Here is a 57,671-nt window from a genome sequence, read left to right as displayed (position 1 = left end):
CGAAGGACAAGATCAACCTCAAGGAACAATCAAAATCGCTTTAAAGTACGACAAAGTTACTAAAGAGCCAGCTATCCGTAAAATCAAAAGAGCTTCAACTCCAGGTTTACGTCAATACGCAGGATCTAAAGAATTACCTCGTGTATTAAACGGTTTAGGTGTTGCTATCATCTCAACTTCTAAAGGTGTGATGACAGATAAACAAGCTCGTCAAGAGAATGTAGGTGGTGAAGTTTTATGTTTTGTTTATTAATCTTTTAAAAAATTAAGAAATTATGTCAAGAATAGGACACGCACATATCAACATCCCTGCTGCAGCAACTGTTGAATTTAAAGATAACGTAGTTACTGTAAAAGGTAGCAACATTACAATGACAAGAGAGTTAAAAGAAGGATTTGATGTAACGATCGAAGACGGAGTTTTAACTGTAGTTCGTCCAAACGATTCTAAAGATAACAAAGCTTTACATGGTTTATACCGTTCATTAATCAATAACATGATTACTGGTGTAACAGAAGGTTTCAAAAAACAATTAGAATTAGTTGGTGTTGGTTATAGAGCATCTAACAACGGACAAAAATTAGATTTGTCATTAGGTTTCTCTCACAATATCGTTATTGAATTACCTACAGAAATTAAAGTTGAAACTTTAACAGAAAAAGGTAAAAACCCAATTATTACATTATCATCTCATGATAATCAATTATTAGGAATGATCGTAGCGAAAATTCGTTCTTACCGTAAGCCAGAGCCTTACAAAGGAAAAGGAATTAAATTCGTAGGAGAAATTATTAGAAGAAAAGCAGGTAAATCTGCATAAAAATCATTGAAAAATGGCATTATCTAAAATAGAAAAAAGACAAAAAATAAAAAGACGCGTGCGTCGAAATATTTTTGGAACAGAAACTAAACCTCGTTTATCAGTTTACCGTTCTAACAAAGAAATTTACGCTCAAATTATTGACGATAACAATGGAGTAACTTTAGCTTCTGCATCATCTCGTGAAAAAGGTGTTGCTGAAGGTACAAAAACTGAAGTATCTACATCTGTTGGTAAAGCTTTAGCTGCAAAAGCTATCGCAAAAGGAATTGAAACTGTAGTTTTTGACCGTAACGGTTTCGTGTATCATGGTAGAATCAAAGCTTTAGCTGAAGGAGCTAGAGAAGGTGGATTAAAATTCTAAAAAAGAGAAAGAAATTATGTTAGGATTTAAAAACGTAGAAAGAGTAAAACCAACAGGATTAGATTTAAAAGATCGTTTAGTTGGAGTACAACGTGTTACTAAAGTAACAAAAGGAGGTAGAGCATTCGGATTCTCTGCTATTGTTGTAGTAGGAGATGGTAATGGTGTTGTAGGTTACGGATTAGGGAAATCTAAAGATGTAGCTTCTGCAATCGCTAAAGCTATCGAAGATGCTAAGAAAAACTTAGTACGTATCCCATTGTTTAACAACACAATTCCTCACGAACAAGAAGCTCGTTTCGGTGGTGCGCAAGTATTCATCCGTCCAGCATCTAAAGGTACAGGGGTAATTGCAGGTGGTACAGTACGTGCGGTATTAGAATCAGTTGGTGTACATGATGTATTATCAAAATCAAAAGGTTCTTCTAACCCTCACAACGCAGTAAAAGCTACATTCCGTGCTTTATTAAGCTTACGTTCTGTAGAAACTATTGCTCGTCAAAGAGGTATTTCTGTAACTAAAGTATTCAACGGTTAAAAAAAAGTAAAATGAGCAAAGTAAGAGTAAAACAAACACGTAGTGCAATCAACCGTGATAAATCTCAAAAAGCTACATTAGTTGCTTTAGGTTTGAAAAAGTTGAATCAAGTTGTTGAGCACGAATCAACTCCTCAAATTGAAGGAATGATCCGTAAAATCTCACACTTAGTAGTAGTAGAAAGAGCTTAATCGCTTTTAACCTTTTAAAAATTATTAAAAATGAATTTAAGTAATTTAAAACCAGCTGCTGGTTCAGTACAAAATAAATTCCGTAAAGGTAGAGGTGAAGGTAGTGGAAACGGTTTGACAGCAGGTCGTGGACACAAAGGTGCTAAATCTCGTTCTGGTTATTCAAGAAAAATCGGTTTCGAAGGTGGACAAATGCCTTTACAAAGACGTTTACCTAAATTTGGTTTCAAAAACATCAACAGAGTTGAATACACAGGAATCAATTTAGACACAATTCAACAATTAGTTGATAACAACAAAATTACAGATACTTTAAATAAAGAAACATTAGTTCAGTTAGGATTAGCTCACAAAAATGACTTAGTTAAAATCTTAGGTCGTGGTGAGTTAAAAGCTACTGTTAATGTTACTGCTGATAAATTCACTCAAACAGCTCAAGAGGCTATTGAGAAAGCAGGAGGTAAAGTAGAATTAGTTAACGCTTAAGAATATATTTTATAGATGAAAGGGTTTATACAGACCATAAAAAATATCTGGAGCATAAAAGAATTGAAGGATAAGTTACTTGTAACTATCCTTCTATTGTTGGTTTATAGATTCGGTTCTCATATTCCACTTCCAGGTGTCGATATTAACGAGGTTAATCGTTTTGTTGCAGACCAAGAAAATGCAAATTCAGGAATTTTAGGATTATTAAACTCTTTTACCGGAGGTTCTTTTAAGAGAGCTTCCGTATTTGCGTTAGGAATTATGCCTTATATCTCTGCTTCGATTGTTGTACAATTGATGGGATTAGCAGTACCTTACATCCAAAAACTACAAAAAGAAGGAGAAAGCGGACGTAACAAAGTAAATCAAATTACGAGATGGTTGACAATCGGGATTTGTTTGGTGCAAGCACCAGCATACCTTACATTGGTAACTTCTCAAATTTTACCTTACGATCCAACTTCATCATATGCTATCTATGTAATTCCTCCAACCAACTTTTGGTTCTGGTTCCCTTCAACAATCATTTTGATTACAGGGACAATCTTTGCCATGTGGATGGGTGAAAAAATTACTGACAAAGGTATAGGTAATGGTATTTCAATCTTAATTATGGTTGGTATCCTAGCCGACTTACCAAAAGCAATATTTAATGCATTTGAAGTTGACCCTTCAAACGGTATTTTCTTCTTGATAGAAATGTTAGGGTTAATCCTAGTTATTGCAATGTGTATTATGATTGTTGCAGCGGTGCGTAAAGTACCAGTACAATATGTAAGAAGAGCGCAAACTTCAAGTAGTTCATATATGAGATCAGTTACAGACTCTGTACGTTCATATATTCCACTTAAAGTAAATGCAGCAGGTGTAATGCCTATTATCTTCGCACAAGCAATTATGTTTTTACCAGGAACATTGGCAAACTATTTCTTAGACGAAGGAAGTCCAGTAAAAGCATTCTTCGCGAAAATGGCAGATCCATTTACGTGGGAATACAATTTGATCTTCGGATTACTAATTATTATCTTCACATATTTCTATACTGCAATCACAATCCCAGTAAACCAAATGGCAGAAGATCTTAAACGTAACGGAGGAATCATCCCTGGAATCCGTCCTGGAAAAGAAACTGCAAATTTTTTAGACGAAATTTTATCAAAAATTACGTTACCTGGAGCAATTTTACTAACTTTGCTTGCTGTTTTGCCAGCGATTGTAAAATTATTAGGTGTAGAACAGAGCTTAGCAATGTTCTTTGGAGGTACATCAATGTTAATTATGGTGGGAGTTATCTTAGATACTGTACAACAAATTAATACATATTTATTAAATCACCGTTACGATGGTTTAATGTCTTCAGGTAGAACTTCAAGAGATATCTAATAAGATTTTATTAAAAAGATTTATGGCTAAACAAAAACATATTGAACAAGACGGTACGATTACAGAAGCATTATCAAATGCAATGTTCCGTGTCGAATTAGAAAATGGACATGTTGTAACATGTAACATATCTGGTAAAATGCGTATGCACTATATCAAATTATTACCAGGTGATAGAGTTAAAATAGAGATGTCTCCTTACGATTTAACGAAAGGTAGAATATCTTACAGATACTAAAAGAAATAATAACGACTGGTGGTAGAGTTAATGTAGATACGTTAACTCTATCGGATTATAAATAAATTTACAAAGATGAAAATTAGAGCATCCATTAAAAAGAGAAGTGCTGACTGTAAAATTGTGCGTCGTAAAGGACGTTTGTATGTGATCAACAAAAAGAATCCTAAGTTTAAACAAAGACAAGGTTAATTATTTAGAATTATGGCAAGAATTTCAGGTGTAGATTTACCTAAAAACAAAAGAGGGGTAATCGGACTTACATACATTTACGGGATCGGAAGAAGCAGTGCTTCTAAAATCTTATCTGAAAATAACATTTCAGAAGATACAAAAGTTAGCGAATGGACTGATGAAGAAATCAACGCAATCCGTGCATCGATCAATGAAACTTTCAAAGTAGAAGGTGAATTAAGATCAGAAATCCAATTAAACATCAAACGTTTAATGGATATCGGATGTCAAAGAGGTATTCGTCACAGATTAGGTTTACCATTACGTGGTCAAAGAACAAAAAATAACTCACGTACAAGAAAAGGTAAAAAGAAAACAGTTGCTAACAAGAAAAAAGCCACTAAATAATAAATAGGATCATGGCAAAAAATCAGAAAGTAGTAAAGAAAAGAAAAGTAGTTATTGAAGCTACTGGACAAGCTCATATTCAAGCATCGTTTAACAACGTTATCGTTACTTTAACAAACAAAAACGGTGAAGTTATCTCTTGGTCTTCAGCAGGTAAAATGGGATTCCGTGGATCTAAAAAGAACACTCCTTACGCTGCTCAAGTAGCTGCTCAAGATGCAACAACAGTTGCATACGAAGCAGGATTAAGAAGAGTAAAAGTATTCGTGAAAGGACCAGGTCAAGGTCGTGAATCTGCTATTAGAACAATTCATAACGGTGGTATCGAGGTTTCTGAAATCGTTGATGTTACTCCATTACCACACAATGGATGTCGTCCACCTAAAAAGAGAAGAGTATAATCATTTTTCTCAATTTAATTATTTAATATATTTAATAGTAACAAATCATGGCAAGATATACAGGACCAAAAACTAAAATTGCAAGAAAATTTGGACAACCAATTTTCGGTGACGATAAATCTTTTGAGAAAAAGAAATATCCTCCAGGGCAACACGGACCTAACAAAAGAAGAGCTAAAAAATCAGAATACGCTATTCAGTTAACTGAAAAACAAAAAGCAAAATATACTTACGGTATTTTAGAGCGTCAATTTGCTAACTTATACAAAAAAGCAAATGCTTCTAAAGGAATTACAGGTGAAGTATTATTACAATTATGTGAATCTCGTTTAGATAACGTAGTTTACCGTTTAGGTATCGCAAACTCACGTAGTGCTGCACGTCAATTAGTATCTCACAAACACGTAACTGTAAACGGAGAAATCGTGAACATCCCTTCTTACCAATTAAAAGCTGGTGATGTAATCGCTGTTAGAGAAAAATCTAAATCTTTAACTGCAATCACAAACTCTTTACACGCACGTAGCGAGTACGATTGGTTAATTTGGAACGACGAACAAAAATCAGGAACTTTCACAAAAGCTCCAGAAAGAGTTCAAATTCCAGAAGATATTAAAGAGCAATTAATCGTCGAGTTATATTCTAAATAAACCTTAAAATCAGACTAATAAAATGACTATTTTAAATTTCATCAAACCTGACAAAGTAATCTTAGTAGAGTCTGACTCTAAATTCGGACAATTCGAGTTCCGTCCATTAGAGCCAGGATACGGGATTACAGTTGGAAATGCTCTACGTAGAGTGTTACTTTCTTCATTAGAAGGATATGCGATCACTTCAATCAAAATTGAAGGAGTTGAGCACGAATTTTCAACTATTCCAGGAGTAGTGGAAGATGTTACAGAGATCATTTTAAATCTGAAAAAGGTTCGTTTTAAGAAACAAATTGATGAATCAGATGCTGAAACTGTAACTGCTACTATCTCAGGGCAAGATCAATTAACAGCAGGTGATTTAGGGAAATTTATTTCTGGATTCCAAGTTTTAAACCCTGAATTAGTTATCGCTAACTTAGACGCTAAAGTAAACGTAACAATTACATTTACAATCGAAAAAGGTAGAGGATACGTACCAGCTGATGAGAATAAAAAGGCTTCTGCGCCAATCGGTACTATAGCAATTGACTCAATTTACACTCCAATTAAGAATGTAAAATACGCAATTGAAAACTATCGTGTAGAACAAAAAACTGACTACGAAAAATTAGTTTTTGAAATTACAACAGATGGTTCTATAACACCTCAAGATGCTTTAACTGAAGCAGCTAAAATCTTAATTCACCACTTTATGTTATTCTCAGATGAGAGAATTACATTAGAAGCGGAAGAAGTTGCATCTGGTGAAACTTATGATGAAGAAGCATTACATATGCGCCAATTATTGAAAACAAAATTGGTAGATATGGATTTATCAGTAAGAGCATTAAATTGTTTAAAAGCAGCTGAAGTTGAAACATTAGGCGAATTAGTTTCTTTCGCTAAGTCTGACTTAATGAAATTCAGAAACTTTGGTAAGAAATCTCTTACAGAGTTAGAAGAATTGGTGGACAGCAAAGGTCTTAACTTTGGAATGGACATCGTAAAATATAAGTTAGACGTAGAATAATTTTATTAAAAAATGAGACACGGAAAAAAATTTAACCATTTAGGTAGAACTGCCTCTCATAGAAGAGCTTTATTATCTAATTTAGCTATAGCGTTGATTACTCACAAGAGAATTAACACAACAGTAGCAAAGGCTAAAGCATTACAAACATATGTTGAGCCTTTATTGACAAAGTCTAAAACAGACGATACTAACAACCGTCGCGTTGTATTTTCATACTTACAAGATAAAGAAGCTGTAACTGAATTATTCAGAACTGTAGCTCCTAAAATTGCAAATCGCCCAGGAGGATACACTCGTATCATCAAAACTGGATTCCGTTTAGGTGACGGTGCTGATACTGCAATGATCGAGTTAGTAGATTTCAATGATATCTACACTAACGCGAAAGTAGAGAAAAAAGCAACTACACGTCGTAGTAAAAAAAGTACTAAAACAGAAGAAGCTGCACCAGCTGCTGAAACTGAAAGTACAGAAGAAGCATAATCTATTCGATTATATAGTAAAAGCCTCCCAATTTGGGAGGCTTTTTTTGTATTTATTAATTATGACAATTTGTAATACTTTATAATTTTCTAGATTGACAATAAATTCTTTTCAATCATCTAATTTTCTAGATATGATTGTTTTAAAATCTTAATGTTAAAAAATCAACTAAAATCCTTATTTTTGGATTGATTTTGGCAATAAACCAACTATCAAACATAAAATTGATATGAAAAAATTACTATTCATGATGGCTGTCGCAATGGCAGTTGTTTCATGTAAAAAAGATGATAAAGTCGTAGGAAAAGATAAAGACGGAAAAGAATTAATTGTGAATGAAAAAGGTGATACAGTTGCCAAAACGGAAACAACAGATTCTTTGAATGTTGCTGAAACGCTTGCTGAACCAGAAGTTGTAGCAATAACAAAAGGTGCAGATGACAAATATGCTTACAAATACAATTTGGAGATAGGAAAGACTTATCCAATGACGTTGGGAATCAAAACAACTCACACGGCTTCGGATGGGAAACAATCTCAAAAAATGTCAAGCGAAAGTAAAAAACAAATTGATTATACGGTAAAAGATTTCAAAGATGGTGTGTATACATTAGAAGTGAAATCTAAACAATATAGCGAGAAAATGACAGATCCTTCGGGAAAATCAATTTCGTATGACACAAATGCTGCGAAACCAGCGAACAAAGATATTGCGGTTTCTTGGTCGATTTACAAAGCTATGACAGGAAAAACGTATACAATGAAAGTTGATCAGAAAGGAAAAGTTGTAAGCGTTGATGGATTAGATGAAATTAAAAAATCAATTTTAAATTCTGTAAAAACTCAAGTAAGTGCAGAAGAATTTAAATTCTTTACACAGATTATCGATAATTCATTAAACAAACAAGCAATTTCTTCTCAATTTGAAGAAACGATGAATATTTTTCCTAACAAAACTTTAGCGCTTAAAGAATCTTGGAGCGATAGTCAAAAAATTGATCAAGGTCCAATGAAAGGAAATATTTCGATGAAGAGAACTTTAGCAAGTGTTGAGCCTGCAAATACGACAATTACTGTAAATGGAACGCAAAGTTTGAAAGGTAATGAGTCGCAGCAAGGTGTTACAATGTCTGCGAATAGTAGTGCGAATGTAGATGGAAAAATTTTGTTGGATACAAAATCTGGTTGGATCAACAAAGTTAATTTAACGAAAAAGGAAACATTAAAACGTACAGTAGAAGCGCAAGGTCAAAAACAAACGATGACTGAGTCGGTTACAACTGTCACAACAGTTAACTAAAATGAAAACAATTATTTGGATTATAATTTTAAGTATTATTTTCTTAACGATTTTTAGATTTTTAAGAAAAGTATTTGCAGTGAAAAAGGTTTTTCAAGAAGCAATTAATCAGCAAAGAAATGCTTATAATCAGAGCCAAAACTCAAATGATTCGTACAACGAATCGAAACCAAACACATCTTTCGACAAACCGAAATATAATATAGACGCCGAAACGGTGGATTACGAAATAATCGAAGAAAAAAAGGATGAAAAATAAAAAGAATTTACTCTACGTTCTTATCTCATTGCTGCTTTTTGCAGTGATTGCATTGGTGTATTGTTCACCAGTTTTATCGGGAAAATCTGTTATTCAGCCTGATATTATCAACTACAAGGGTAGTGCGCAAGAAATGTTGACGTATCAAGACAAAACAGGAGAAAATGTCTATTGGTCTGATGCGATGTTTGGTGGAATGCCAACCTATCAAACTGGTGCGAAATATAGTTTTGATATCATCAAAACCATTGATGGCGCATTCAGATTTTTACCGCGTCCAGCAGATTACATTTTCTTGTTGTTTACAGGATTTTTTATTCTTGGCTTAACGCTTTTCAAAAAGTGGCAATATGCTTTAGTCGGTGCAATTTTCTTTGCATTTGGTTCGTATTATTTCGAATTAATTGCAGCCGGACATAACGGAAAGCTACATACAATTGGGTATTTCGCGCCTTTGGTTGCTGGAATTCTTCTATTGTATCGCAAAAAATACATTGCAGGTTTTGTACTCACAACCTTGTTTATGGGATTGCAATTACAAGCCAATCACATTCAAATGACGTTCTATTTGTTTTTAGCGTTGTTGGTTTTTGCAATTGTTCAATTTATTGATAGTTTAAAGAAAAAAGAATTACCAGATTTCTTAAAATCATCTGCATTAGTAGTTGTCGCTGTAATTATTGCAGCAGGATTGAATGCAAATCGATTATTGTCAACTTACGAATATAGTAAAGAAACGACTCGTGGGAAATCTGAGATGACCTTGTTGAAAAAGAATTCGAACGGATTAGATCACGATTATATCACACAATGGAGTTATGGAAAATTAGAAACATTAAATCTTTTTATTCCAAATTTGATGGGGGGTGGTTCGCAAACGAATCCAGAAGATTTAAAGAATTATACATCAGAATTACAAAATACTCAATATAGTCTTGGTGAAGACGAGTTCAATCAGCAAGTTTTTCAAGCTGTGGCAAGTCAACCGAGAAGTGCATATTGGGGAGATCAGCCAGGAACTTCTGGTCCAGCTTATCAGGGAGCTGTAGTCGTTTTCTTGTTTATTATCGGAATGTTTATGGTACGTGGAAAATACGCGACCTATAAAAAATGGTTAGTTGGAGCAACGATTCTAAGTTTCATTTTGGCATGGGGTAAAAATTTACCATTCGTTACGAACTTATTTATTGATTATTTCCCGATGTATGATAAGTTTCGCGCTGTATCATCAATCTTGGTAATTGCCGAATTTACAATGCCTTTCTTAGCAATTTTGACTTTATATTATTTCTTTAATTCTGACGAATCAGATGAATTCAAAAAGAAAGTACTTTATATAGCTGGTGGTTCTACAGTTGGAATTTTAATTATATTCTTCTTATTCGGTGGAATGATTTTTCCATTTACATCAGAGAATGAAAAATTAATGACTGAACAATTAATCGGACAAATTCAGCAAGCAAATCCAAATGCAATCGGACTTTGGGATGGATTGATAAAACGATTAGATGAAGCATTAATTCAAGATAGAATTGCAATGTTTAAAGCGGATACAGTTCGCACATTGATTTTTGTTTTGTTCACAATGGCTTTGTTGTTGGCTTATTTATTCAAGTTTATCAAAAAACCAATTATCGTCATTTTAGCGATTGGTGCATTGGCTTTTATTGATGGATTTACGGTGAATAAAAGATATTTGAACGAAGATAATTTTGTATCTAAATACATTGTTGATAATCCTTTCCCAACGGAAATGTCGCCTCGTTTACAAACCGAAGCTCAGAACAACAATAATGTAGCACAAATTGCTTACAAAGTTCCGTTGAATAATTTATTATCGAACATATCAAAACAAGATAAATCACATTTCCGTGTTTACAATACGGTTTTGAGTACATTTAACGAAGCTGGAACTTCATATTTTGTTCCTTCGATTGGTGGTTATCATGCAGCGAAATTAGGGAAATACCAAGATGTTGTGGATATCTATTTTTCTCAAGATCCACAATTGAAAAAATACGGAATCAAAGATGAAACAGGTTTGATTAATGTATTGAATATGATGAATACGAAATACATTATTCATGGAAGTCCAACGGAACCCCAAGTACAGCAAAATCCTACAGCTTTTGGAAGTGCGTGGTTGGCTTCAAATATCAAATGGACAGAAAATGCAAATGATGAAATCTTAGCGATAAATTCTACTCCAATTAATAACACTGTAATTTTACGTAAAGATTTGGTTGAGAATAAAAACATGAATGTTTCGGCAGATACTAATGCGAAAATTGAATTGGTTGATTATTCACCAATGAAGATGACGTATAAATCTTCTTCTAATACAGATCAAATTGCTGTTTTCTCAGAAGTTTATTATCCACATGGATGGACTGCAACAGTTGATGGAAAGGAAGTTCCGATCGAAAAAGCGAATTACGTATTGCGTGCAGTTCCTGTACAAAAGGGAAATCATACAATCGTGATGGAATTTAAACCACAAGTTATTTCTACTGGAAATATGATTGTGATAGTTTCGAATATTTTACTTTTAATCGTTGTGGCTGGAGGTATTTATTTGGGATATAAAAAATGTTCTATAAAAGAGAATTTAAACTTAGTCGCTGAAAAGGCTTAATTTTGGAATGAAAAAAATATTAATCATCACCTATTACTGGCCTCCTGCGGGAGGTCCTGGTGTTCAAAGATGGTTGAAATTCACAAAATATCTTCCTGAATTTGGATATGAAACCTATGTTTATATTCCAGAAAATCCTTCTTATCCAATTCTCGATGAAACTTTAGCCAAGGACATTAATCCAAAAGTTAAAATCATCAAGAATAAAATTTGGGAACCTTATCAGTTAGCAGAAAAACTGAATCCAAAGAATAAAGCTTATAAAGGTGGACATTTCGAGAAAAAAGAAAATCAATCTTTTATGTCGAAGTTGTCGGTTTTTGTAAGAGGGAATTTCTTTATTCCAGATGCACGTAAGTTTTGGGTAAATCCTTCTGCTGAATATTTAAAAAACTTTTTACAAAAAGAAAATATCGATACGATTGTAACTTCTGGTCCGCCTCATAGTCTTCATTTAATTGGCTTGAAGCTGAAAAAACAATTACCAAATCTCAAATGGTTGGCAGATTTTCGTGATCCATGGACTCAAATTAGTTATCACAAAGAATTGAAATTAACTTTTTGGGCTGCAAAAAAACACAAAGATTTGGAACGTGAAGTAATGCAAAAAGCAGATGTTGTTTTAGCAACAAGTTATGCTGATGGAGAAAATTTCAAGAAGATTGGTGCAAAACATGTAGAAGTAATTACAAATGGTTTTGAAGAAGTAAAACAACAAACAGAAAAAGATCAAAATCACTTTCATTTGACGTATTCTGGAGGTTTGGAAATGCTTCGAAATCCTGTTGCATTGTGGAAAGCTTTAGCCGAAATTAGCAACGAAAATCAATCATTTCGAGAAGATTTTAAACTTAATTTTTATGGTTCTTTGGCTGATGATGTTAAACAAACAATTCTTGAACAAGGTTTACAAAATAACTTGATTGTTCACGGATATGTTTCGCACCAAGAATCGTTACATGCGATTAATTCTGCAAATATTCTGTTGTTAACAAATTTTGATAATGTTGCTTCGAAAGGAATTATTCCAGGGAAATTATTCGAATATATGGCAACTGGAAATCCAATTTTAGCGGTTGGTCCAGCGGATGCTGATGTCAAAAAAATACTTCAAAAAACAAAAGCGGGCGATTATTTTTCTCATCAACAAGTCAATGAAATCAAAACATACATTCTTTCGATTTACAATCAATGGTTGAGAAATCCAAACCAAAAATTTGAAACCAACGAAGCCGAAGTTCAACAATTCAACCGTAAAAACTTAACGAAGAAATTGGTTGAAGTGGTGGGGAAATTATCATAATAAAATACTATGTTTTAACAATATAAAGTAAATATTTCTGTTTAAGGATTATATAATTATTAAATGATAATCAATGAAGAAGTATTTACTTATTTTATTTTTATTTCTTAATATTATCCAATCATTTGCTCAACTTGATACAAAACATTGGTTTGCACCAATGATGGATAGAACAGGAAACCCCTTTCCTAATCAAAAAGTATATTTATCTACGAATAGAACTATTCCTTTTGAAGTTAAGATATATAATAACAATGTTGTTGTTGGTAATGTAACAATAAGTAAAGGGAATCCAGGTATTTTTAATATTCCAAGATCATATATAATTACAAGAGACCAAGCTGATATGTTTAAGCCAATAAAAAAAGGGTTATACTTAGAAGCAGATTATGCTTATTTTGCAAACCTTAGGTTTTCTGTCGCTCAACATGCTGAGATTGTGACATCTAAAGGAAGGGCAGGTACTGGAACTTTATTTTATACTGTTATGGCTCCAATAACGACATACAATGGTATTTTGAACTTTATGACAAGTGTTTTAGCTACAGAAGATAATACCACAATAAAGGTTTCAAATTTTGATTCTAATATTATTTTTAGTGATGGAGAGAAGAGAACAGAATTTAATATTATATTAAACAAAGGAGAGTCATATATTATTGATGGTATTGGAAATTATAAAGTGAATTATGAAGGTTTTATCGGTGCTAAAATTGAATCAGACAAACCTATATCTACAGCAAATGGTAATTTTAATGGGCAATATGCAGGTTATTTTCCAAATAGTTCAGATATTTTAATGGATCAAAACGTTCCAGTTTCTCAACTTGGAAATGAATTTGTTTTGGTAAAAGGTTTGGGTGATATTGGAAGTAATATGGAAGGCGCAATAGTTGTTGCAACTGAGGATGGCACTGAGGTTTATGTAAATAATGATCCTATTCCGCTCATCACCTTAAATGAAGGCCAACACTATATTATTAACGAAAATAAATACATTAATCAAGGAAAAAATCATTTTAATTTATATATTCAGACAACTCATAAGGCATATGTATATCAATTGTTAGGAGGAAGTAATGAACGAAATATTGAAGCTACAGGTGGAATGAATTTTATTCCAGCACTTAATTGTTTTCTACCAAAATCAATAGATGAAATTGGTTTGATAGATGAAAATGAAATTTATTTATCTAAAGAAGGAAGTGGTAGTTATTATTCAATTCTTAATGTGCCAACTAAACTTAATTTAATAACAGAAAAAAATGCTAATCTTACTGTAAATGGAAAAGTTCCTAATTCCAATTACGGTCCATTTGATATAGTTGGAACAACAAACTGGGTAACTTACGGTATACCTAATATAAAAGGAAATGTAACAATTAAATCTGATAAAGCTGTAACAGGAGGTATCACAGCAGGAAGTGAAGCTGCTGGATATGGTGGTTTTTTTGCTGGATTACCAACAAAACCAAAAATCGTAGCAGAAGGATGTTTTCCTGATGTAACATTAACAGTAACACCAGATATATACGAAACATATCAATGGTTTGAGGATGGGGTTGCTATTCCAGGAGCAACCGAAGTAACTTTTAAACCAACAAGATTAGGAAATTATTCGGTAGAAGTTACAATAGGTACTTGTCCGCCATTAAAAGACGAATATAAATTAAGAACTTGTCCTGATGAATCAGAATTAGAATTTGAAACATGTGGAGTTGCTCCAATTCATATTACTCCAAAATTTACAAAATCTGCCCAAACGATTAATTTCAATGAAACCAAGATAGTAGAAAATCCTTCAAAAGGAGTCGTTACAATTAACACTGTAAAAGGTATTATTACTTATACGCCAAATAAAGGGCAAAAAGGTTATGATGAATTCAAATATATAATTTATGGATCTGATAAATTTGAGGATAGTGAGATTGTAACAGTTAAAATTTTGATTAATGAACTCATTGTTAATAATGCAACGGTCTATGCGTGTAATGTAAATGGTAAAGGTATTTTTGATCTATCTGATGCAAATGTAACTTCTGATCCAGATGTGACAAAAAATTATTATCCTACGAAAGAAGATGCAGAAAATGAAGTGAATGAAATAATAGATTTTGAGCATTATGAATCTACAAATAAGAAAGTTTATGTAGTTGTCAAAAATAAAACAGGATGTAAAGAAATTGCCGAAATACAATTAGAGTTTTTTCCTTTTCCACAGATTGATTTAACTAAATATCAAACTACATATTGTGGAAGCAAAATGAATATTAAACTTGATGAAATTATCCGACAAATTTTTTCTAACCGAGAATTGTTTACAGTAAAATATTATTTAAATGAGCAAGATGCTTTAGACGGAAATACGAATACAATTTCATCTCAAAATATATTTACTGCTGATACAAAAGTGTACGTAAGAATTGAGACATTGAAAGGTTGTCAACCAGAAATTATTACTTTAGAATTTAAATTCGGTGAAAAAGTAAAACTTAATCAAGAAGTTTTAGATGTAGATGTTTGTGATAACGATTTTGATGGAGTTTATACATTCAATTTGAATGATTATGTTTTAGTAAATTTTGTTAATGATTATAATTACGATTATAAGTTTTTTGAAACCTTCGATGACGCTGAGAATAACATAAATTCAATTAATTCTAATCAAGTTGTAAATAGAAATAAAACTTTTTATGTGAGATTTGAAAAAGCAGGTTTATGTTTTTCTATTGCTGTTATTAATACTTTTGTATCTGTTCCGGAATACTCATCAACGCTAAAAGATGTGAAAATATGTCCTAATACCAAAACTATTTTAGATGCAGGAGATAATTATTTAGATTATAAATGGAGTACAGGTGAAACAACACAGACGATTGAGGTTGGGTTTGGAGATTATTGGGTAGAACTTCTTTCAAAAGAGGGATGTCCATATGTTCACAATGTTAATGTTTCTCATTTTCAATTACCAAATATTGTAATGATAAAAACTGTCAATGGACGTGCAGAAATCATTGTAGAAGGAGGAACACCACCATATAAATACTCATTAAATGGTGTAGATTGGCAAAGTTCGAATGTCTTTGAACCTTTAAAAGAAGGAAATTATACTGTTTATGTAATTTCGGCTGATAATTGTACTCCAGTAACAAAAGATTTTTTTGTAAACTTAATTCCTAATTTTATTTCACCTAATAATGATGGTTATAATGATAGTTGGAGAGCACAATTTTTAGGTTACAAAAATGCAATTGTTCAAATCTTTGATCGATATGGAGCAATTATAAAAGATGAAGTTGTGAATGATGAATATATTTGGGATGGTAAAAAGAATGGTTTTACAGTTCCTTCTGATAGTTATTGGTACAGAATAAAATTGAATGATAAAGAAATTATTACAGGCTATATAACAGTTAAAAATAAATAATTTTTTTGAAGTAAAATCCCACTTTCTACATTGTGAAAAGTGGGATTTATTATTTATAAATTAATAATTTAAGTTATGTTTCCAATAACATCTCTTTTAGCTCTTTTCACCCCAGATAATAATATCAGATAAATTATCTATTTCAAATTTATGAGACAAGTTGTTTAGCTTATTAGAATAAGCTTCTAACTCATTTAGTAAGACTATAAAAGCTTTTTTTGTTTGATTATAATCTATTCTTATTTCTTTATTTGTATTGATTGGTATAAATGATTCATTTTCATCATCACAAATTATAACAATTTCGTTTTTAGATTTTGTTATTAAAGGACTTGGATGGCATTCTGTTAGATAAAAGTTAGAGAAATTTTTGTTTAAAATATTTTTCCAAAGCTGAATTTCTTCTAACAATCCACAACATTGTGGGAATAATTCAATTTTATTATTAATTGAAATTGCATATCCACCAAAAAGTGAAATGGAATCTTCTATTTTAGTATCAGTAAGATGTAAGTTTATAATCTTCTCCATATTTGCTAATGATATTTTCAAAAGATTGTATTGATAAATTCCAGACTGAATAGGTTGAGGAAAGTTAGTATAAATTTTATTAATTTGATTTTTTTGATAACTATCCCATTCGATAGAATTGTTGAATGAAATTTCTTGCAGAATTTTTCCATTTTGATTGTCTTTCAAAATAGGAGGTTCTATGTAAAGGAATAAATTTGATTTTATCCATTTTTGAAAATTTTGTAAAAATATCGTTTAATACTTATTACAATATACATAATTCTTATAAAAAATTAATAACCTCATAATATAAATTCGCCAAATAGTATAAGTTGATAAAAATTTTTCTAAAATTTTAAAAATCTAACATCTGTCATAAGTGGGTTGAATATATTTTGCCTAAATTTATTTTGAAAAAATATAAACCACAGAGAAATGAATGACAATCGTAAGAAAGATGCATTGAATTACCATTCGATGGGTCAACCAGGAAAGATTGCAGTAGTGCCTACAAAACCTACGAATACGCAACGTGATTTATCGCTTGCTTATTCGCCAGGTGTTGCGGAGCCTTGTTTAGAGATTGAAAAAGATCCAGAAAATGCTTATAAGTATACAGCAAAAGGAAATTTGGTTGCTGTTATTAGTAACGGTACAGCCGTTTTAGGTTTGGGAGATATAGGTGCAGTAGCTTCGAAACCTGTGATGGAAGGTAAAGGTCTTCTATTCAAAATTTTTGCTGATATTGATGTTTTCGATATCGAATTGGATACAAAAAATGTTGATGAATTTATCAATACGGTAAAAGCTTTAGAGCCGACTTTTGGTGGAATCAATTTAGAGGATATCAAAGCGCCTGAATGTTTCGAAATTGAGAAACGTTTGAAAGCCGAAATGAATATTCCAGTTATGCACGACGATCAACACGGAACAGCTATTATTTCTGGTGCTGCGTTGATTAATGCATGTGAATTACAAGGAAAAGATATTTCTAAAGTTAAAATTGTAGTAAACGGAGCTGGTGCTGCGGCGATTTCGTGTACAGGAATGTATATTTCTGTAGGAGCAACGAAAGAGAATATCGTGATGTTGGATAGTAAAGGTGTTATTCGTTCGGATAGAGATAATCTTGATCCTTCTAAAGCAGAATGGGCAACAGATCGTGATATTTCGACATTGGCAGATGCTGTTAAAGATGCAGATGTTTTTATCGGTTTATCGGCTGCAGATGTTTTATCAGCAGATATGTTGAATACAATGGCAGAAAATCCAATTGTGTTAGCAATGGCAAATCCAAATCCAGAGATTGCGTACGATTTAGCAGTTGCGACGCGTCAAGATATTATTATGGGAACTGGGCGTTCTGATTATCCAAACCAGGTGAATAATGTACTTGGGTTTCCGTATATTTTTAGAGGAGCGTTAGATGTTCGTTCGACGACAATTAATGAGGAAATGAAAATTGCTGCTGTTCGAGCAATTGCAGAATTAGCAAAAGAACCAGTTCCTGAAGTTGTGACGCAAGCATACAATAATCATTCGATCAAATTTGGAAAAGATTATATTATTCCAAAACCTAATGATCCACGTTTGTTACCAGAAGTTTCGGCTGCGGTTGCAAAAGCGGCGATTGAAACTGGTGTTGCTAAAAATATCATTACAGATTTCGAAGAATACAAATTGTCATTGATTAAGCGAATCGGAAAAGAAAGTACGATTATGCGTAATTTGACACAAACGGCAAAATCAAATCCAAAACGTGTTGTTTTTGCTGAAGGAGATCGTTTCGAAATTCTTCGTGCAGCGCAAATTGTAAAGGAAGAAAAAATCGCTATTCCAATTATTTTAGGAAAGAAAAATAAAATTCAACAAATGATTAAAGATTATATGTTGGATTTGGAAGATGTTGAAATTGTTGATACAAATGCAGAAGAAGATTCGGACAGATACAATCAATTCGTTGATTTTATTTATTCGAAACGTCAACGAAAAGGAATCTCAAAATCTGATGCGAAAAAATTATTGAGAGATCGTAATTATTTTGGTTCATGCATGGTTGAGTTTGGTTATGCAGATGCAATGATTTCGGGAATGACGAAAAACTATTCGCAAGCGATTCGTCCAGCTTTAGAATTAATTGGAGCGGAACAAGGTCAAAAAGTTGCGAGTATGTATATGATGTTGACAGAAAAAGGACCAGTTTTCTTAGGTGATACAACGGTTAATTTAGATCCAACTTCAGAGGATTTAGTTAACATTACATTGCAATTTAACGAAACAATTAAGAAGTTTAAAATTGAACCAAAGATTGCATTATTGTCTTATTCAAACTTCGGATCAAATAAAGGAGAAACGGTTTCTAAAGTTCAGAATGCAGTGAATTATCTACATCAAAATCATCCAGATGTTTTAGTTGATGGTGATATTCAGGCAAATTTTGCAGTGAATAAAGAGAAATTACAAAGTAATTTTCCGTTTTCTAAATTAGCAGGAACGCATGCGAATACATTAGTTTTTCCAAATCTTGAATCAGCGAATATTTCGTATAAATTATTACAAGAATTAGGAAATATAGAAGCGGTTGGACCAATTTTGATCGGAATGAAAAAACCAATTCATTTGTTACAATTGGATAGCACTGTTCGCGAAATTGTGAATATGGTTACCATTGCTGTAATTGATGCACAACAACATCAGTAAAATATAAATTTAGAATTAAAAAAATCCACTTAAATGATTTTAAGTGGATTTTTTGTATTGTATGAAACCGAGATGATTTAAAAAATAAACTATTTATATTAATAAACACAAAAAAGCCTCGCAATGCGAGGCTTTCCTATTGATAAATGAAATTCTATTATTTAACTTCTTCGAAGTCTACGTCTTCAACACCATCATTTTTTGCTTGACCTTGATCAGCTCCTGGTTGCGCTTGTGCACCACTTTCTTGACCTTCGTTCATTGCAGCATAAATTTCTTGTGAAGCAGCATTCCAAGCTGTATTTAATTTTTCCATAGAAGCATCAATTGCAGCAACGTCTTGAGCAGCGTGAGCAGATTTAACCTCAGCTAAAGCTTCTTCAATTGGTTGTTTTTTGTCAGCAGGAATTTTATCTCCGTACTCAGTCAATTGTTTTTCTGTTTGGAAAATTAACGCGTCAGCAGCATTTACTTTTTCAATTTTGTTTTTTGCTTCTTCGTCTTTTGCAGCATTTTCTTGTGCTTCTTTTTTCATTCTTTCGATATCAGCATCAGATAATCCAGATGAAGCTTCAATTTTGATTGATTGCTCTTTTCCTGTTCCTTTATCTTTTGCAGATACACTTAAGATACCATTCGCATCAATATCAAATGTTACTTCGATTTGAGGAACACCTCTTTGTGCTGGTGGAATATCTACTAAGTCAAAACGTCCGATTTCTTTGTTATCGTTGAATAATGGACGCTCTCCTTGACCAATTCTTAATGTTACTGCTGGTTGATTGTCAACTGCAGTTGAGAAAACTTCAGATTTTTTAGTTGGAATTGTTGTATTCGCTTCAATTAATTTTGTGAATACTCCTCCTAAAGTTTCGATACCTAAAGATAATGGTGTAACGTCTAATAATAATACGTCTTTTACATCACCTGTTAAAACACCTCCTTGGATAGCTGCACCAATTGCAACAACCTCGTCTGGATTAACTCCTTTAGATGGTTTTTTACCGAAGAATTTTTCTACTTCTTCTTGGATTTTTGGCATACGTGTAGATCCACCAACTAAGATAACTTCGTCGATATCGTTGATTGATAAACCTGCATCAGATAACGCTTTTTTACAAGGCTCCATAGAACGACGTACTAAATCTTCTGTTAACTGATCAAATTTAGAACGAGTTAAAGTTTCTACTAAGTGTTTTGGTCCTGTTTCGTTAGCTGTAACGTATGGTAAATTAATTTCTGTTTGAGCAGAAGAAGATAATTCGATTTTAGCTTTTTCAGCAGCTTCACGTAAACGTTGTAAAGCCATTGCGTCTTTTTTCAAATCTACACCTTCTTTCGCTTGGAATTCAGAAGCTAACCAGTTGATGATTGCATCATCAAAATCATCACCTCCTAAGTGTGTATCACCGTTTGTAGATAACACTTCGAATACACCGTCACCTAATTCTAGGATAGATACGTCAAAAGTACCACCACCTAAATCGTAAACAACGATTTTTTTATCTGAGTTTGCTTTGTCTAATCCGTAAGCTAATGCAGCAGCAGTAGGCTCGTTGATAATACGTTCTACTTTAAGACCTGCAATTTCACCAGCTTCTTTAGTTGCTTGACGTTGAGCATCGTTAAAATAAGCTGGTACAGTAATTACCGCTCTTGATACTTCTTGTCCTAAATAATCTTCAGCAGTTTTTTTCATTTTTTGTAAAATCATTGCTGAGATTTCTTGTGGAGTATAGTTACGTCCATCAATATCAACTGCTGGCGTATCATTGTTTCCTTTTACAACTGAATAAGGAACACGACCGATTTCATCTGCATCATTATTAAATTTAGTTCCCATGAAACGTTTAATAGAATAAATCGTTTTCTTTGGGTTTGTTACAGCTTGACGTTTTGCTGAATCACCAACTTTAATTTCCCCTCCTTCTACGAATGCTACGATAGATGGAGTAGTTCTTTTACCTTCTGCATTTGGAATTACAACTGGCTCACTACCTTCCATTACAGAAACACAAGAGTTCGTTGTACCTAAGTCGATTCCGATTATTTTGCTCATATTGTTTAGTTATTTTTTATATTATTAATGATTTATTTTAAACTTTTACACATCATCAAAAATGATGCTACACCAGAATAGTCAATCTTTGTGCCAACATAAAAAAAATGACATCCAATAGATTTTAGATGTCAGGTTGTCAGATTATGATTAATGATTTGATTATTTATCGATAAAAAAGTCAGTTTATTGGTTGATAAAATGTCAGCGTTAAGTTATATACTTAAACTCAAACTTTATCTCAGTCTTAGTCTCAATCTCAATCTATGTTGTGAGAAAATAATAATTGTTTTAAAAGTTTGTTTACTCATCAGTTTTAATCAAACTCAAATTTTATCTCAGCCTTAACCTCAGTCTTAGTCTTAGTCTTAGTCTTAGTCTTAGTCTCAATATTACCCAATCTTACTTCCGTTTTCTACTTTTCGTTCGGGATTCAAGAGAATAACATCTTTATTATTTCCATAAACGCCCATCACGAGACATTCGCTCATAAAAGTGGCAATTTGTTTTTTCGGAAAGTTAACCACAGCCATTATTTGTTTTCCAATCAATTCTTCTTTGGTATAAAGCGATGTAATTTGTGCCGAACTTTTCTTGATTCCTAACGGACCAAAATCAATTTCTAATTGATAAGCAGGATTTCTTGCTTTCGGAAAATCATTTGCACTGATAATTGTCCCAATTCTCATATCAACTTTCTCGAAATCTTTCCAAGAAATTGTTTCAGTATTATTTTCAGGTTTTGGTTCTTCTTTTAGTTTATTCTCTTTGTCGTAAATCGTTTGCAGAATTTTTTCTAAATCAGTTTTTTCATTCGCATATTTCGTTTTCATGTTATCTGGCATTCGGTTATAATACGTCAACGCTTTTTCGCCAAATTGTTTGATGTAAAAATTAGTCAATGGAGGAACGTTTGGAAATTGTTTATGAAAAATCATTTCTGTATACGCTTGCCATTCGCGTTCTTCTCGCAATTCAATTTGATTTTCGCCCGAACGCTGAAAAACATGTACCATTTCGTGCATCAAAACATTGGAAAGTAATACTAAATCAAAATCAAGAATATTACGCGGAACACGAATTGTAATTCCTGTTTTTTCTTCACCTTCTGCAGTCAATAAAAAACCTTTCGGATCGATTTCTTCTCGAAACGTAAAACCTGTAAAAGCATTATGTTTTAATTTCAATTCATCTAAAATTTCGTACAATGCTTCAACGATTAAGTGATTATTTTTTAAATAATTTATTCTTTCCTTAAATTTTTCTGTAATCATAGCTTTTTGGCTTATTTATCAAATATATAATCTTATTTTTGATATGTTTTAAAAATGACTATGAAGAAATTAGTACTATTACTTGGCTTGATCTCGATAACAACAAATGCACAAGTACTTAATAACAAACAAGAGTTTACGCGACAAGATTCGCTTCGCGGAACGAATAATGAATTCCGAAATTGGTGGGATGTTAAAAAATATAAAGTAAGTGTAGAACCAGATTATCAGTCAAAATCGATAAAAGGAAAAACGACAATTACGTTTGATAAAATTGCTCCTCAACAATCAGATTTATTGCAGATAGATTTACAAGATCCAATGATGGTTTCGGCTGTAAAATTGAATGGAAAGAAAATTTCTGATTTCAAACGTGATGGAAATGTCTATTTTATTAATGTCGGAAAAAATATCAAGAATACGTCGAATCAATTAGAATTAGAATACAACGGAAATCCTCGTGTTGCGGTGAGAGCGCCTTGGGATGGTGGTTGGATTTTTGCGAAAGATGAAAAAGGTCGCGATTGGATGTCTGTTGCGGTACAAGGTTTGGGCGCAAGTGCTTGGTTTCCGAACAAAGATTATTTAGGCGATGAGCCAGATAATGGAATGGAATTGGAAATTATTACGCCAAAAAATTTAGTTGGAGTTGGTAATGGACGATTAGTTTCTAAAAAAGAGAAAAATGGTAAAACAATTTCTACATGGAAAGTTGTCAATCCAATCAATAATTATAACATTATTCCATATATCGGACATTATGTCAATTTCAAAGATACTTTCGAAGGCGAAAAAGGTAAATTGGATTTAGATTATTATGTGTTAGATTATAATATAGATAAAGCAAAATTGCAGTTTGAACAAGCAAAATTGATGTTGAAAAGTTTTGAATATTGGTTTGGACCTTATGCTTTCTACGAAGATTCTTTCAAGATTGTAGAAGCTCCGCATTTAGGAATGGAGCATCAATCTGGAATTGCGTACGGAAATAAATTCGAGAATGGTTATTTAGGTCGTGATTTATCAGGTTCTGGCTGGGGATTGAAATGGGATTTTATCATCGTTCATGAAGCTGGTCACGAATGGTTTGGGAATAATATTACCGAAAAGGATGTGGCAGATATGTGGATTCACGAAGCGTTTACGGCTTATTCGGAAACTTTGTTCACAGAAACTTATTATGGAAAAGATGCGGCAAGCGAATATGTGCGTGGAACGAGAAAGGCAATCCAAAATGATATTCCAATTATCGGCGTGTATGGCGTAAACCAAGAGGGTAGTGGTGATATGTACTATAAAGGTGCAAATATGATTCACACGTTGAGAACTTGGATGAATAATGATGAAAAATTCAGACAAATGTTGCGTGGATTAAACAAAGAATTTTATCATCAAACTGTAACTACAGAACAAATTGAAAATTATATTGCGAAGTTTTCTGGTTTAAATTTGAACGCTTTTTTCAATCAATATTTAAGAACAGTTAAAATACCTACTTTAGAACTTAAACAAAATGGAAATAAAGTTGAATATCGTTATACGAATGTTGTTGATGGATTTGCAATGCCGTTACGATTGAAAGATTCTGATATAACCATCAATCCTACGACTAATTGGCAAACAATTAATAATTCAACGATTACAAAAGCGATTGATGTAACAATTAATCCAAATTATTATATCGATTCGCATATTATATATTAAAACTGAATGAGATATTGAAACAAGTTCAACATGATAAGGAAAGTCAACCTGAACTTGTTTTCAGGTTCTCATCCAAAATGATTTATAAAATATTCCAAACAAATATCATCGGTTATTGAATGATGAAATTATAAATTTGTGACATGAAAAAATATATTGCATACGCAATCTTATCAGGATTATTATTAACAGCAGGTTGGCCATCGCATGGTTTTCCATTGTTATTATTTATAGGATTTGTACCCTTGATGTTGGCAGAACATCAAATCACGCAACGCGCAGAATTCAAGAAAAAAGGACGCAAAATTTTCGGACTTTCGTTTTTAGCTTTCTTTATTTGGAATGCGATTGTAATTTGGTGGTTGCATTATGCACAAGAAACGGACGCGAATGGAGATTTGCACAATTCGTGGAGCGCTTATTTGATTCCCGTTGTAGCGAATTCGTTGTTTATGTCAATTGTTTTTCAGTTGTATCATTTTGTCAAAACAAAAGCGGGTAATCTGTATGGATTGGTTTTTCTTCCTGCGATTTGGATGAGTTTTGACAAACTAACCTTGAACTGGGAACTAACTTGGCCTTGGTTTAACCTAGGAAATGGTTTTGCAAAATATTACGAATGGGTGCAATGGTACGAATACACAGGAACTTTTGGAGGTGCACTTTGGATTTGGTTAGTTAATATTACGGTATTCTATTATTTGACGGCTTATATTAATAAGAAAGAAATGAGGTATCTAAACAAATTAGGTATTTATGCTGGATTATTAATTGCTGTGCCAATTGGTATTTCTTATATTATTTATGCGAATTACGAAGAAAAGGGAAAAGCACTTGATGTGTTAGTTCTTCAGCCAGATCTTGATCCATACAACGAAAAGTATATGAAAGATGGTTTGCAGATTTATGAAGAATTGAAACAATTGGCACTGAAAAATATTAAACCAAAAACTCAATTTGTTGTTGCACCAGAAACAGCCGTACCTGGATCATCTGCTTTGATTTTTGATAATATGTATGATGATTTAATTATACAAGACATTCAGCAATGGACAAAAACTAAAAAAGATTTACATTTTGTAACAGGAGCATCTATTATGCGAATTTATCCAATGCAATCTTTAGCATCGGAAACGGCATCTGTTATGAGAGATGGAATTACGTGGTACGACGCTTATAACTCAGCTTTGCAGATAAGTGGAAACGATTCGATAGAAGTTTATCACAAGAGTAAATTAGTACCTGGAGTAGAAATTTTTCCATATCGAAACATTTTAATGCCAATTATTGGAGAATTTATGCTTAACTTTGGCGGCACAACAAAAACGTTGGGGATTCAACCTCATCGTTCTGTTTTCAAGAATAAAACAAACAACGCTACTGTTGCTCCGGTTATATGTTACGAATCTATTTACGGAGACTATACAACAGAATATGTGAGAGAAGGCGCAAATGTTATATTCACAATGACCAACGATTCTTGGTGGGGCTCTACCGATGGTCATCGTCAATTACTATTATATGGTAATTTGAGAGCTATTGAAAATAGACGCGCTATCGTTAGATCTGCAAATTCAGGTATTTCGGCTTTCGTTAATCAGCGAGGAGATATAATGAAGTCTTTACCATATGGAGAGCAGGGTGCTTTAAATGGTACAATTTTAATGAATAGTGAATTAACGTTTTATACAAAATATGGCGATGTAATCGCGAGGATAGCGCTGTTGGTAATGGGAATTATCTTGGCTTATACTCTTGCGCAGAAGTTGTTATATAAACAAAATAAGAAAAAAATATAAAATTAATAACCTAAAGAGTTGTATAAGTAATATATAATTTGTTACTTTGCACTCCGTTTAAAATAGGACAATACAAAATAAGATGTCAAAAATTTGTCAAATTACAGGTAAGAAGAGATTAGTGGGAAACAATGTTTCTCATGCTAATAATAAAACAAAACGCACTTTTGAAGTGAATTTGTTCAAAAAGAGATTTTTTATGCCAGAAACTGGTGAGTGGATTACATTAAGAGTTTCTGCACACGGTTTAAAAACAATCAACAAATTAGGAGTTGATGAGGCTGTTAAACGTGCACGTAAAGAAGGTTTAATCAAATAATTTAAGACACCATGGCAAAAAAAGGAAACAGAGTACAGGTTATTTTAGAATGTACAGAGCATAAAGAAAGTGGTATGCCAGGAATGTCTCGTTATATCACAACTAAAAACAAAAAAAATACTCCAGATCGTATTGAGTTGAAAAAATACAACGCAGTATTGAAAAAGTATACAATTCACAAGGAGATTAAATAATAAAATTTTAGACGATGGCAAAGAAAACGGTAGCAACCCTACAAACTGGGTCTAAAAAAATGACCAAAGTTATCAAAATGGTAAAATCTCCAAAATCTGGAGCTTACGTATTTGTTGAAAAAGTAGTTAATGCTGATGAAGCAGATTCTTTCTTCACGAAATAATCAAATCATCTCCTTAACAAAAAATATTTAAGGTTAATTGAGCTGCCTCGTTTTCAGGGCGGCTTTTTTATTTCCTTATATTTTATGTATCTTCGTACAAAATTTTAAGAAATTTAGCTTATTAATGAGTTGGTTCAAAAAGATATTAGGTAAAGAAAGCAAAGAAAAATTAGATGAAGGATTAGAAAAATCTAAAACTTCTCTATTTGATAAAATCAGTCGCGCTGTAGTAGGTAAATCTAAAGTAGACGATGAGGTTTTAGATGATTTAGAAGAAGTATTGATTTCTTCTGATGTCGGTGTTGAAACAACGATCAAAATTATTCGTCGAATAGAAGAACGTGTAGAACGTGATAAATATGTTTCGACTTCTGAGTTAGATTTAATTCTTCGCGAAGAAATTGCAGGCTTACTTTCCGAAAATAATATAGAAGATACAAACGGTTTTTCGATTCCGAAGAAAGATGTACCATACGTTATTATGGTGGTCGGAGTAAATGGAGTTGGTAAAACAACTACGATTGGTAAATTGGCTTCTCAGTTCAAATCACAAGGACTTAAAGTGGTTCTGGGAGCAGCTGATACGTTTCGTGCGGCGGCTGTAGATCAATTAGTAATTTGGTCGGAGCGTGCAGGTGTACCAATTGTAAAACAAGCAATGGGTTCTGATCCTGCTTCGGTTGCATTTGATACCATTCAGTCGGCAGTTGCCCAAAATGCAGATGTTGTTTTGATTGACACAGCAGGACGTTTGCATAACAAAATTAACTTGATGAATGAGTTGACAAAAATAAAACGTGTGATGCAAAAGGTAATTCCAGATGCGCCTCACGAAGTTTTATTAGTGTTAGATGGTTCTACAGGTCAAAATGCTTTTGAGCAAGCAAAACAATTTACACAAGCAACAGAAGTATCTTCTTTAGCAGTTACAAAATTAGATGGAACAGCAAAAGGAGGAGTAGTAATTGGAATTTCTGATCAATTTCAGATTCCAGTTAAATACATTGGTGTTGGTGAAGGAATCAATGATTTACAAGCTTTCAATAAAATGGAGTTTGTCGATTCTTTTTTCAAACGAAATAATTAAGAAATTTAATTTCTATAAAAATATAAATCCTTCAAGAAAAACTTGAAGGATTTTTTTTATCTATAAAAATCTTTTTCTTTGAGATTTAGTTTTTCTAAAATTAATGTAATAACTGCATGTAATTTATTCGATTGAGAATCTGATGTTTCTAAAACAATAGTATTATTATCTTCATAATTAGCGTTTATACTTAACTTAGTAGTATATCCATCAAGCGAAATTGTTTTTCGATTTTTAATAAAATCTGAAAAATTTAAATCAAGAATCTGATCTTCAATTTGTGCAAAATCCTTTTTACTCAATAAAATTTTCTTTTCTTCATTTTTTCCTTTCAACATACTTTTAGTGTAAAGGACAATTATTTTATCTGTGTCTTTAGGATGAAACATAGAAGTTGTATTCGTAAAATCAATTTTAACTCCACTTGGAATAATATGACTTGCAGAGTTTTCTAAAGTCATTGATGTAATTCTATCTTGACCAAAAGTACTAATGGAACAGATAAGTAAAATAGTCAATAATTTATAATTCATAACTAATAAATCACCTTAATATATTCTTTATAAAACTTTTTGCTTTTGTTTTCTTTTTTCGAAATAGTTTTTAGAAACTCATTCAAATATTCTCTAAAAGGCGAATCTTTCGCTAAAGCATCTTGTTTTTTACTTGTCAAAACCTGAACTGTTCCGTACATTTCTTCATCATTTTCTACGCTCGATGCAATCAAAGTAAAGGTTTCATTGGCTTCATTAATGATATTTTTATTCGACCAAACTAACAACGGTTGATTATTTTCAGTGTACAAAACATTGTCCCATTTTCCTAACCAATCATATAGCATTTTTTTCGCAACTAAAGACGTTTGGAAACTTTCGACACGATATTCTGTCAACGAACGTTCGGCTTGTTCTTGCGCATATAATAAATTGAAACTTGTAAAAAGTGCGATAAAAAGAAATAATTTTTTCAAACTCAAAAATCTTGTTTAGCGTAAAGTTATCAAAAATAATTGCAATTCTTATGTAACTTATTTGTTCTTCATGCGTCATATAAATATATACTAACTCTTAATAGTAGAATTAACCATGAAAAAATTTTTTGTACTTGCTGTTACATTGTCAGGAATTTTTGCTTTTGGACAAGATGAAAAGCAGGACTCAACCGACTATAATCCAATAGAAATAAAAGAAGTTTTAGTTCAGTCGCAACGCAAAAAAATGTTTGCAGACAAAGCAGTTTATACGTTTGATAAAGAAGCGTTGGAAAAGGCGCGCTACGCAAAAGATTTGTTGAATACGTTACCAGAACTACAAGTTGATCCAATTTCGAATACAATACAGAGTACAAAAGGTGGAACGACTTTGTTATTGATTAATGGAATTGAGGCAACAGATAATCAAATTCGTGCTGTGAAACCGCAAGATGTGGTGCGTGTTGAGTATTTTGATATTCCGCCAGCGCGTTATGCAAATCGTGCAGATCAAGTGGTGAATTTGATTACGCGTAATCCAGAAAATGGTTATGTATATGGTGCGGATCTCACTTCGGCGTTTACAACAGGTTTTATAAATGGTTCTGCTTATGCGAATTTTACGAAAGGAAAAAGTAACTTTGGATTAGAGTATAACATTTATCTGAGAGATTATAAAGATCGTACTTCGATGAATATTTATGATTATAACTTAAATAATATTCATTACAGAACAGAAAATCAGCGCAACGAATATTTTGGATATACGGATCAAACAATTGCATTGCGATATACCAATTCGGATTCGGATAAATATGCTTTTCAAGCAAAGTTGGATATGAATATCAGTTCGAGTTTTGCTTATGCGAATGGAACAAGTTTGTTCTATCAAAATAGTTTATTAAACAATCATTCAACCTATAAACATTCTAATTCTAATTATTCAAAACCAACATTAGATCTTTATTATTCGAGAAAATTAGGAAAGAAAGATGAGTTAAGTTTAAATGTAGTTGGATCGATGTATACAACGAAATCGATTGACGAAACGCGCGAATGGGAAACAATTTCTGGTGCTGAACAATATAATTATTTGACAAATTTAGAAGCTGATCAAAAAGGAATTGTAGGAGAAATAGCGTATACACATAGTTTCGAGAAAGGAAAATTAAATTCTGGTTATCGAATTTCGAATAATTCAATTGATAATAAATTAGAAAACTTAAATGGTCCTTCGAATAATAAAGTAAATTATTTAGAACAATATATCTATTCTGAATATTCTGGAAAAGCGAAAAAGTTGTCATATCGTTTGGGTGTTGGATTAACGAATGTTCATAACAAGAATGAAGATACAAACACAGATACGTGGACGTTTACACCAAAATTAGTATTGGGTTATGAATTAGCGAAGAATCAAAATTTACGTTTTTCGAGTTCATACAAACCAACCAGTCCTTGGAATTCGGCATTGAGTAAAAACGTGATTCAGGTTGTAGAAAACATTACACAAGAAGGAAATCCGTATTTAACCATTCAGAAATCGTTTGGAAATAATTTGATTTACTCTTTCAATTCAAAATATTTTGATTTAAATACAAATGCATTTTATCATTATACAAAAGATCCAATTAATCAATTGTATTTGCAAAATATCATAAATGGAAATGTAGAAGGATATAAATTAACCTACGAAAATGCTCAAAATTCGCAACGTTACGGTGTTCAAATTACAGGTTCTATCAAACCTTTCGGAACAGATATTTTAGCTGTTAAAGTAAATATAGCACCAGCAACAGAGCGTTTTAAAACGAAAGATGGTAGAATTTTGAAGAATGATTATATCGGAAATTATTTTGCATTATCATCTGTTTACAAAAACTTTCGTGTAGATTATCAATTTAATATTCCGTATTACACGTTGGGCGGAGCTTTGTTGTATACACAAGAAAACATGAACCATGCTTTTGCGAGTTATAAGTACAATAATTGGACTTTTTCTACTGGAATGTATTGGATTGGAATGCCATCGACTTACAAGCAAAAAACGATGGATAAACAATATGTGGATTATTCTCGTGTAGGGAAAATTTGGGACAACAAATCGATGTTTGTTGTTGGTTTGAGCTTTGATTTTGCTAAAGGTAAGAAAACAAATATCAACCGAAAATTAGAAAATGAAACTGCTGGAGCAGCAACGTTTTAATAAATAAACTAAAAGAGAATCCTTAGGATTCTCTTTTAGTTTATTTATAATTTAGATGCAATGTTGAAACGAGCTCAACAAGAAATAAAGTAAATGTCATTCCGACGAATGTAGGAATCTATAATTAAATTATTTTTGCATCTAACATCTACAACTCCGTCAAAAACTTCAGTGTATCAATATTATCAGCGTAATCAGTTAATTTCGGAAATTGAGTTTGTCCAAATTCAACATAATTCGGATTATCTTTCATGTCATTTCCAACCACACATTGTATTTGATCTTCATTTTCGATCAAATATTTTTTTACATCATTTACATCTTCATAAACTTCAAAATTTACAACTGCAATTGGAGAATGTAAAGCTGTATCTTTTTTCATTAGAACAAAATTATTGTCTAAAAATTCATCTTTTCCTAACAAAAATATTGCACGATTGTAATCGTAATTATTTGCATATTTAGGATGATTAATCACATCACCATAAGAAAAAATAGCTTCGAAAATTTTTGGTAATTGAACTTCATCTTTTACATAAAGTTTAGTTACATTTCGGCAACCTAATCCAAAATAAATGAATAAGTCGTTACCCAATTTTTTCAATTCTTCATCAGTTTCCGAACCATTCAATACAGCAACCGAAGTTCTATTTTTACGAATAATGTTAGGAACTTTTCCAAAATATTGTTCAAAATAACGTGCCGTGTTATTACTTCCAGTTGCAATAACTGCATCAAAATTTTCTAATCGTTCAACAGTTTGAATAATCAATTTGAAATTTTCATCAATCGAATACAAATATTTTATCGCTAATTTGATTAATTTATCATCTTTAGATGAGGTTTTGATTAACGCATTATTTCCAGAAATAACAACAGAAAGCAAATCATGAAAACCAACCAAAGGTAAATTTCCTGCCATTATAATTCCAACATTTTTTGGCATTTCAGCAAATGGATAATCTTTCGTCCAAGCCAATAAATTTTCTTCCGTTAAAGCTTCTGCCCAACTTTTCAAGGCTAACGTAATATTATCTTTTGTAAACCAATTGTTGTAGGCTTCTGCATCGCTCACCGCATATTCAGCTTCTTCTTTCCAATTCTCGAATTTTTCTGTCAGTTCTGTGTCTTTAATCGAATCATTATTTATAATAAAATTAAAAAACTGCCCCAATTCGTTAAATGCTGAAATCCTTTGTTCAAATGTCATTTTTTCTGAAAATTAAATGTAATTTTGTAGTTGCAAATGTAGGAAATAAAAAAACAGATACAATGGCTATAATTATTACAGATGAATGTATAAATTGTGGAGCTTGTGAGCCAGAATGTCCAAATAACGCGATTTATGAAGCTGCGGTAGATTGGAAATATTCTGATGGAACTTCTCTTAGCGGAACAATTGTAAACGTAGACGGCGCAACTTTTGACGCTGATGCGGTGCAAGATCCTGTGAGTGATGAGGTTTATTACATTGTTCCCGATAAATGTACTGAATGTAAAGGTTTCCACGAAGAACCACAATGTGCGGCAGTTTGTCCGGTGGATTGTTGTGTGCCTGATGATAACCACGTAGAAAGCGAGGAACGCCTTTTGAGTAAAAAAGCGTTTATGCACTTAGAGTAAAAATCGTCACAACTTTACATATCATAACCTCGACTTTTAGAAGTCGAGGTTATGATATGTTCAATTTTCTAATCACATTTTAATATTATTCTAATCGGATAGTAATACTATTATAGCGTATAGTCTTGTATTTTTGATAGGAAAGATTAAATAAATAAAAACGGATGAATTTTCAGTTGAAATTCAGTGTAAACGAAAAACTATATCTTAAAAATCCAGAAAGTAGCGAAGTTGGAAAAACTATTGTAAAACAAGCAATAGAGCTGATTTTTGAAACAGGATTTGAACATTTTACATTCAAAAAATTGGCGGTAAAAATAAATTCTACAGAAGCTACAATTATCGTTATTTTTCTTCAAAATATAAATTATTGACCTATATTTTGAATTGGTATTGGTCTTACATTGAATTTATTTGCGAATTAAAAACGAAAGAGATTAAAAACTCATTAGAAAAATTAGATAAGATATTAGAGATTATTACACATTATGATAATTCTTGTGAAGAAGTGGAAGATTATAATATAAAGAAGCTTCATACCATTGTAATATCAGAAAGTAGTAAATCTTATCTCGTAAAAGAAGTAGATAAAATTTGTAAAGAAATGGTTTTTGCTCCATTAGAAAGTCTTTGCAAATTTATTGCGGTAATCATAGAAGAAGTTAAAGGAGATTTTCCTTATCCTTTTTCTTTAGCAAGTACATTATTAGAAACTGCGCACGATCAACATTTTTTTAGTGAACATTTACCTAATCTTACAGATAATCATCAAGAACAGAATCACACAGTTTATGTGTTAGATTATTTAAAATATATTACGTCAAACTTTATCAAATAAACACAATGGCATCAATATCAGCAAGCGAACACGGTAGAAAACTGCTTCGCTATATTACAAAAGAGAAAAAAGATGTAACAAATATTTATTTCTATGCAATACTAAATGGACTTGTGTCTTTAAGCATTCCGTTAGGTATACAATCTATTATTGGGTATGTGTTAGGAGCAACAATGGTTACCTCTATTTATATCCTGATTTTCTTTGTTGTAATCGGAACTTTCTTTGTAGGATATTTTAGATTGAAAGTAATTGAAATTATCGAAAAAATTCAACAAAAAATATATGTAGAATTTTCGATGGCTTTCGCAGATAAATTACCTAAAGTAAACTTATCAACTACTAGAAAGTATTATTTACCAGAGTTAATGAATAGATTTTTTGATATTCAGAATTTTCAAAAAGGAGTTTCAAAAGTTCTTTTAGAAATACCAACGGCATTAATCCAAATTCTGTTTGGTATCTTATTATTAGCTTTTTATCACCCTTGGTTTTTAGCATTTGGAGGACTTGTAGTTATATCTATTGTTATGATATTTTACTACACAATGGAAAGTGGAATAAAATCTAGTATAGAAGAAAGTGATAAGAAATATGAAACGGCAGCTTGGATAGAAGATGTCGCAGCTTCTGTAAAAACATTTAAAATACATTCAGAAAAAGGAACGCATCTTATTGGAACAGATGACCGTGTTTCAGATTATTTAGATGATAGAACTTCTCACTTTAAAGTACTAGTTTTCCAATACAAAACAGTAATTGCCTTTAAAGTAATAATTACGTTTACAATGTTAGCTATAGGTACTTACCTTATGTTGGATCAGCAATTAAATATTGGGGCATTTATTGCAACAGAAATTGTTGTTTTAACAATTATGGCCGCTGTAGAAAAGTTAATTGTTAGTTTAGAGAGTTATTATGATATGATTACTTCTTATGCTAAGCTTACTAAAGTAACAGAATTAGACGAAGAAGTTGAAGGAGATATAGAACTTTTATACAAAAAACAAGGAACAACAATTGAGTTTAAAGATGTAGAATTTGCCTATAATGATAGTCCTAAAATTTTAGACAATATAAACTTTAAACTTCAAGAAAATACATTAACAGTAATAACAGGAAAAACAGGTACTGGGAAATCACTTCTTTTAAATATGTTGGCTGGTTTTTACGAATCGAGCTCAGGAAGTATTCTTTACGATAAAATTCCATTGAAAAACTTAAATAAGAAACATTTCAGAAGTAGTGTTGGACTTTATTTAGAGAGTGCAAAAGTTGTTCAAGGAACTGTTCAAGAAAATATTCTTTTAGGAAATACACAAAGCAATACACAAAGTATTATAGAACTTTCTGATGAATTAGGAATAGAAAATATTTCTAATTTATTTAGTAAAGGTTTTGCAACAGAAATTAGCGAAACAGATTCGGAACTTTCATTTAGTTCTAAAAAGAAAGTACTTCTTCTTCGTTCATTATTAGGAGAAAAGAGATTATTGCTTTTAGAGAATCCTATGAGCGGAATGTCAGATCAATTTCAAGAAAAAATGATTGAGTATTTAAATGGCTTAAAAAAGCATACAACTATTGTTGTTGTGTCGTCGAATAATAAGCTTATCCGATTTGCAGATCAACATCTTCATTTAGAAGATGGAACACTTAAAGTTATTTCATAAAAATTAAAGAAAATGCAACTAAAATCATTCGATAAAATATATCAAATTCGTAAAAAATCGAGAGTTAAAAGATGGTTTTTATTCATTCTTTTAGCCGGAATTGTTACGTTGTTTCTTCCTTGGACACAGAATATAAAAGTTAAAGGAAATGTTTCATCTTTATATCAATCTCAGCGTCCACAACAATTAAATTCTCCAATTCCTGGACGAATTATTAAATGGAATGTAAAAAATGGAGATTATGTTTCTAAAGGAGATACACTTTTACAACTATCTGAGATAAAAGAAGATTACATGGATCCTTTGTTAGTACAGCGTACAGAAGAACAAGTGGATGCAAAAATAGGCGTAAGAGAATTTTATAGAGCTAAAGTTGGTACAGCAAAAAATCAATTAGAGGCTTTAAATGCAGCTAGAGATTTAAAATTAAATCAGGTTAAAATTAAAATTAGTCAGTTAAATAACAAATTAGTTGGAGAAGAAGCTGAATTAGTTGCAGCAACAAATGAGCTAAAACTTTCTGAAGATCAGTATGCAAGACAAAAGAAAATGTATGATGAAGGTTTAGTTTCATTAACACAATTTCAACAAAGAAGTATTTCTTATCAGAATTCGATTGCGAAGAAAACAGCTTATGAGAATAAAGTTTCACAAACGAAACAAGAAATCATTAATACACAAATTGAGCAAAATGCTGTAACACAAGATTACAATGAGAAATTAAGTAAAATTGAAGGAGAGCGTTTTCAAAGTATGGGACAAATTGAAGGAAGTGATGGAGATATTGCAAAACTTCAAAATCAAGTTGCGAATTATAAAGCAAGACAAGGTTTATACTTTATTATTGCTTCTCAAGACGGTCAAATAGTTCAGTTGAACAAAGCTGGTATTGGAGAAGTATTAAAAGATGGAGAAAACATTGGTACTATTGTTCCTACGAAAGTAGATTATGCTGTAGAGATTTATGTTCGACCAGTAGATTTGCCATTGGTAAAAGAAGGACAGCGTGTAATGTGTATTTTCGATGGTTTTCCAGCAATTGTTTTCTCTGGTTGGCCAGATTCTAGTTATGGTGTTTTTTCAGGAAAAGTTGTTGCTGTAGAAAGTAATATTAGTCCAAATGGTCTTTTTAAAGCATTGGTTATTGAAGATAAAAATGAGAAAAAATGGCCAACAAAAATTAAGATGGGAACAGGAACACAAGGAATTGCAATTCTTAACGATGTTCCTATTTGGTACGAGTTATGGCGAAATATAAATGGATTTCCACCAGATTACTACGAGGTTGCAAATACAAAAACAACAAAAGATGAAAAAAGTAAATAAGGTATTCCTTGTTTTAGTTTTATTAATTTCTCACTTTAGTTTTGGACAGGATTCTTTAAAAATATCTTCATCAGAATTTATTTCAGTGGTGAAGAATTATCATCCACTGGCTTTAAAATATCAACTTCAGAATAAAATAGCATTGGAAGAAATAACAAGAGCAAGAGGTGGTTTTGATCCTGTTTTAGCAGCAAAATTAGGAGAAAAGAATATTGATGGAACAAGGTATTATGAACAAAAAAATATTGAACTAGGTATTCCGACTTGGTATGGAATAGATATTAATGGTAGTTACAATCATATACAAGGAGATAAATTAAGTAATACAGAAACTGTTGGAGGTTTATTTCAATTTGGTGTAACAATTCCTTTGGCTAAAAACTTATTGTACGATAAAAGAAGAGCAATGTTAGATCAGGCAAAATTTGCACTGAAAATGACAGAAGCTGAGCAAACGGTTTTAACAAACGACCTTCTTTTAGAAGCAGAAAATACCTATTGGGAATGGGTTCAGAATTTTGAAATTTATAAATTAAAATCTGAAATTGTTGACATTAATAAAGAGCGTTTAGATTTTACAAGAAAAACATTAGATTTTGGAGAAGTACCTGCTATTGATACTATAGAAGCACTTTCTCAGTTGCAAAGTTTTGAATTGCAACGACAAGATGCTTTTTTAAATTTTGTAAAAAGTACACAGCAGCTTCAGTTATATTTATGGAAAGATAATCAACAACTGTATGAGCTTACAGCAATGATTTATCCTTCGGATGGATTAGAAAATCATTCAGCTTATTCTGATTTTGAGTTTTTAATTGACGAAGTAGAATCTCAAGAATTAGATGCGCATTCATCTATTTTATATTACAATCAAAAACAAAATATCTTAGAAAGTGAACGAAGATTAAAATTTCAGAGTTTTCTTCCTAAAATAGATTTTACGTATAATTTCTTTACGAAAGAGGGGTACTCAGCCGATTATTTACCATTCTTTGATAATAATTTTCAATATGGTTTAAAGTTAGAAATTCCGATATTTCTACGAGAAGCAAGAGCAAATTATGAAATAGCTAAAATTAAGCTGAATCAGAATGCTTTAGATACTCAGATAAAAAGTAGAGAGTTAGATGTTAAAATAGAGACCTATAAAAATGAAATTTTAAATTTTCATACTCAAATAAATCTTTCTCGAAATAATCTGCAAAATTATAGAAAGCTTTTAGATGCAGAAGAAACAAGGTATGGAATTGGTGAAAGTTCACTCTTCTTAATTAATTCACGCGAAAATAAAGTTATAGATGCTCAAGAGAAATTTATTTCTATTCGAACAAAATTTCTAAAAAGTTTTAATAAACTAAAATGGTTGAAAGAAAATTTTTTAGTTGCAACTACAAATTAAGGCATAATGCCTATTTATTATTTTCGTATTTGTTTGATTTATAATTTATTTATATTGAAAAATATAAGATTAAATTCTTTCAATTACTTGAAAAGTAAAAATTCCACTTCAAAAATGAAGTGGAATTTTTTTATTTATTCTTTAATAATATAGATCCTTGTAATTTATTTGGCACACTAGAATTTAATTCATTCCATTGCGCGAAGAACCAATAACTATCGGACGGTAATGGCATTACATTCAAATATTTTCCATTCCAAATAAATTGATTACTTAAAGAACCTTCAAAAATATTTTTTCCTTGTCTGTCAAAAATTCTAAAAACAGGATTTTCTTTGGTTGCTAAGAATGAGAAATCAACTTTATCATTCAAGCCATCACCATTTGGAGAAATAAAAGTATAAAAATCAGGAATAATAAACGTAGAACTTTTTATACATCCCTCTACAGTTTGTATTTCAATTTTATGAGAGCCTTTTGATACATTACTGAATATATTTGTGCTTACCCATTCTAATTCATCTATTCTGTAAAGAATAGGACTATTTCCGTTTATAACATTTACTAAAACATCATTCTTCGTAATATTTAAACTAATTCTTACAGGTTCACAAGGATCTGGAGCAGGAATTGTTTCAAAGGTATTGGTAGAACAAGAAACTGCTGGTCCAACAGTATTCGTAGCAGTTACTTTTACATAGTATGTTGTTGCGTGAGAAAGAGTAGTGGTAAGTGTAAAATTATCTACATCACCAACATTGTAATTATTTAAAATATCATTCCCATCAATAGTTGTTCCTATTGTAATTAGATACGCTGTTGCATCAGTAACTTTATTCCATCTAATTGTAGGAGTTAATGATACATTCTTTTCTCCGTTTGCAGGAGAATTTACAGTTGTACAAGTAGGTGCTGTTGGAATCTTTTCTGTCTTAAATCTATAAATTTGACAGTTTTCCTTTAAAATACCAATAAGTGTATTTTCTGGTTGTATTGAAACACTGTACCAAGTATTTGGTTTTAAGTCTGTAGTTATTCCAGTATAATTTATTGTACTAATAGAAGAATCTATTACCGTAGCTGTAACTACACTCGCTCCAAGTTCATCTGTAATTTTAAGTCTGTATTGACTAGCATTAGCAATTTTATTCCAAGAGATTATTGGTCTTAAGGTTACATTTTCCTCAGTGTCGTATGGCGAAATAATAGTCGGACAGTCGGGGAAAAATAGCTCACGATCAAATGTTAATTCGTAAGCACCTAGATCGACAGAATTTCCGTAATGTCTATTTCTTTTGTCTAAATCATGGAATAGAGAAGTAGCCCCACCAGCAACCTGTTGAAACAATTCTTCTTTACCAGCATTAAGTGCAGGACTAGGAATTTGTAAAGTATAATCACTATTATTATCAACAAAAAGAGGATCAATACCAATTAAATTATTAGAAGCAGAATATTCTTCTATAATATTGTTTGTAATATCATTTGTGAAAGAAGAAGAACCAATCGTTTCTGCTGCAATATCTTTTTTAAAGTCAGTAGATTTAGATGTGTTTAGATAGAAAATACTATTTACAACAGTTGTTTTAGAACCATCTTTAAAAAGAATAGCTGAGTTTGTATTTTTTACAAATGTAGCATTCGTTATAGCTAAGATATTTGCATTGTAAATAGCTCCACCATTAATTGATGCTTTATTGTTACTAAATAAAGAACTTAGAATTTTCAATTCATGATTACTTCCATTGTAAATACCACCTCCAATTTTTGCCGTATTATTCATGAAATGAATTCTATTTAAATAAGTTTTAGAAGTAGGTGTTGCGTAAATACCAGCACCATTTTCTTCTGCAGTATTATTAATAAAATAAATGGCAGTTAGATTAATATCGCTATTATCATTGTAAATTCCACCACCATTTCTAGTACTATAATTATTTTCAAAATTTAATTTTGTATCAAATCCAATACTATTTCCTGCAACTTGCTCCATCTCTAAATTAGTATCTTTCATATATAATGCAGCACCATTTAAATAGGACTTATTACCTGAAAAAGAAAAATTATCAATAACAGCTTTTTTAGAATTATTAACATACAATGCACTTGCATTAGTACCATTTGTAGAAGTGTAGTAGCTGTCTTTGAAATCAACAAAATCAAAATAAAAATCATCTACATTATTCACGTAAACAGCACTTGTGTTAGAGATATTAGTGTTTTTTACAATAATGTCTTTAAAATTTAATTTAGGAGTATTGATTACAGATATAGCACTACCTTCCTCTGATCTTGTTGTTAGATTAGCATTTTGAATGGTAAATGTGTTTAATTCAACTGTTCGATTATTCTCAAAACTGAATATTTTTGTTATGTTTTGACCATCGATAGATGTTAGTGTAGCATCACTAGAAACAATTTCAATAGGATTTCCTGTTTCGGGATCAATCTCATAAGAATATCCACCTGTAATTTTCACAGTTTGATAATTATTGAAATTAATCTTTTTATTAGTTTTTAAAATACCTTTGTAAAGTTTAACTTCTATAAAAAATCTATTGGTACTTGAATTTACTAAGTCAGCTAGGTTATCAAAAGACATAGCATTATCCCAGTTAGCTCAAGAACCATTTCCTGTTCTAGCTTCTCGAACATAGTATTGTCCAAATGAAAAATTAATTCCAAATAATAATAGTATTAAGTAAAAATATGTAGAGATAGCCCGCATTAAGTCTAGTTTAAATGTAATCACTAAAAATAAACAAATTATCGGATAAATTGCTTATTTAGAGCTTAGAAAGTATACATTTTTAAAAATAAGACTCTAATAAGTGTATTAAATTATTTTATTTTAATATTATTGATGGAATGAATCGTATATCGTCAATTTAAAATAGTCAATCTATTTACTATATCTCTTTTTTCTAATCCAAAATCCAATTCCAGCGAACAATCCAATAATAGCAGTTGGAACAAGTAAATTAATCATTTGCCAAGTCGATTTTTCTTGTAAAACAGTCGTTTCGCTCAACAAAGGAATCTCTAATTTACGATTGCGTAAAGCCAAGAAATCAGAATCACCTAATAAATAATCCATCGCATTCATTACAAATGTTTGGTTGGCGTATGTTTTCGGTTTTCCATCTGGGTTATCTGGGCGAACCGAAAATTTATTTTCTCCTAATTGCATTGGAATTCCTCTCCACAAAGCATTTTTCAAAACATCTCCATCCGAAATAACGATCATTTTTCCGTCAGTAGTTTTCGGTTTGAAATTCGGAAATTCTTTACGTTCGTAACGCGAAGCATAAGCCGAATTGAAATTCCCTTCTAACAAAACTGCCATCGGAATTTTACCCATTTTATATTCTTCAGGATTTTCGATTTCGACTTCGTTTAATTGAATATAATTTAAAGCAGGTTTCAAACTTGATTGTTCAGAAGAACTTAATAAAACAGTTTGCTTAATAGTTGGATTTTTTAGTAATTCGATTGGATTCGAAAATTGAAATAAAACTGGATCGATTGAACTTGTAATTGGGTTTTCTTCTCCTTTAATTCCTAACTCAAAATAAGGCCAATTGTAATAATTGTAACTTGTATTTCCTGCCGTTTCACCATCAGCCAAAACAATTTGCGCCCCATTCATATCCTTGATAACAGCCGGATGAATACGAACACCATAATTGAACAAGAAATCATTTAATTTCAAATCTCGAGGAAAAGCAACAATTTTTCCACTTCGGAAAATAGAGTCCATTTCAGCATCGACAGTTTCCACAGCCATCATCATTTTTCCACCATTCATGATATATTGATCCAAAACCAATTTATCCATATCAGAAAAAGGTAATGTAGGTTTTGCGATAATTAACGCATCAAAACGTTTCAAACTATCCAAATCAGAAGGTTGTAAAGTAAACGATTTGTTTGCAATTGGATTAAGGTAGATCTCAACATCATATTTTTCTGACAAAGCAGAACCTAATCCTTGAATATTAGCTTCTGGTAATTCGTCATGATGAACGATAAAACCAACTCGTTTGCGCTCAAAATTGGTTGCTTTCTGAATTTTTTCTGCAAATAAATATTCTAATTTTTCAGTTGAAGCCAACGCTAATTTATCAAATGGAGTAGAAGGATCATTGACCAAAACCTCCATATAAGTCGATTTGTCGCCGTAAGTTAATTTTGCGTACGGATAAACATTCAAAATTCCTTTGTCGGTTTTAATCGGAACTGGAGCCAATTTATTTTGCTCTAATTCGGCTTGTCCTAAATCGACAGGATCAATAAAAGAATAAGAAATATTGCTGTTTTTTTCGCGAAGTTCGTCTAATAAAAACTGAATTTCGTTCTTCAAAATTCTGTAATCACCCGTTAAATCTCCACCCAAAAGAATTTCAATTTTAAGCGGTTGTTTTACATTTTCTACCAACTTTTCGGTTGTAGAAGTTAACGTAAAACGTTTGTCTTTCGTCATGTCAATTCGTGTGTAAACAAATTGAGCGATGATAAAAAGCGCGATAAATGCGATGAAAGTAATTAGATGTTTTTTGTTTAATTTTTTCATGGCACTATTTTTTATTTTCAAGATTAACGATTGAAATTTGATTTAAAATTCCAATCAAAATCAAAAAGTAAAGTAAATCTCGTGTGTCAATAATTCCTTTCAAAAACTGGTTGTAATGTGTAAAACTTCCAATTTTTTGAACATAGAAATCCATCGAACCAAGTAAATTATATGACGCTAAACTTTCGAATCCATAAAAAATAATGAAGCAAAAGAAAACCGACAAAACATAAGCCATTACTTGATTTTTGGTGATAGATGAGGTAAATAAACCAATTGCGGCGAATAAACTTCCTAGAAAGAAAAGTCCTAAATAGCCAGAAAAAATTGTTCCGTAATCTAGTTCTTGTTCAGGCATCAAAAATTCTTGTAATGTAATGGTGAACAAGAAAGTTGAAAGCAGACAAAAAACGATAACTGAAACGACAGCTAAATATTTGCCCCAAATAATTTGGTTATCTTTTATAGGTAGTGTGAATAACCACAATAATGTGCCATTTGCTTGCTCTTCCGCGATTAATTTCATGGTTAAAGCAGGAATCATGAATAGAAAAATCCAAGGTCCTACAAAGAAAAAACTACTTAAAGAAGCATTTCCTGTGTTGAAAACATTGAATTCGTTATCAAAAAACCAAAGGAACAAAACCGAAACGATAACAAATGTTGCGGTTGCTAAATAAGCGTTGAAGCCTAAATAAAAATTGGAAAACTCTTTTTTGAAGATTGTCCACATGTTATTTTTTATTATTACGATTAATTAAACGCACAATAAGCATAAGTAGTATACCACAACCAAAGAAACTGACAATCGACCAATACCAATTTTGACCAAAATCTGTTTTTTGAATCACAGCAAACACGATAACAAATAATAAAATAGTCGCCAATTCGTTCATCATTCGCAGTTGAACAGAAGTGTATTTGAAAACTTTATTTTGGATTTGTTTCAACGTTCGCCAACACCAAAAATGATAAATTAATAAAACACTTATCATCCCCAATTTACTTTTCATCCAAGGCATATACAGCAAACCTTGATTTTTGTAAAGCATATTCAATCCCATTGTGATCAAAATAACCAAAGCAGGAGCGGTAATTACATTCCATAATTTTTTCTCCATGTAGGTATATTGATCCTGCAAAATTGATTTTTTTGGTTCTTCCATTTGTTGTGTTTCTGTATGATAAATCATCAAACGAACAATGTAAAATAAACCAGCAAAGTAACTTACCACAAAGATAACGTGTATTGCTTTGTATATTAAATAATTATAAGTCATATAGTTATTGTAAACTCTCTAATACTAAATTTTCTCAGCGTTAATTTTCAAATTCAATTGTAATTGTATCGTTTTTCTTTAATCCCATTAACTGATTCGCACCTCCTGATATTGTAGGATTACTTTTGTATAAAGTAACTTCTAAAAATCCTGCCGAATTAAACAAACACAATGTTCGCCCAAAAGCTTGCACCTCTTTGTTAAAATCTTGTACAACTTCATTGTAATGCTCATAAATAACAGTAATATCGGTCATCGAGAAATCTTTCTGACGAAGCAAAATTTTATATTTTCTGTCTTGTGCAATTTCATCGAAAAAATCTTTCGAAATATTACTCACAACATTCCCAAAATGATCAATATAAATCACATTTCCTATGACATATTTATCATCGCGATAAATTGGTTTCAACTCATTCAGTTGCTTCATTTCGGTACGTTTGTTCCCTAAAAGAGCAGGAACTCCGCCGCGCGCCAAGTGACATGCAACTGGCACAAAACAATTTTTCATTGGAAATAAACTGTCTATTCCTTCTGGATAAGCAGTGATTTCGTAAATTTCTTCTGGTTGATTTTTTTGGCAAATCAAGGATAAAATTCCATTATCTGCACAAATAAAATAATGATGATTGATTAATGCACAAATCGGCTTCTGATAAGGTGTACTTAAGGCATTAATTCCAATAATATGTATAGTTCCTTCGGGAAATTCTTCGTAAGAATTACGAATGATATAGGCAGCTTCAGATAAATCATAAGGATTAACATGATGCGAAATATCTACAATTGTAACATCGGCCAATTCTTTTAGAATTGCGCCTTTAACGCTAGAAACAAAGTAATCTTTGACTCCAAAATCCGATGTTAATGTAATAATTGCCACTATTCTCTAATAATTAGCAAATATATTGTTTATTATTCTTTATTTTTGTGTAAGTGAACCAAAAAAACAATCTCATTTGACAGAAATTAATATTGAATTAGCCGAAATTAATGCTCAAGATTTTTATGGTGCTAATAATGAACATCTAAAAAGAATCAAAGAATATTATCCAAAATTAAAGATTGTTGCTCGCGGAAGAGAGTTGACAGTGTTTGGAAATGAAGATGTTCTGAAAGTATTTGACCAAAAAATGCAACGAGTAATTCAGCATATTCACAAATACAATCGACTATCTGATCGCGAACTCGAAATCATTATGACCGAAGATAATAATGAAATGCTTCAAATGAAAAAAGAAGACGAAATTATTGTACACGGTGTAAATGGTAAAATCATCAAACCTCAAACGCCTAATCAACAAAAGCTGGTACAAACTGTTTACAACAAAGATATGGTGTTTGCAATTGGACCTGCTGGTACGGGAAAAACCTATACGGCTGTTGCGTTGGCGATACAAGCATTGAAGAACAAAGAAGTTCGCCGAATTATTATGACACGTCCTGCCGTAGAAGCTGGCGAGAATTTAGGTTTTTTACCAGGTGATATGAAAGATAAATTAGATCCATATTTACAACCTTTGTACGATGCGTTGAAAGATATGATTCCGTTCGAGAAACTTTCGTCTTATACCGAAAAAGGAGTGATAGAAGTTGCGCCTTTAGCATTTATGCGTGGTCGGACGTTGGACGGAGCTTTTGTAATTCTTGATGAAGCACAAAATACAACCTATGCTCAGATGAAAATGTTTTTGACGCGTATGGGAAAAAATTCTAAATTTATCATTACCGGAGATCCTGGTCAGGTCGATTTACCACCAAAACAAAAATCTGGTTTACGTGAAGCGATTAATATATTGAAAGATGTAAAAGATATCGGATTTATTTATTTGGATGATAAAGATGTTGTTCGACACAAGATTGTTCGCGAAGTCTTGAAAGCTTACAAAGTGAGTGAAGACAAAGAGCGAGAAAAAATAGATATTAAAAAATAAATCAAAAAGCCAATTGTTTCTAAGAGCAATTGGCTTTTCGATTTAATATTTATGGCAGAATATTAAATTATTCTTTTAGTGGATTAGTTTTTAAAGTAAAACCTAAAATGTTAAATGCTAATCCTATTGGCAAAATCATTCCTGCAATTAAGCTCATTCTATTAGAATCAGAAAATTCTAAGATTAATAAAATTGAAGTTAATATTAAAACTAATCCCGTTATATATAATATGTTTTTCATTTTATTATAAATTGTAATTCAATCAAATATAATGATTTATTTCTAATTTATGTAAAAAATATTCAGTCTTAAAATAAGGTTCAGAAAGATAATTTTAATAATATGAATCAAGTAAATATCCTTCCGACGAAAAGAGGAAATCTGAAATAAACTTATAACTAACAACTCAACACTTAAAACTTTTTCACATCAACCAACCTTTTTGTAATTTGTTGCATCTAACTTACAAATCAAACAATATGAAAAAGTTATTTTCTTTTTTCTTTGTTTTTGTTGGAATGTTTTTTTCTACAAAAATAAATGCGCAAGATATCCGAATTGGATTTCCGCGTATCGAAATCGGTGAACGTCCAGACGAAAATTCTGTGAGTTTGCAATCGATGGATGTGCAAGTTGAGATTTTTGGAAATCTAGCCAAAACGACAACAACTTTAGTTTTTACAAATTCGTCAAGTCGAAATCTCGAAGGGAATTTAGTTTTTCCTTTGCCCGAAAACACGACTGTTAGTGGATATGCAATTGATATTAATGGAAAATTGCGAAATGCAGTTCCTGTTACAAAAGTGCGTGCGGTTGAGGTTTTCGAAAGTATTCAGAAGCAAAATATCGACCCTGGAATCATTGAAAAAGTAGAAGGAAATAATTTTCGAACTCGTATTTCTCCGATTCCAGCAAAAGGTTCACGTACGATTCAGTTGTCGTATTACCAAGAATTGAAATTGGATAAATCGTCGTATCAATATCATTTGCCATTAGATTCTTCGAAGAAGATTGCGAAGTTTAATTTGACAACAAAAGTGTTCAATGCTGCTGGAAAACCACAATTGGTAGAAACGCCAGATGGTTCGTTCAATTTTTCTGAAAATAGTAATATATATGAAGCAAATTTGTCGAAAACAGATTTTACACCTAAAAAATCATTAATTATTAATCTTCCAAAATCTCCGAATAATGTAGAATCTTTTGTTCAGAAAAATGTAGATGGTTCGTTTTATTTTTATGCGAATTTATTGGTTGATGCAAAATCTCAACCTAAAGTTTGGTCGAAAAATATCGGAATAATTTGGGATAATTCGTTAAGTGGTTTGAAACGAAATCATCAAAAAGAATTAGAATTTTTAGATAAAATTATTTCTCAACAAAAAAATCTAAATATTGAAGTTTCGTTGTTGAATATTTCTTTGGAAAAATCGAGATTGTTTCAAATTAAAAATGGTGATTGGTCAGAATTGAAAAAATATTTGGAAAATGTGACATATGATGGAGGAACAAATTATGCAAAAATTCTTCCAACAAATCTGAAAGCAGACGAATATTTATTGTTTTCGGATGGAATTTCATCTTTTGGCTCGAATATTTTTAACATAGATAAACCTTTTTATACGATTGCGTCTTCGCCGACTTCTAATTATGGTGTTTTGAAAATGATTGCGCAAAAAGCTGGTGGAAAATTCATCAATCTTAATGAAAATTCTGTAGAAAATGCGTTCAAACAAATCAATGAAAGTTCGGTTCAATTCTTAGGAATTATCAACAATACAGCAGGAGAAGTTTATCCTATTTCGACAAATGATGTGAGTAATGGAATTTCGATTGCGGGAATTTCTCAGTATCCAAATGCAAAATTAACGATGATGTTTGGACGAAATGGAAAAGTGGAATTCAACAAAGAATTGGATTTGAGTAAAGCAACTCAAAATCTTGAAATCAGTAAAATTTGGGCGCAAAGTAAAGTGAATTATTTGGAATTGAATCCAGAGCAAAATAAAACAGAAATTGAAGAAATTGGGAAACAATTTTCGATTGTAACATCGAACACAAGTTTGATTGTTTTGGAAAATGTTTCGGATTATGTAAAGTATAAAATCAATCCACCAGCAGAATTGCAAAATGAATTTAATAAATTATCGAAACAAGGTTTTGAACAAAAAGAAACTCGAAAAGCTGATTTGTTGAAAAATGCAATTGTGAAAGCAAAGGAATTGAAAGAGTGGTGGAAGAAAGATTTTAAATATGTAAAACCAAAATATCCAAAGCCTGTTACGGATTCTATAACTTATTTAGAAGAGACTGCGCAAGTGAATATGGTAATGCCAGAACCAAGAGCTATGGCTGCAATGGAAGTTAGAACTGAAGGAAGTCCAACTACAACATCTAATATGAGAATTAGAGGAGCGTCAAGTTTGAATAATTCTGTTGATAAAAAAATGAAGGATGAATCATCAGCTTCGGTTCCAGAAATTAAAATAGTCAATGTAAAATCGGATAAACAATACATGAAGTTGATAGAAGCGTCTAAAAATCCATATCAAACTTATTTAGATTTGAGAAAAGATTATGCCGAAACACCTGCGTATTATTTTGATGTGGCAACATTTTTCTTTCAGAAAAAAGAAAAAGAAACTGGTCTTAAAATTTTAAGCTCGATTGCAGATTTAGGTTTGGAAGATGCTGAATTGTATAAAATGTTAGCGTACAAATTGAAAGAAATTGAGGAGTATCAAACAGAATTATTTATCACGAAAAAAGTATTAGATTGGCGACCTTTTGATGCGCAAAGTTATAGAGATTATGCGTTGTCGTTACAAGATAATGAGCAATATCAATCGGCTTTAGAGCATTTATATAAAGTATTAACGAATGATTATTCAGTAGAAATTGCCAATCGTGATCGAGATATTACGGAGATTATTGTTCCTGAAGTTAATAATTTGATTTCGCTTCATCGAAAAGAATTGAATTTATCGAAAATTAATAAAGATATCATTGTTGATATTCCGGTTGATATTCGTGTGGTGATGAATTGGAATAAAGATATGACCGATATTGATTTGTGGGTGACGGATCCAAATGGCGAGAAATGTTTTTACGGACATCGTACAACTGCGATTGGTGGACGAATGAGTGAGGATGTGACGCAAGGTTTCGGACCAGAACAATTTATGTTAAAAAAAGCGATCAAAGGAAAATATAAAATAGAAACGAATTTTTTCGGAGAAAGACAAATGAGTATTTCAGGGCCAACAACTATTTCGGCAGAGATTTACTTGATGTATAGCTCAGGAAAACAAGTGAAGAAAATGATTACTTTCCAGAATAACAAGCCAAATTCTGGCGGCGAAGGAATTTTGGTTGGTGAATTTGAATTTTAGTAAATGGAAAAGGAATCTTGAAAGAGATTCCTTTTTTTTGCATAACGCATAATTCATCATTCATCATTAATAATTAAACTCACATCCACTGATTTCGATCCAAACTTCTATACTGAATAGCTTCACTAATATGTTTTGAAAGAATAGTTTCAGAATTATCTAAATCTGCAATTGTTCGTCCAACCCTAATAATTCGATCATACGCACGAGCAGAAAGATTTAATTTTTCCATAACAACTTTGATTAAATGCTTCGAATGATCATCTAAATCACAAAAAGTATCCAACTCTTTTGGTCCCATTTGCGAGTTGTAATGGACTTTTGTATTTTCAAATCGTTTGGTCTGGATATTTCTTGCATTAATGACACGTTCACGAATCACAGCACTTTTTTCGCCACGACGTTCTTGCGACAAATCATCAAACGGAACAGGATTCACTTCGATATGTAAATCAATTCGGTCCAAAAGTGGTCCAGAAATTTTATTCATATAACGTTGCATTTCCGCTAAAGAGGAAGTGTTGTTTGGATCATCCATAAAATAACCGCTCGGACTTGGATTCATAGAAGCTACTAACATAAAACTCGCAGGATAATTCACAGTGAATTTTGCCCTCGAAATTGTGACTTCTCGATCTTCCAAAGGTTGACGCATAACTTCTAAAACAGTTCGCTTAAATTCGGGTAATTCATCCAAAAACAAAACACCATTATGCGCCAAAGAAATTTCTCCAGGTTGTGGATAAGAACCACCGCCGACTAAGGCGACATCCGATATAGAATGATGTGGACTAGAAAAAGGACGACTTACAATTAATGATTTGTTAGATAATTTTCCAGCAACGCTATGAATTTTTGTTGTTTCGAGCGCTTCTTGTACGGTCATTTTCGGAAGAATTGAAGCAATTCGTTTGGCTAACATTGTTTTTCCACTTCCTGGAGGACCGATCAAAATAATGTTATGTCCTCCTGCAGCAGCGATTTCCATCGCACGTTTTACATTTTCTTGACCTTTTACATCAGCAAAATCGAAAGGATAATTATTCATTTCACTAAAAAAATAATCATCTAAATTAACTTGATGAGGTTGTAAAATGATTTCTTCGTTAAAATAATCAACAACTTCTCTGATGTTATTAACCGCAAAAACATCGATTCCTTCTACAACAGCTGCTTCGTCTGCATTTTGTTTGGGTAAAATAATTCCTTCGAAACCTTCTTCTTTTGCTTGTATTGCAATCGGCAATGCACCTTTTATAGGTCGAAGTGAACCATCTAGCGATAATTCGCCCATCATTATAAATTTATGGAGTTGTTCAGAATTTACTTGCTCCGAAGCTGCTAAAATTCCAATTGCGATTGGTAAATCATAGGCAGAACCTTCTTTTTGTAAATCTGCTGGCGCCATATTAATCGTGATTTTTTTACCAGGTAATTTCAAATTAGAATTTTTTAGTGCAGCATTTATCCTAAAATTACTTTCTTTTATTGCGCTATCGGGCAAACCAACCAAATGATACCCGACACCTTGATCAATATTAACTTCCACAATAATTGTTTTTGCGGAAACTCCGAAAATAGCACTTGCAAAAATTTTCACTAACATAAAATATTTTTTTATAAATTTACTTCCTTTTTCTATTGAATAAAATAGCTGAGAGGATTTAAGTATTTAATAATTAATTAAATAATACACTTTGGTGTAAATTCTATATGAAAAAAGAAAAATATTCTTTTGAATTTGAACGATTCGAGAGTAAATCTGAGCTTGCAGCAGAACAAAAAAAAGTAGTAGAAGAGGCTTATGATATTTCGTTGAATGCATATGCGCCTTATTCTAATTTCAATGTTGGTGCATCTGTTCAATTAGAAAATGGAGAAATTTTTTCGAGTTCAAATCAAGAAAATGCTTCGTATCCAGTCGGAACTTGTGCCGAAAGAGGTTTATTGGCTTATGTAAATGCAAACTTCCCAAATATTAAGATTGAAAAATTGGCTGTTTCTACGCCAAATGTCAATTATCCATTGCCTCCATGCGGGATGTGTCGACAATATATTTTAGAGATTGAAAAGAAACAATCGCAACCAATCGAAATTATTTTATCTGGAAAAGAAGGTGATGTTTTGGTGATAAATTCTGCTAAAGATTTGCTTCCATTACATTTTACTGACGAATTTTTAGGGTAGCAATTTTGTACACTAAATAGATTAGTTTAAATTTGTTCCAACGGAATTGTGCAATTATGGAAAAATTAACGCAAGAAACGTACCTACAATGGTATCGTGATATGACTTTTTGGCGTCGCTTCGAAGATAAGTGTCGTTCATTATATTTAAAGCAAAAAATTAGAGGTTTCTTACATTTATACAATGGTCAAGAAGCTTTACCAGCCGGTTTTATTCATGCAATGAAACCTGGTGTAGATCATGTGATTACTGCTTATCGTTGTCACGTTTGGCCTATGGCTTTGGGTGTAGACCCAAAACGTATTTTGGCTGAATTATGTGGTAAAGAAACAGGAACTTCTCATGGTTTAGGAGGATCTATGCACGTTTTCAGTAAAGAGCATAATTTTTATGGTGGACACGGAATCGTTGGTGGGCAAATTCCATTAGGAGCAGGAATCGCTTTTGGTGATAAATTCTTTAATCGCGATGGTGTTACAATCTGTTTAATGGGAGATGGCGCAACTCGTCAAGGTACATTACATGAAACATTTAACATGGCGATGAACTGGAAATTACCAGTTGTTTTTGTTTGCGAAAACAATCAATACGCTATGGGAACTTCTGTTTCTCGTACTGCTAACCACGAAGATATTTGGAAATTAGGTTTAGGATACGAAATGCCTTGTATGCCTGTAGATGGTATGGATCCTGTAAAAGTTGCAGAAGCAGCTTACGAAGCTATTGAAAGAGCGCGTCGTGGAGATGGACCAACTTTCTTAGATGTACGTACATATCGTTATAGAGGTCACTCTATGTCTGATGCTGAGCCTTATCGTACAAAAGAAGAGGTGGAAGAGTACAAACAAGAAGATCCAATCTTGAATGTTGAGAATCATATCTTAGTAAACAATTGGGCAACTAAAGAACAATTAGATGCAATTATTGATGAAGTAAAAGTGATGGTAGAAGAATGTGCAGAATTTGCAGAAAACTCTAACTATCCAGAAGAACACGTAATGTATGATTATATCTATTCAGAAGAAAATTATCCATTCTTAGATAAAATCGAAAACAACTAAAAACCATGGCAGAAATTATTACAATGCCTCGCTTAAGCGATACAATGGAAGAAGGAACTGTTGTAAAATGGCACAAAAATGTAGGAGATAAAATTGCTGAGGGTGATATCTTAGCAGAAATCGAAACAGATAAAGCAATCCAAGAATTCGAATCAGAATTTGATGGAGTATTATTATATCAAGGTGTTGCAGAAGGAGTGTCAACAAATGTTGATGAAGTTTTAGCAATCATCGGAAATGAAGGAGAAGATATTTCAGGTTTAATCGGGGGTGGAGCAAAAGTTACGACTGAAGTTAAAGAAGAAAAATCAACTCCCAGCGAAACAAAAACAGAAGAAGCAAAACCTGTTGCAGAAATTCCTGCAAATGTGGAAGTAATTACAATGCCTCGTCTTTCTGATACAATGGAAGAAGGAACTGTAGTTGTTTGGCACAAAAATGTTGGAGATCAAGTTGCGGAAGGTGATATTTTAGCAGAAATTGAAACAGATAAAGCAGTGCAAGAATTCGAATCAGAATTTGATGGTGTTTTATTATATCAAGGAGCTAAAGTGAACGAGCCTGCACCAGTAGATTCTGTTTTAGCAATTATTGGTGAAGCTGGTACTGACGTTTCTGCAATTGTAGCAAACGGAGGTAAAGTTGCTGCACCAGCAGTTTCTACAGAAGTTGTTGATGACGAAAAACCAGTAGTTGTACAATTAGATGTAAATAATAAGGTTGAAGAAACTTCTTCTTCTGATCGTATTTTTGCATCGCCATTAGCAAAAACAATTGCAAAAGATAAAGGAATTAATTTAGCAGAGGTGAAAGGTTCTGGTGATAATGGACGTATCGTGAAAAAAGATATCGAAAATTATCAACCATCTGCTCAACCAAAAGCGGAAGCAAAATCTGAATCAGTTAAACCAGCTCAAACTTTTGTTTCTGGAGAAGATAAAGTGATTCCAAATTCTCAAATGAGAAAAGTTATCGCTAAACGTTTGGCTGAATCTAAATTTACAGCTCCTCATTATTACTTAAATGTAGAGTTGGATATGGATAATGCGATTGCTGCGCGCAAACAATTAAACTCAGTGCCTGATACGAAAATTTCATTCAACGATATGATTGTGAAAGCATGTGCAATGGCTTTACGCAAACATCCAGCTGTTAATTCTACTTGGACAGATACAGAAATTATTCAACATGGAGATATCAATATTGGTGTGGCAGTTGCTGTAGAAGATGGTTTATTGGTTCCTGTTGTTAAAAATACAGATCAAAAATCATTTGCTCAAATTTCTGCTGAGGTCAAAGATTATGCAGGTCGTGCAAGAGATCGCAAATTAAAAGCAGATGAAATGGAAAAATCAACATTCTCTGTTTCAAACTTAGGTATGTTTGGAATCGAATCATTCACATCGATTATCAATCAACCAAACTCTTGTATCCTATCAGTTGGTTCAATTATTCAAAAACCAGTTGTAAAAGACGGACAAGTTGTAGTTGGTAACACAATGAAATTATCTTTAGCTTGTGATCACAGAACAGTAGACGGAGCAACAGGTGCACAATTCTTACAAACATTAAGAATGTACATCGAAAATCCTGTTACAATGTTAGTGTAAGCTAAGATTTAATATATTTTTTTAAAGACCATTCATCGAATGGTCTTTTTTTTGTTATAGATTTTATGAATTTGTATCTTTAATCTCTAAAGTAATTAATTTAATGAAGCAACTAAAATTTTACTTTAATATTTTAAAACAGACAATTGTCGAATTTGGTGAAGACCGAATTATGAAATTGAGCGCTTCGTTAACTTATTACGCATTGTTTTCACTTTCACCATTAATTCTGATTGTAATTTCCAGTGCAAGTTTATTCTTTAAGAAAGATGCTATCGAAAACCGAATGTTTTATGAGCTTAAAAATATTGTTGGTCCAGATGTCGCTTTAGCTGTACAAAATTTTGTTACAAATTCTACCATTTCAGGAGATAGTTCGCTTGCTTTATATATAGGTATCGGAATTTTGATTTTTGGTTCTACAACAATGTTCACCGATATGCAAGATAGTCTCAATCTTATTTGGCGTGTCGAAGCAGTTCCTCGTAGAGCTTGGTTGAAATTTGTAATAAATAGAGGGCTTTCATTTTTGATTATCCTTTCATTAGGAATAGTTTTAATAGCAACAGTAATATTAAATAGTATATTAATGAGTTTTGGAGAAGAAATTTTCAGTCTTTTCGAACTCGATACCATTATGACGAAGACCACAGTTATTCTTCTTAATAATACATTGAGTATTTCAATCTCGATTTTGATATTTTATATTCTCTTCAAGATTCTTCCCGATGCACGTATCAAAGCAAAACAAGCTTTTGTAGGAGCGTTTTTTACGGCGATTCTATTCTTTATTGCAAAATATTTAATTGGTATTTATATCGCAAACTCCAAATATTCTACCATTTTTGGATCGGCAGGTTCGTTGGTTATTCTTTTGTTGTGGATTTATTATGTTGCAACAATTCTATATTTCGGCGCAAAATTCACAAAAGTATTTGCCGAAGCCAAAGGTTACCCTATTATTCCAAAACGAAATGCGAAGCTCAGAAAAGTATCGTTTATTGATTATCAACTCGATAAAAAAGATTATGAAAGTATAGATTAGTTACTAATTTATTTCGCTTCTCGAAACCTCTCCCGAGCCCATAACCCAAAAGTAGCCGCTGCCTATTTGTTTGATTCAGCAAATATTCACCGCCTAATCATTTCATACAGTGAAAATACAAAACTCGAGTGTAATGATTCACCATTTTTTTTCAACTCGAACTGTCAACAAAATTAAAACTCTTGAAAAACAATTGTACTTTTCGTCAGTTCGAGTGAAAATCTCTGATTTTAGTATCGGGAACTTAGACGAATTGCTGTCAACTTTCAACCGTCCAAAAAAAGTATTGTATACACTCTACTGCCACTATGTTGCCTTCATCCTGCCTTAAAGTAGGGAGTAAGCTGCAATTACGAATTGAGGATATGGCTGATTTTTTACAAAACTTAAATCAAAATTATGATTAAAAATATTAGTTTTACTCGTTGTGCATTTTGATTTATAAATAATAAAGTTGTTCATTTGATTGAAAATCAGTAAATTGTTTTAAGTACAAAACATTTACAATGAACAACTTACTTACAAATTATGAAAGAATATTATAAGTTCTACGAAAATATCCACAGATACACTTTTAATTTATCAACGTAGAAGACCTAAACTTTTTGATTTATAACTCATAAATCTTGTCTTAACAGCTAAATTTATGGGTATTGATAGTGAAAATCATTTATTTCGAAATCTTCCTAAAGCGCTAAGTTGTAAAATTGAGCGTAGTATTTACAATCGTAGAAAACGAAGATTATCAGAGCAAATTAATAATATTCGACTCAAATTAGCGAAAGAATTTAATGAATTTAAAAATTGTTTTATCGTTGATATTATGCCGTTGGAAGTTTGTGAAATAACAAGAATTAATCACTCTAAATTTTGCAAAGAGCATCAGTTTTGTGCACCAAATAGAGGTTTTAGTGCTTCTCAGCAATTGTCTTTTTATGGCTATAAACTTCATGCTGTTTGTTTTTTAAGAGGTGTTTTCTAGAGTATTGATATTAGTCCCGCATCTGTTCATGATATTTATTTTTTGAAAGATATAAAATCTCAACTATCAGATTGAGTGCTACTTGGTGATAGAGATTATTTGTTACAAACAATTCAAATTGATTTATTTAATGAAGTTCATATACAATTAGAAACACCGAAAAGGTCCCTTCAAAAAATATCAAAAATGAATTGAAACTTTTTTTTCTCAACTATGTGATTAATTTATGATTATACGCAATTATGCAAAGACTTTTGAGGGGTTTAAAACCAGAATTCTAGCTAAAATTACTGCACAAACATTGAATCAGTACATTATTAAAATACACTTAAATCGAAATATTAATAATCTAAAAACTCAAATTATTTAAAGTGAAAAACGGTTAAAAAAACCTATGTTTATATTTTGCTTAGAGAAATAGTGTGTTAAAAAGTGTTAAAATCCTGTATCGGTGTATATCGAAAATGACACTTTTCTGTATCGGTTGTGTATCCGCGCTGTATCCATTCTGTATCCATTGTATATCCGTTCCGTATGGTTTGTTCGGTGTTCGTGTATCGAAATGTAAACATTATGTTTCTAGATATGAGTATTGAGAGGGTTGGATATCTCCCTGAATTTTCCAGTATAAATAAAGCTACATATTTTAAAAATTGTAAATTATTATTAAACTCAAAGATCGTATTATAACTAAAGCTTTATACCTGTTATACATTTGATTAATAAATAATAAAGTTGTCCATTTAATTGAAAATAAGTAAATTAATTTGAATACAAAATATTTACAATGAACAACTTACTTTCGAATTGCGAAAGAATATTAGAAGTTCTACTAAAAATATCCACAGATACACTTTTAATTTATCAACGTAGAAGACCTAAACTTTTTGATTTATAAATCATGTTTTAACAGCTCAATTTATGGGTATTGATAGTGAAAATCATTTATTTCGAAATCTTCCTATAGTGCTAAGTGTAAAATTGAGCGAAGTATTTACAATCGTAGTACTTAAGGGAGATTATCAGCGAAAATTAATAGTATTCAACTCAAATTAGCGAAAGAATTTAATGAATTTGAAAATTGTTTTATCGTTGATAGTATACCATTTGAAGTGTGTAAAATAGCAAGAATTAATCGCTTAAAAATTTGAAAGGAATATCAGTATAGTGCACTAAATAGAGGTTTTTGTGCTTCTCAGCAAATGTCTTTTTAAGGCTATAAAATTTATGCTGTTTGTTCTTTAATAGGTGTTTTCCAGAGTATTGATATTAGTCCTGCATCTGTTCATGATTTTCATTTTTTGAAATATATAAAATCTCAACTATCATATTGAATACTACTTGGTGACAGAGATTATTTGTTACAAACAATTCAAATTGACTTATTTAATGAAGCTAATATTTGATTAGAAACAGCGAAAAGATCCAATCAAAAAGATTATAAACCTCAGTTTTATCTCTTCAAAAAGTACCGAAAAAGAATTGAAACTTTATTTTCTCAACTATGCGATTAATTTATGATTAGACGTAATTATATAAAGACTTTTGAGGGGTTTAAAACCAGAATTCTAGCTAAAATTACTACAATCTTCTCCTATTAACTCGAAAATTGTTACTCAAAAACCTCCTACTTTATGTCTAAAATTATCGATCTTTCGTTTTTAATCAAAAAAAAT

The 57,671-nt window shown here is 31.8% G+C and carries 52 protein-coding genes and 1 pseudogene (1 of these 53 running past the window's edge); 40 read left to right on the top strand and 13 right to left on the bottom strand.

Annotated features, from left to right (window positions below):
- The 19 genes from rpsH to N5D46_RS03165 form a co-directional block, all read left to right on the top strand.
- Positions 1-253 carry the 3' portion of a 30S ribosomal protein S8 gene (rpsH, locus tag N5D46_RS03255; protein WP_019974187.1) on the top strand. It extends 149 nt beyond the left edge of the window, so 253 of the gene's 402 nt are visible here — the last part of the coding sequence; the start codon falls outside the window, past its left edge; its stop codon occupies positions 251-253.
- A gap of 22 nt (positions 254-275) precedes the next feature.
- Positions 276-821, top strand: a complete 546-nt coding sequence (rplF, locus tag N5D46_RS03250; protein ID WP_038335531.1) for a 50S ribosomal protein L6 — start codon at positions 276-278, stop codon at positions 819-821.
- Positions 822-834: 13 nt separating this feature from the next.
- Positions 835-1,185: a 50S ribosomal protein L18 gene (gene rplR / locus N5D46_RS03245; RefSeq protein WP_280049168.1), complete on the top strand. Its 351-nt coding sequence runs from the start codon at positions 835-837 to the stop codon at positions 1,183-1,185.
- Positions 1,186-1,198: 13 nt separating this feature from the next.
- Positions 1,199-1,723, top strand: coding sequence for a 30S ribosomal protein S5 (gene rpsE / locus N5D46_RS03240; protein ID WP_280037223.1), 525 nt, complete (start codon positions 1,199-1,201; stop codon positions 1,721-1,723).
- 11 nt (positions 1,724-1,734) lie between these two features.
- Positions 1,735-1,914, top strand: a complete 180-nt coding sequence (gene rpmD / locus N5D46_RS03235) for a 50S ribosomal protein L30 (RefSeq protein ID WP_038335538.1) — start codon at positions 1,735-1,737, stop codon at positions 1,912-1,914.
- A gap of 30 nt (positions 1,915-1,944) precedes the next feature.
- Positions 1,945-2,400, top strand: coding sequence for a 50S ribosomal protein L15 (gene rplO / locus N5D46_RS03230; protein WP_038335541.1), 456 nt, complete (start codon positions 1,945-1,947; stop codon positions 2,398-2,400).
- 15 nt (positions 2,401-2,415) lie between these two features.
- Positions 2,416-3,786 carry a preprotein translocase subunit SecY gene (gene secY / locus N5D46_RS03225; protein ID WP_125349693.1) on the top strand — a complete coding sequence of 457 codons (1,371 nt, stop codon included), beginning with the start codon at positions 2,416-2,418 and terminating at the stop codon, positions 3,784-3,786.
- A gap of 22 nt (positions 3,787-3,808) precedes the next feature.
- On the top strand, positions 3,809-4,024 hold the full coding sequence (gene infA / locus N5D46_RS03220; RefSeq protein WP_019974180.1) for a translation initiation factor IF-1: 216 nt from the start codon (positions 3,809-3,811) through the stop codon (positions 4,022-4,024).
- Positions 4,025-4,099: 75 nt separating this feature from the next.
- Positions 4,100-4,216: a type B 50S ribosomal protein L36 gene (ykgO, locus tag N5D46_RS03215; protein WP_013598490.1), complete on the top strand. Its 117-nt coding sequence runs from the start codon at positions 4,100-4,102 to the stop codon at positions 4,214-4,216.
- Between the two features lie 12 nt (positions 4,217-4,228).
- Complete coding sequence (rpsM, locus tag N5D46_RS03210; protein ID WP_125349692.1) at positions 4,229-4,606, top strand: 30S ribosomal protein S13; 378 nt, start codon at positions 4,229-4,231, stop codon at positions 4,604-4,606.
- Positions 4,607-4,617: 11 nt separating this feature from the next.
- Complete coding sequence (gene rpsK / locus N5D46_RS03205) at positions 4,618-5,007, top strand: 30S ribosomal protein S11 (protein WP_019974178.1); 390 nt, start codon at positions 4,618-4,620, stop codon at positions 5,005-5,007.
- Between the two features lie 47 nt (positions 5,008-5,054).
- Entirely contained in the window at positions 5,055-5,657 is a 603-nt protein-coding gene (rpsD, locus tag N5D46_RS03200) for a 30S ribosomal protein S4 (RefSeq protein ID WP_114999018.1), read from the top strand.
- A gap of 22 nt (positions 5,658-5,679) precedes the next feature.
- Positions 5,680-6,672, top strand: a complete 993-nt coding sequence (locus N5D46_RS03195; RefSeq protein WP_038335552.1) for a DNA-directed RNA polymerase subunit alpha — start codon at positions 5,680-5,682, stop codon at positions 6,670-6,672.
- Positions 6,673-6,684: 12 nt separating this feature from the next.
- Positions 6,685-7,158: a 50S ribosomal protein L17 gene (rplQ, locus tag N5D46_RS03190; protein WP_038335555.1), complete on the top strand. Its 474-nt coding sequence runs from the start codon at positions 6,685-6,687 to the stop codon at positions 7,156-7,158.
- A 229-nt stretch (positions 7,159-7,387) separates the two neighbouring features.
- The gene (locus N5D46_RS03185) at positions 7,388-8,458 is read left to right on the top strand and encodes a DUF6263 family protein (protein ID WP_260509516.1); all 1,071 of its coding nucleotides are present in this window, start codon (positions 7,388-7,390) and stop codon (positions 8,456-8,458) included.
- 1 nt (position 8,459) lies between these two features.
- Positions 8,460-8,717 carry a hypothetical protein gene (locus tag N5D46_RS03180; RefSeq protein ID WP_125349691.1) on the top strand — a complete coding sequence of 86 codons (258 nt, stop codon included), beginning with the start codon at positions 8,460-8,462 and terminating at the stop codon, positions 8,715-8,717.
- On the top strand, positions 8,707-11,352 hold the full coding sequence (locus tag N5D46_RS03175; RefSeq protein WP_280049167.1) for a YfhO family protein: 2,646 nt from the start codon (positions 8,707-8,709) through the stop codon (positions 11,350-11,352). The genes N5D46_RS03180 and N5D46_RS03175 overlap by 11 nt, the downstream gene beginning before the upstream one ends.
- A 7-nt stretch (positions 11,353-11,359) precedes the next feature.
- Positions 11,360-12,655, top strand: coding sequence for a glycosyltransferase (locus tag N5D46_RS03170; RefSeq protein WP_280049166.1), 1,296 nt, complete (start codon positions 11,360-11,362; stop codon positions 12,653-12,655).
- Between the two features lie 73 nt (positions 12,656-12,728).
- Positions 12,729-16,082 carry a T9SS type B sorting domain-containing protein gene (locus N5D46_RS03165; protein ID WP_280049165.1) on the top strand — a complete coding sequence of 1,118 codons (3,354 nt, stop codon included), beginning with the start codon at positions 12,729-12,731 and terminating at the stop codon, positions 16,080-16,082.
- 96 nt (positions 16,083-16,178) lie between these two features.
- On the opposite strand, the gene N5D46_RS03160 is transcribed toward N5D46_RS03165, so the two are convergent.
- Complete coding sequence (locus N5D46_RS03160) at positions 16,179-16,781, bottom strand: hypothetical protein (protein ID WP_280049164.1); 603 nt, start codon at positions 16,779-16,781, stop codon at positions 16,179-16,181.
- A gap of 249 nt (positions 16,782-17,030) precedes the next feature.
- Here N5D46_RS03160 and N5D46_RS03155 point away from each other — a divergent pair, with 249 nt between their 5' ends.
- A complete protein-coding gene (locus N5D46_RS03155; protein WP_280049163.1) occupies positions 17,031-19,295 on the top strand; it encodes an NADP-dependent malic enzyme in 2,265 nt (754 codons plus the stop codon).
- A gap of 157 nt (positions 19,296-19,452) precedes the next feature.
- Here N5D46_RS03155 and dnaK read toward each other — a convergent pair whose 3' ends face one another.
- Positions 19,453-21,354: a molecular chaperone DnaK gene (gene dnaK, locus N5D46_RS03150; RefSeq protein WP_114999032.1), complete on the bottom strand. Its 1,902-nt coding sequence runs from the start codon at positions 21,352-21,354 to the stop codon at positions 19,453-19,455.
- A gap of 392 nt (positions 21,355-21,746) precedes the next feature.
- The gene (locus N5D46_RS03145; RefSeq protein ID WP_280037225.1) at positions 21,747-22,073 is read right to left on the bottom strand and encodes a tRNA-binding protein; all 327 of its coding nucleotides are present in this window, start codon (positions 22,071-22,073) and stop codon (positions 21,747-21,749) included.
- Between the two features lie 615 nt (positions 22,074-22,688).
- On the opposite strand from N5D46_RS03145, the gene N5D46_RS03140 reads away from it, so the two are divergent.
- From N5D46_RS03140 to ftsY, 6 genes are all read left to right on the top strand, one after another.
- A complete protein-coding gene (locus N5D46_RS03140; protein WP_280049162.1) occupies positions 22,689-24,332 on the top strand; it encodes a M1 family metallopeptidase in 1,644 nt (547 codons plus the stop codon).
- 143 nt (positions 24,333-24,475) lie between these two features.
- A complete protein-coding gene (lnt, locus tag N5D46_RS03135; protein WP_221853927.1) occupies positions 24,476-26,131 on the top strand; it encodes an apolipoprotein N-acyltransferase in 1,656 nt (551 codons plus the stop codon).
- 82 nt (positions 26,132-26,213) lie between these two features.
- Positions 26,214-26,450, top strand: coding sequence for a 50S ribosomal protein L28 (gene rpmB, locus N5D46_RS03130; RefSeq protein ID WP_038337064.1), 237 nt, complete (start codon positions 26,214-26,216; stop codon positions 26,448-26,450).
- 11 nt (positions 26,451-26,461) lie between these two features.
- A complete protein-coding gene (rpmG, locus tag N5D46_RS03125) occupies positions 26,462-26,644 on the top strand; it encodes a 50S ribosomal protein L33 (RefSeq protein WP_038337065.1) in 183 nt (60 codons plus the stop codon).
- A gap of 14 nt (positions 26,645-26,658) precedes the next feature.
- Positions 26,659-26,808, top strand: coding sequence for a DUF4295 domain-containing protein (locus N5D46_RS03120; RefSeq protein ID WP_084106961.1), 150 nt, complete (start codon positions 26,659-26,661; stop codon positions 26,806-26,808).
- A 124-nt stretch (positions 26,809-26,932) separates the two neighbouring features.
- Positions 26,933-27,895 carry a signal recognition particle-docking protein FtsY gene (gene ftsY / locus N5D46_RS03115; protein WP_114999036.1) on the top strand — a complete coding sequence of 321 codons (963 nt, stop codon included), beginning with the start codon at positions 26,933-26,935 and terminating at the stop codon, positions 27,893-27,895.
- A 56-nt stretch (positions 27,896-27,951) separates the two neighbouring features.
- On the opposite strand, the gene N5D46_RS03110 is transcribed toward ftsY, so the two are convergent.
- Both N5D46_RS03110 and N5D46_RS03105 read right to left on the bottom strand, forming a co-directional pair.
- Positions 27,952-28,428, bottom strand: coding sequence for a hypothetical protein (locus tag N5D46_RS03110; RefSeq protein ID WP_280049161.1), 477 nt, complete (start codon positions 28,426-28,428; stop codon positions 27,952-27,954).
- 2 nt (positions 28,429-28,430) lie between these two features.
- Entirely contained in the window at positions 28,431-28,865 is a 435-nt protein-coding gene (locus tag N5D46_RS03105; RefSeq protein WP_280049160.1) for a hypothetical protein, read from the bottom strand.
- 115 nt (positions 28,866-28,980) lie between these two features.
- On the opposite strand from N5D46_RS03105, the gene N5D46_RS03100 reads away from it, so the two are divergent.
- Entirely contained in the window at positions 28,981-31,071 is a 2,091-nt protein-coding gene (locus N5D46_RS03100; RefSeq protein ID WP_280049159.1) for an outer membrane beta-barrel protein, read from the top strand.
- 148 nt (positions 31,072-31,219) lie between these two features.
- Here N5D46_RS03100 and N5D46_RS03095 read toward each other — a convergent pair whose 3' ends face one another.
- Complete coding sequence (locus N5D46_RS03095; protein ID WP_280049158.1) at positions 31,220-32,281, bottom strand: acyl-CoA reductase; 1,062 nt, start codon at positions 32,279-32,281, stop codon at positions 31,220-31,222.
- Between the two features lie 62 nt (positions 32,282-32,343).
- Between N5D46_RS03095 and N5D46_RS03090 the strand changes: the two genes are divergently transcribed.
- The 6 genes from N5D46_RS03090 to N5D46_RS03065 all read left to right on the top strand — a co-directional run bounded on the left by N5D46_RS03090 (position 32,344) and on the right by N5D46_RS03065 (position 37,930).
- Positions 32,344-32,694, top strand: coding sequence for a 4Fe-4S dicluster domain-containing protein (locus tag N5D46_RS03090; protein ID WP_114999046.1), 351 nt, complete (start codon positions 32,344-32,346; stop codon positions 32,692-32,694).
- A gap of 164 nt (positions 32,695-32,858) precedes the next feature.
- Entirely contained in the window at positions 32,859-33,068 is a 210-nt protein-coding gene (locus tag N5D46_RS03085; protein WP_280037216.1) for a hypothetical protein, read from the top strand.
- Complete coding sequence (locus N5D46_RS03080; RefSeq protein WP_280037217.1) at positions 33,065-33,532, top strand: hypothetical protein; 468 nt, start codon at positions 33,065-33,067, stop codon at positions 33,530-33,532. Before N5D46_RS03085 ends, N5D46_RS03080 begins: the two co-directional genes overlap by 4 nt.
- Positions 33,533-33,537: 5 nt before the next feature.
- Positions 33,538-35,205 carry an ABC transporter ATP-binding protein gene (locus N5D46_RS03075; RefSeq protein WP_125349677.1) on the top strand — a complete coding sequence of 556 codons (1,668 nt, stop codon included), beginning with the start codon at positions 33,538-33,540 and terminating at the stop codon, positions 35,203-35,205.
- Positions 35,206-35,217: 12 nt separating this feature from the next.
- Complete coding sequence (locus N5D46_RS03070; RefSeq protein ID WP_125349676.1) at positions 35,218-36,531, top strand: HlyD family efflux transporter periplasmic adaptor subunit; 1,314 nt, start codon at positions 35,218-35,220, stop codon at positions 36,529-36,531.
- Positions 36,515-37,930, top strand: coding sequence for a TolC family protein (locus N5D46_RS03065; RefSeq protein WP_185144165.1), 1,416 nt, complete (start codon positions 36,515-36,517; stop codon positions 37,928-37,930). The genes N5D46_RS03070 and N5D46_RS03065 overlap by 17 nt, the downstream gene beginning before the upstream one ends.
- Positions 37,931-38,060: 130 nt before the next feature.
- Here N5D46_RS03065 and N5D46_RS03060 read toward each other — a convergent pair whose 3' ends face one another.
- From N5D46_RS03060 to N5D46_RS03040, 5 genes are all read right to left on the bottom strand, one after another.
- Positions 38,061-40,409, bottom strand: a complete 2,349-nt coding sequence (locus tag N5D46_RS03060; RefSeq protein ID WP_280049157.1) for a T9SS type B sorting domain-containing protein — start codon at positions 40,407-40,409, stop codon at positions 38,061-38,063.
- A gap of 423 nt (positions 40,410-40,832) precedes the next feature.
- Positions 40,833-42,503 (bottom strand): gliding motility-associated ABC transporter substrate-binding protein GldG, encoded by a 1,671-nt coding sequence (gene gldG, locus N5D46_RS03055; RefSeq protein WP_280049156.1) that lies wholly within the window; start codon positions 42,501-42,503, stop codon positions 40,833-40,835.
- 4 nt (positions 42,504-42,507) lie between these two features.
- Positions 42,508-43,236 (bottom strand): ABC transporter permease subunit, encoded by a 729-nt coding sequence (locus N5D46_RS03050; protein WP_280049155.1) that lies wholly within the window; start codon positions 43,234-43,236, stop codon positions 42,508-42,510.
- Position 43,237: 1 nt separating this feature from the next.
- A complete protein-coding gene (locus tag N5D46_RS03045) occupies positions 43,238-43,783 on the bottom strand; it encodes a CopD family protein (protein WP_280049154.1) in 546 nt (181 codons plus the stop codon).
- A 40-nt stretch (positions 43,784-43,823) separates the two neighbouring features.
- Positions 43,824-44,666, bottom strand: a complete 843-nt coding sequence (locus N5D46_RS03040) for an SAM-dependent chlorinase/fluorinase (RefSeq protein ID WP_280049153.1) — start codon at positions 44,664-44,666, stop codon at positions 43,824-43,826.
- 76 nt (positions 44,667-44,742) lie between these two features.
- On the opposite strand from N5D46_RS03040, the gene N5D46_RS03035 reads away from it, so the two are divergent.
- A complete protein-coding gene (locus tag N5D46_RS03035) occupies positions 44,743-45,717 on the top strand; it encodes a PhoH family protein (RefSeq protein ID WP_280049152.1) in 975 nt (324 codons plus the stop codon).
- A 67-nt stretch (positions 45,718-45,784) separates the two neighbouring features.
- On the opposite strand, the gene N5D46_RS03030 is transcribed toward N5D46_RS03035, so the two are convergent.
- Complete coding sequence (locus tag N5D46_RS03030) at positions 45,785-45,958, bottom strand: hypothetical protein (protein ID WP_180905924.1); 174 nt, start codon at positions 45,956-45,958, stop codon at positions 45,785-45,787.
- A gap of 239 nt (positions 45,959-46,197) precedes the next feature.
- Between N5D46_RS03030 and N5D46_RS03025 the strand changes: the two genes are divergently transcribed.
- Positions 46,198-49,110, top strand: a complete 2,913-nt coding sequence (locus N5D46_RS03025) for a VIT domain-containing protein (protein WP_280049151.1) — start codon at positions 46,198-46,200, stop codon at positions 49,108-49,110.
- Between the two features lie 79 nt (positions 49,111-49,189).
- Here the strand turns inward: N5D46_RS03025 and N5D46_RS03020 are convergent, their stop codons facing one another.
- On the bottom strand, positions 49,190-50,716 hold the full coding sequence (locus N5D46_RS03020) for a YifB family Mg chelatase-like AAA ATPase (RefSeq protein WP_114999055.1): 1,527 nt from the start codon (positions 50,714-50,716) through the stop codon (positions 49,190-49,192).
- Between the two features lie 107 nt (positions 50,717-50,823).
- Here N5D46_RS03020 and N5D46_RS03015 point away from each other — a divergent pair, with 107 nt between their 5' ends.
- The 5 genes and pseudogenes from N5D46_RS03015 (at position 50,824) to N5D46_RS02995 (ending at position 56,365) form a co-directional block, all read left to right on the top strand.
- Positions 50,824-51,297 (top strand): cytidine deaminase, encoded by a 474-nt coding sequence (locus tag N5D46_RS03015; RefSeq protein ID WP_038337075.1) that lies wholly within the window; start codon positions 50,824-50,826, stop codon positions 51,295-51,297.
- A 56-nt stretch (positions 51,298-51,353) separates the two neighbouring features.
- Entirely contained in the window at positions 51,354-52,358 is a 1,005-nt protein-coding gene (pdhA, locus tag N5D46_RS03010) for a pyruvate dehydrogenase (acetyl-transferring) E1 component subunit alpha (RefSeq protein WP_125349669.1), read from the top strand.
- A gap of 5 nt (positions 52,359-52,363) precedes the next feature.
- On the top strand, positions 52,364-53,968 hold the full coding sequence (locus N5D46_RS03005; RefSeq protein WP_125349668.1) for a pyruvate dehydrogenase complex dihydrolipoamide acetyltransferase: 1,605 nt from the start codon (positions 52,364-52,366) through the stop codon (positions 53,966-53,968).
- 103 nt (positions 53,969-54,071) lie between these two features.
- A complete protein-coding gene (locus N5D46_RS03000; protein ID WP_038337079.1) occupies positions 54,072-55,013 on the top strand; it encodes a YihY/virulence factor BrkB family protein in 942 nt (313 codons plus the stop codon).
- Between the two features lie 506 nt (positions 55,014-55,519).
- A pseudogene (locus N5D46_RS02995) lies at positions 55,520-56,365 on the top strand (IS982 family transposase).
- Positions 56,366-57,671 lie beyond the last annotated feature (1,306 nt).

Source organism: Empedobacter sp. GD03865 (assembly GCF_029840775.1).
In the GTDB taxonomy this organism is placed as follows: domain Bacteria; phylum Bacteroidota; class Bacteroidia; order Flavobacteriales; family Weeksellaceae; genus Empedobacter; species Empedobacter falsenii_B.
Note: the sequence above shows the minus strand (reverse complement) of the source record. Positions and strands in the feature narration are given on the sequence as shown.

Coding starts and splice junctions, on each gene's coding strand:
- rplF (WP_038335531.1), top strand. CDS start 276: ATGTCAAGAATAGGACACGCACATATCAACATCCCTGCTGCAGCAACT.
- rplR (WP_280049168.1), top strand. CDS start 835: ATGGCATTATCTAAAATAGAAAAAAGACAAAAAATAAAAAGACGCGTG.
- rpmD (WP_038335538.1), top strand. CDS start 1,735: ATGAGCAAAGTAAGAGTAAAACAAACACGTAGTGCAATCAACCGTGAT.
- rplO (WP_038335541.1), top strand. CDS start 1,945: ATGAATTTAAGTAATTTAAAACCAGCTGCTGGTTCAGTACAAAATAAA.
- secY (WP_125349693.1), top strand. CDS start 2,416: ATGAAAGGGTTTATACAGACCATAAAAAATATCTGGAGCATAAAAGAA.
- infA (WP_019974180.1), top strand. CDS start 3,809: ATGGCTAAACAAAAACATATTGAACAAGACGGTACGATTACAGAAGCA.
- ykgO (WP_013598490.1), top strand. CDS start 4,100: ATGAAAATTAGAGCATCCATTAAAAAGAGAAGTGCTGACTGTAAAATT.
- rpsM (WP_125349692.1), top strand. CDS start 4,229: ATGGCAAGAATTTCAGGTGTAGATTTACCTAAAAACAAAAGAGGGGTA.
- rpsK (WP_019974178.1), top strand. CDS start 4,618: ATGGCAAAAAATCAGAAAGTAGTAAAGAAAAGAAAAGTAGTTATTGAA.
- rpsD (WP_114999018.1), top strand. CDS start 5,055: ATGGCAAGATATACAGGACCAAAAACTAAAATTGCAAGAAAATTTGGA.
- N5D46_RS03195 (WP_038335552.1), top strand. CDS start 5,680: ATGACTATTTTAAATTTCATCAAACCTGACAAAGTAATCTTAGTAGAG.
- rplQ (WP_038335555.1), top strand. CDS start 6,685: ATGAGACACGGAAAAAAATTTAACCATTTAGGTAGAACTGCCTCTCAT.
- N5D46_RS03185 (WP_260509516.1), top strand. CDS start 7,388: ATGAAAAAATTACTATTCATGATGGCTGTCGCAATGGCAGTTGTTTCA.
- N5D46_RS03180 (WP_125349691.1), top strand. CDS start 8,460: ATGAAAACAATTATTTGGATTATAATTTTAAGTATTATTTTCTTAACG.
- N5D46_RS03175 (WP_280049167.1), top strand. CDS start 8,707: ATGAAAAATAAAAAGAATTTACTCTACGTTCTTATCTCATTGCTGCTT.
- N5D46_RS03170 (WP_280049166.1), top strand. CDS start 11,360: ATGAAAAAAATATTAATCATCACCTATTACTGGCCTCCTGCGGGAGGT.
- N5D46_RS03165 (WP_280049165.1), top strand. CDS start 12,729: ATGAAGAAGTATTTACTTATTTTATTTTTATTTCTTAATATTATCCAA.
- N5D46_RS03155 (WP_280049163.1), top strand. CDS start 17,031: ATGAATGACAATCGTAAGAAAGATGCATTGAATTACCATTCGATGGGT.
- dnaK (WP_114999032.1), bottom strand. CDS start 21,354: ATGAGCAAAATAATCGGAATCGACTTAGGTACAACGAACTCTTGTGTT.
- N5D46_RS03140 (WP_280049162.1), top strand. CDS start 22,689: ATGAAGAAATTAGTACTATTACTTGGCTTGATCTCGATAACAACAAAT.
- lnt (WP_221853927.1), top strand. CDS start 24,476: ATGAAAAAATATATTGCATACGCAATCTTATCAGGATTATTATTAACA.
- rpmB (WP_038337064.1), top strand. CDS start 26,214: ATGTCAAAAATTTGTCAAATTACAGGTAAGAAGAGATTAGTGGGAAAC.
- rpmG (WP_038337065.1), top strand. CDS start 26,462: ATGGCAAAAAAAGGAAACAGAGTACAGGTTATTTTAGAATGTACAGAG.
- N5D46_RS03120 (WP_084106961.1), top strand. CDS start 26,659: ATGGCAAAGAAAACGGTAGCAACCCTACAAACTGGGTCTAAAAAAATG.
- ftsY (WP_114999036.1), top strand. CDS start 26,933: ATGAGTTGGTTCAAAAAGATATTAGGTAAAGAAAGCAAAGAAAAATTA.
- N5D46_RS03110 (WP_280049161.1), bottom strand. CDS start 28,428: ATGAATTATAAATTATTGACTATTTTACTTATCTGTTCCATTAGTACT.
- N5D46_RS03100 (WP_280049159.1), top strand. CDS start 28,981: ATGAAAAAATTTTTTGTACTTGCTGTTACATTGTCAGGAATTTTTGCT.
- N5D46_RS03095 (WP_280049158.1), bottom strand. CDS start 32,281: ATGACATTTGAACAAAGGATTTCAGCATTTAACGAATTGGGGCAGTTT.
- N5D46_RS03090 (WP_114999046.1), top strand. CDS start 32,344: ATGGCTATAATTATTACAGATGAATGTATAAATTGTGGAGCTTGTGAG.
- N5D46_RS03085 (WP_280037216.1), top strand. CDS start 32,859: ATGAATTTTCAGTTGAAATTCAGTGTAAACGAAAAACTATATCTTAAA.
- N5D46_RS03075 (WP_125349677.1), top strand. CDS start 33,538: ATGGCATCAATATCAGCAAGCGAACACGGTAGAAAACTGCTTCGCTAT.
- N5D46_RS03070 (WP_125349676.1), top strand. CDS start 35,218: ATGCAACTAAAATCATTCGATAAAATATATCAAATTCGTAAAAAATCG.
- N5D46_RS03065 (WP_185144165.1), top strand. CDS start 36,515: ATGAAAAAAGTAAATAAGGTATTCCTTGTTTTAGTTTTATTAATTTCT.
- gldG (WP_280049156.1), bottom strand. CDS start 42,503: ATGAAAAAATTAAACAAAAAACATCTAATTACTTTCATCGCATTTATC.
- N5D46_RS03050 (WP_280049155.1), bottom strand. CDS start 43,236: ATGTGGACAATCTTCAAAAAAGAGTTTTCCAATTTTTATTTAGGCTTC.
- N5D46_RS03045 (WP_280049154.1), bottom strand. CDS start 43,783: ATGACTTATAATTATTTAATATACAAAGCAATACACGTTATCTTTGTG.
- N5D46_RS03030 (WP_180905924.1), bottom strand. CDS start 45,958: ATGAAAAACATATTATATATAACGGGATTAGTTTTAATATTAACTTCA.
- N5D46_RS03025 (WP_280049151.1), top strand. CDS start 46,198: ATGAAAAAGTTATTTTCTTTTTTCTTTGTTTTTGTTGGAATGTTTTTT.
- N5D46_RS03020 (WP_114999055.1), bottom strand. CDS start 50,716: ATGTTAGTGAAAATTTTTGCAAGTGCTATTTTCGGAGTTTCCGCAAAA.
- N5D46_RS03015 (WP_038337075.1), top strand. CDS start 50,824: ATGAAAAAAGAAAAATATTCTTTTGAATTTGAACGATTCGAGAGTAAA.
- pdhA (WP_125349669.1), top strand. CDS start 51,354: ATGGAAAAATTAACGCAAGAAACGTACCTACAATGGTATCGTGATATG.
- N5D46_RS03005 (WP_125349668.1), top strand. CDS start 52,364: ATGGCAGAAATTATTACAATGCCTCGCTTAAGCGATACAATGGAAGAA.
- N5D46_RS03000 (WP_038337079.1), top strand. CDS start 54,072: ATGAAGCAACTAAAATTTTACTTTAATATTTTAAAACAGACAATTGTC.